The organism is Bradyrhizobium sp. CCBAU 45384 (assembly GCF_028128665.1).
Taxonomy (GTDB): Bacteria; Pseudomonadota; Alphaproteobacteria; order Rhizobiales; family Xanthobacteraceae; genus Bradyrhizobium; species Bradyrhizobium manausense.
In genome coordinates this window covers 110,060-160,599 of record NZ_LBIZ01000101.1, presented here as the reverse complement: position 1 = coordinate 160,599, position 50,540 = coordinate 110,060, and the positions used below count along the sequence as shown (strand labels likewise).

The window sequence follows — 50,540 nt, the reverse complement described above, 5'->3', positions numbered from 1 at the left end:
TTCGGCGCTCTCGACCGTGTTGCAGAAGCGATGAAGGTTTGGTCTGCCGGCGCGTCTATCGGCGAGAGGCAAGGGTTGGGCTCGAAGCCCTTGCTTCGATTGCGCCGCCCCTGCAGCGCCGCTCGTCTTTCCGCGACCGCATGATTGTTCCCACAAAGGCGAGCGCCCAAAGGCGAGGGCCCAAGCCGAGGGCGCTGATGGGCGATCTGCAGGGAACGGGTCAAAGCCGTTTGGGGCGCGCCCCAAGGGACAGATAAATCCTTGATCGGCTTGGGCTCTGCCTCGTCGCCCAGGCAGGGCCGGAAGGGACGGGAAGGCTCCCTCGATCTTGACCTTTGGCCTCATTCGCAGTAGATACCCGGCACTCGCAGCCGGCCCGTTAAACGCGGATCTCCGGCGCGGCTTTGAAATCCCCGAACATCAGAGCCCGGTTTTCCGGCTCATCCTTCGAGACAGAGGGCTGGGCCACAGGCGGCTGTTCGGATCCCTGAAATCCTTATTGGCGTCTCAAACGATGGCAGTCAGCCCGTTCAAGTTCTTGCAGGAAGTGCGCTCGGAGACCGCCAAGGTCACCTGGCCGACCCGTCGTGAGACCACGATCACCACCATCATGGTGTTCGTGATGGTCGCCGTGGCCTCGATCTTCTTCTTCGCCGCCGACCAGATCATCCGCTACCTCATCACCTTCCTTTTGGGCATTCACTGATGGCAACAGCCGCCGCAACCCAATCGTCCGACAAGCGCTGGTATATCGTCCACGCTTATTCGAACTTCGAGAAGAAGGTCGCCGAATCGATCCGTGAGCAGGCCAAGCAGCGCGGGCTCGAGGAGCTGTTCGAGCTGGTGCTGGTTCCGACCGAGAAGGTCACGGAAGTGCGCCGCGGCCGCAAGATCGACGCCGAACGCAAGTTCTTCCCGGGCTACGTGCTGGTGAAGATGAAGCTGACCGACGAGGCGTTCCATCTGATCAAGAACACGCCGAAGGTGACGGGCTTCCTCGGCGCGGAAAACAAGCCGATGCCGATCTCGGAATCCGAGGCCATGCGCATCCTGCACCAGGTGCAGGAAGGCGTAGAACGGCCGAAGGCGTCGGTGTCGTTCGAGATCGGCGAGAACGTGCGCGTGGCCGACGGCCCGTTCGCTTCGTTCTCCGGTGTGGTCGAGGAAATCGACGAGGCGCGCTCGCGCGTGAAGGTCGCCGTGTCGATCTTCGGCCGCGCCACGCCCGTGGAACTGGAATTCGGTCAGGTCGAGAAGGTCTGACCGGGTACGCGTGAGACTCCGGTCTCGCGAAAAGAGAGGCCGTGGGAGGGAGAGGGCGGTCGCCAGCCGCATCCGACCCAGACCACGAACCTGAACCGCCGGCGTCAGCCGGCACAACAGGAGTGATACATGGCAAAGAAAGTGACCGGATACCTGAAGCTTCAGGTCCCGGCCGGTGCGGCGAATCCCTCGCCCCCGATCGGTCCCGCGCTTGGTCAGCGCGGTCTCAACATCATGGAGTTCTGCAAGGCGTTCAACGCCCAGACCCAGAAGGAAGAGAAGAACACCCCGATCCCGGTGATCATCACCATTTACGCGGACCGTTCCTTCACCTTCGAGATGAAGACGCCGCCGATGTCCTACTTCCTCAAGCAGGCCGCCAAGATCCAGTCCGGCTCGAAGGCGCCGGGTCGTGACAAGGCCGGCAAGGTGACACGCGCGCAGGTGCGCGAGATCGCCGAGAAGAAGATGAAGGATCTCAATTGCGACACCATCGAATCGGCCATGAAGATGGTCGAGGGCTCCGCCCGTTCGATGGGTCTGGAAGTTGCGGGGTAAGCGGTCATGGCAATCGGAAAGCGTTTGAACAAGGCCCGCGAAGGCATTGACCGCGAAAAGCTTTACCCGCTCACGGACGCCATCAAGATGGTCAAGGAGCGCGCCAAGGCGAAGTTCGACGAGACCATCGAGGTCGCGATCAATCTCGGCGTCGATCCGCGCCACGCCGACCAGATGGTCCGCGGCGTCGTGACCCTGCCGAACGGCACCGGCCGTACGCTCCGCGTCGGTGTGTTCGCCCGCGGCGCCAAGGCTGACGAAGCCAAGGCCGCCGGTGCCGACGTCGTCGGCGCCGAAGACCTGGTCGAGAAGGTGCAGAACGGCGCGATCGACTTCGACCGCTGCATCGCCACCCCCGACATGATGCCGCTGGTCGGCCGCCTCGGTAAGGTGCTTGGCCCGCGCGGCCTGATGCCGAACCCGAAGATCGGCACCGTGACCATGGACGTCACCGGTGCGGTCAAGGGGGCCAAGGGCGGCTCGGTCGAGTTCCGCGTCGAGAAGGCCGGCATCCTGCAGGCTGGCGTCGGCAAGGCCTCCTTCTCAGAGGAGAAGCTGGTCGAGAACATCAAGGCGCTCGCTGATGCGGTCGCCAAGGCAAAGCCGGCCGGCTCCAAGGGCACCTACATCCAGCGCGTTGCGGTGTCCTCGACGATGGGCCCGGGCGTGAAGGTCGAACCGGGCACCATTCTCGGTTAAGTCTGGAAATTGCATGAGGCGAGGGGCGGAATCGGGCAACCGATTCCGCCCCTCGTCGTTTGTGGGCGGCACTCATCGGAAACAACAATGGCTGACAAGGTCCTGGTCTACTCACGCTTTCCCAAGTCGATGATCGCGCGCTTCGCCGAGCGGTTCGAACTGCTCGACACGCGCGGCCAGCCTGCGCAGGAGGTGTTTTCGGCGGACGAGCTCGGCTCCGTCCGCGCCTTGCTCACGGCCGGCGGATCGCCGCTGGATACGGATGCGATGGACCTGTTCCCGAAGCTCGGCGCGATCGTCTGCTACGGCACGGGCTATGACGGGGTCGACCTGGAGGCCGCGGCCGCGCGCAACATCGCTGTCGGACACAGCCCGGGCGCCAATGCGGCCTCAGTCGCGGATATTGCGATGACCCTGATGCTGGCGACGACGCGGCGGCTCATGGTCGCCGACCAATATGTCCGCAGCGGCGACTGGGCCACATCGAAGCCCTCGCCGATGATGCGCCCGCAAGCCGGCATGCCCGGCCGGCGCATCGGCGTCTATGGCATGGGCGAGATCGGCCGCAAGATCGCGGCGCGCTGCGCCGCGTTCGAGAGTGAGGTCGGCTATTTCAGCCGCAGCAAATACGATCTGCCCTATCAATATTTCCCGACCCTGGAGGCGCTGGCCGACTGGTGCAGCGTCCTGATGATCGCAGTTCGGGCAGGGGCGGCGACCCAGCACGTCGTCAACGCCGACATCCTGGGGCGCCTCGGCGCGGACGGCTACGTCGTCAACATCTCCCGCGGCTCGGTGATCGACCAGAAGGCCCTGCTCGCGGCCTTGATCGACAAAACCATCGCCGGTGCCGGTCTCGACGTCTTCGAGAAGGAGCCGCACACCCCTGACGCGCTGACGGCGCTATCGAACGTGGTGTTCTCCCCGCATATCGGTGGCCACACCCTCGAATCGCAGGTCGCCATGCAGAACTGCGTGCTGGCCAACCTCACAGCGTTTTTCGAGGGCAAGCCGCTGCCTTATGCGGTCAAATCGGCCTGAATCGGCCCTTGTTGGCCCGGATCAAGCCGGGTCGGCAACGGATTGAAACTGGTGTGAATTTTGCTCTTGGCAATCCGGCAGAGAGCGGTTAAAGAACCGCTTCCGGACGTGCCGGCCTTGGCTGGCGCGTTCGTGCACGCATTCCGAAAACCGACACGGTAGGAGATCATTCCTTTTCAGGACGTCCGTAAGGATTTGCCCGAAAAGGAAGGAAAATCCATCGGCCGGTGGGATGCGGGCAGGGGTCAGGCGGTTCGCCGGCTGGCCTTGTCCTGTCCAAGACTGCAGGCGCCCGCGGGAAATTTCGATTTCTCAACGGCTTAATCGCATGGCCTGCATAGACGGGTGAAGACCGGATTTCACTTCGCCTTCCACCTTAAAGGTGGTTGCGGAACGGGTCTGGTTCGGACCTCGACACGCCGTGGGCCCTTGGGCTCCCGGAGGGCAGGCTTTGAATTGTCGTCTTGCCCGGCGTGTCCGATGGGTTTTGGCCCTGAGGTTCAGGTTTGGGCGGGACGATGGGTGCAACCCGGCGGTCCCGCTTTCGCGATGACCGCCAACCGGAAAGAGCTTGCTGTGGAACGAGCGGCAAAAAAAGAGGCGGTCGAACAGCTCAACGGGGTCTTCAAGACCACGAGCGTCGCGATCGTTGCTCAATATTCCGGCCTGACCGTTGCCCAGATGCAGACCCTGCGCAAGCAGATGAAGCAGGCTGGTGCCTCGGTGAAGGTCTCGAAGAACCGTCTCGCCAAAATTGCTCTTGAAGGCACCGACGTCGTTGCCATCGGCCCCATGCTGAAGGGACCGACCGTGATCGCCACTTCGAACGATCCGGTAGCGGCGCCGAAGGTCGCCATCGAATTCGCCAAGGCGAACGAAAAGTTCGTCATCGTCGGCGGCTCGATGGGGAAGACCGTCCTGAATGTCGATGGCGTGAAGGCGCTTGCCTCGCTGCCGTCGCTTGACGAACTGCGCGGCAAGATCGTCGGCCTGCTTGTGGCCCCGGCGACCAAGCTTGCTCAGCTCGCCAACGCGCCCGCGGGCAAGCTCGCGCGCGTCATCCAGGCTCATGCCTCAAAGGGCGAAGCGGCCTGACGCCCTTCGCAAAACTCAAACCCGAACCAGACTTACACCTAAGGAAACTGAACAATGGCTGACTTGCAGAAGATCGTTGACGACCTCTCGAGCCTCACCGTGCTCGAAGCCGCTGAACTGGCGAAGCTCCTCGAAGAGAAGTGGGGCGTTTCGGCTGCCGCGGCTGTCGCCGTGGCCGGTCCGGCTGGTGGTGGCGCTGCCGCCGCTCCGGCTGAAGAGAAGACCGAGTTCACGGTCGTTCTCGCCTCCGCCGGCGAGAAGAAGATCGAGGTCATCAAGGAAGTCCGCGCCATCACCGGTCTCGGCCTCAAGGAAGCAAAGGACCTCGTCGAGGGTGCTCCGAAGCCGCTGAAGGAAGGCGTGAACAAGGAAGAAGCCGAGAAGATCAAGGCCCAGATCGAGAAGGCTGGCGCCAAGGTTGAGCTGAAGTAACACAGGTTGCTTCAGCGATATCCCGGGCTCGCGAAGCGAGACCCGGGATATCGTCTCGAGATCGTGGATGGCCGGGTCAGGCCCGGCCATGACGATCGCAAGGGGCGGGGCCAGATGCAAAAGGCGTGCGACGGATCGTCCCGACGCGGGCCACACACGAAAATGTGTGGGGATTTGAGGGTTTGACCCTCGAATCTGCACTATTGTCGCCCCATATCGGGTCGGCAGCACGAAAGCGCGGTGGGCAGGGATGCCGGGTTTCCCTGTAAGCCGTTGGGAGAGCAGGCTATTTCGGGCTTTTGCAGTCCGTGAAGACGATCGTTGTGACGGGCGGGCGTGCCTATGCGCCCCGCGCGTCGTTTTGCGTTTTGAAGGTCTGAAGAACAGATTCAGGACATGACGGCCTGAAACTGGTTTTTTGGTCCCCCAAAACGGGTTCGAAAAATTCAACCCGGGGGCGGCGGCAGCTGCGTTCCGGACGGTTCGCCCAAATCGGGCGACGAAAATGAGAGGCCACGATGGCGCAGCAGACATTCACCGGTCGCAAACGCGTTCGCAAGTTTTTCGGACACATCAAGGAAGTCGCCGAGATGCCGAACCTCATCGAGGTTCAGAAGGCGTCCTATGACCAGTTCCTGATGGTCGATGAACCCGCGGGCGGGCGCCTCGACGAGGGCCTGCAGGCTGTGTTCCGTTCCGTATTCCCGATTTCCGACTTCTCGGGCACCTCGATGCTCGAATTCGTCCGCTACGAGTTCGAGCAGCCCAAGTATGACGTCGACGAGTGCCGCCAGCGCGGCATGACCTTCGCGGCCCCCCTCAAGGTGACGCTGCGCCTCATCGTGTTCGATATCGATGAAGAAACCGGCGCGAAGTCGGTCAAGGACATCAAGGAGCAGGACGTCTACATGGGCGACATTCCGCTCATGACGATGAACGGCACCTTCATCGTGAACGGCACCGAGCGCGTCATCGTCTCGCAGATGCACCGTTCGCCGGGCGTGTTCTTCGACCACGACAAGGGCAAGACCCATTCGTCGGGCAAGCTGCTGTTCGCTGCCCGCGTGATCCCGTATCGCGGCTCCTGGCTCGACATCGAGTTCGACGCCAAGGACATCGTCTATGCGCGTATCGATCGTCGCCGCAAGATTCCGGTGACGTCGCTGATGTTCGCCCTTGGCCTCGATGGCGAGGCGATCCTGTCCACATTCTACAAGAAGATCCTCTACAAGCGGACCAAGGAAGGCTGGCGCGTTCCGTTCGACGCCAACCGTTTCCGCGGTTACTCGACCGTCAACGACCTGATCGACGCCGACACCGGCAAGGTCGTGCTCGAAGCCGGCAAGAAGCTCACCGTCCGTGCCGCCCGCCAGCTCCAGGAAAAGGGGCTCAAGGCGCTGCGTCTGTCGGATGAAGAGCTCGTCGGCAACTACCTCGCCGAGGACCTGGTCAACCCGAAGACCGGCGAGATCCACGCCGAAGCCGGTGAGGAAATCACCGACAAGTCTCTGAAGGTGCTCAACGAGCATGGCTACAAGGAACTGCCGCTGCTCGACATCGACCACGTCAATGTCGGTCCCTATATCCGCAACACGCTCGCGGCCGACAAGAACATGACGCGTGAAGACGCGCTGTTCGACATCTACCGCGTGATGCGTCCGGGCGAGCCGCCGACGCTGGATTCGGCGCAGGCGATGTTCCAGTCGCTGTTCTTCGATGCCGAGCGTTACGACCTCTCCGCGGTCGGCCGCGTCAAGATGAACATGCGCCTCGACCTCGATGCGCCCGACACCCAGCGCACGCTGCGCAAGGAAGACATCCTTTGCGTCATCAAGACGCTGGTGGACCTGCGCGACGGCAAGGGCGAGATCGATGACATCGACCATCTCGGCAACCGCCGTGTGCGCTCGGTCGGCGAGCTCATGGAGAACCAGTACCGCATCGGCCTGCTCCGCATGGAGCGCGCGATCAAGGAGCGCATGTCCTCGGTCGATATCGACACGGTCATGCCGCAGGATCTGATCAACGCCAAGCCGGCGGCTGCCGCGGTGCGCGAGTTCTTCGGCTCCTCGCAGCTCTCGCAGTTCATGGACCAGACCAATCCGCTCAGCGAGATCACCCACAAGCGCCGCCTCTCGGCGCTTGGACCGGGCGGTCTGACCCGCGAGCGCGCCGGCTTCGAAGTGCGCGACGTGCACCCGACGCATTACGGCCGTATCTGCCCGATCGAGACGCCGGAAGGCCCGAACATCGGTCTGATCAACTCGCTTGCGACCTTCGCGCGCGTCAACAAGTACGGCTTCGTCGAGACGCCGTATCGCAAGGTCAAGGACGGTCGCGTCACCGACGAGGTCGTGTACCTCTCGGCGATGGAGGAAGGCCGCTATTCGGTCGCGCAGGCCAACGTGCCTGTCGACGCCAAGGGCCGCTTCACCGAGGACCTCGTGGTCTGCCGCGCCAGCGGCACCCGCGACGTCGTGCCGTTGACGCCCGACAAGGTCGACTACATGGACGTGTCGCCGAAGCAGCTCGTTTCGGTCGCCGCGGCGCTGATCCCGTTCCTCGAGAACGACGACGCCAACCGCGCGCTGATGGGCTCGAACATGCAGCGCCAGGCGGTGCCTTTGGTTCGCGCCGAGGCGCCGTTCGTCGGCACCGGCATGGAAGGCGTGGTTGCGCGTGACTCGGGTGCCGCGATCGCGGCGCGCCGTTCCGGCGTGATCGACCAGATCGACGCGACCCGCGTCGTTATCCGTGCGACGGAAGATCTCGATCCGACCAAGTCGGGCGTCGATATCTACCGTCTGATGAAGTACCAGCGCTCCAACCAGTCGACCTGCATCAACCAGCGTCCGCTGGTGAAGGTCGGCGACATCGTCAAGAAGGGCGACATCATCGCTGACGGTCCGTCGACCGATCTCGGCGAGCTCGCTCTGGGGCGCAACGTGCTCGTCGCGTTCATGCCGTGGAACGGCTACAACTTCGAAGACTCGATCCTGCTCTCCGAGCGGATCGTGAAGGAAGACGTCTTCACCTCGATCCACATCGAGGAGTTCGAGGTGATGGCGCGCGACACCAAGCTCGGGCCTGAGGAAATCACCCGCGACATTCCGAACGTCTCGGAAGAAGCGCTGAAGAACCTCGACGAAGCCGGTATTGTCTACATCGGCGCGGAAGTGCGTGCGGGCGACATCCTGGTCGGCAAGATCACGCCGAAGGGCGAGAGCCCGATGACGCCGGAAGAAAAGCTGCTGCGCGCCATCTTCGGCGAAAAGGCGTCCGACGTTCGCGACACCTCGCTGCGCGTCCCCCCGGGCGTGCAGGGCACGATCGTGGAAGTCCGCGTGTTCAACCGCCACGGCGTCGACAAGGACGAGCGTGCGCTGGCGATCGAGCGGGAAGAGATCGAGCGTCTGGCCAAGGACCGCGACGACGAGCAGGCGATCCTGGACCGCAACGTCTACAACCGTCTCGCCGAGCTCCTCGAGGGGCGGCAGGGCATTGCCGGTCCCAAGGGCTTCAAGAAGGACACCAAGATCACCCGTGCGGTGCTCGAGGAGTACCCGAAGTCGCAGTGGTGGCTGTTCGCTTCGCCCAACGACAAGCTGATGGCCGAGATCGAGGCCATGCGGAAGCAATACGACGAGTCGAAGAAGGGACTGGAACAGCGCTTCCTCGACAAGGTCGAGAAGCTTCAGCGTGGTGACGAATTGCCGCCCGGCGTGATGAAGATGGTCAAGGTCTTCGTCGCGGTGAAGCGCAAGATCCAGCCCGGCGACAAGATGGCCGGCCGCCACGGTAACAAGGGCGTGGTGTCGAAGATCGTGCCGATCGAGGACATGCCGTTCCTCGAGGACGGCACGCATGCCGACATCGTGCTCAATCCGCTCGGCGTGCCCTCGCGCATGAACGTCGGGCAGATCCTCGAGACGCATCTTGGCTGGGCTTGCGCCGGCCTCGGCAAGCGTATCGGCCAGACGGTCGATGCTTACCTGTCGAAGCAGGACATCAAGCCGCTCAAGGAAACCTTGAAGAAGGTCTACGGCGAGGACGAAACCATCAAGTCGCTCAACGACAACGAGCTGCTTGAACTCGGCCATAACCTGAGCCGCGGCGTGCCGATCGCGACGCCGGTATTCGATGGTGCCAAGGAGACCGACATCGAGGAGATGCTGAAGCTCGCGGGTCTCGACGCTTCGGGTCAGTCGACCGTCTATGACGGCCGCACTGGCGACGCCTTCGATCGCAAGGTGACGGTGGGCTACATCTACATGCTCAAGCTGCACCATCTCGTGGACGACAAGATCCACGCGCGTTCGATCGGTCCGTACTCGCTCGTCACCCAGCAGCCGCTGGGCGGCAAGGCGCAGTTCGGCGGCCAGCGTTTCGGCGAAATGGAGGTGTGGGCGCTCGAAGCTTACGGCGCGGCCTACACGCTCCAGGAAATGCTGACCGTGAAGTCGGACGACGTCGCCGGCCGTACCAAGGTGTACGAGGCGATCGTGCGTGGCGACGACACCTTCGAGGCCGGTATTCCGGAATCGTTCAACGTACTGGTCAAGGAAATGCGCTCGCTCGGCCTCAACGTCGACCTGCACAATTCCAAGATGGGTCCGGCGCCGACGTCGGAAGCGGCCGAGTAACACGACCTTTCATGCCCGGCCGTCGCGGCCGGGCATTGGCGCCCTTTCCGATGCCTTGAGGGCAGGGCGCCCCGCTCGAGTGATTTTCGAATTTGCGGCCGGAGGCGACCGGTACGCGAGGAGAAGACGATGAACCAAGAAATTATGAATCTCTTTAACCCGACGACGCCGGCTCAGGTCTTCGACCAGATCCGGATCTCGATCGCGTCCCCGGAGAAGATTCTGTCCTGGTCCTACGGCGAGATCAAGAAGCCGGAGACCATCAACTACCGCACCTTCAAGCCCGAGCGCGACGGCCTGTTCTGCGCCCGCATCTTCGGGCCGATCAAGGATTACGAGTGCTTGTGCGGCAAGTACAAGCGCATGAAGTACAAGGGCATCATCTGCGAGAAGTGCTCGGTCGAGGTCACGCTGTCGCGCGTCCGGCGCGAGCGCATGGGCCACATCGAGCTCGCGGCGCCCGTTGCCCACATCTGGTTCCTGAAGTCGCTGCCCTCGCGCATCGGCCTTCTGCTCGACATGACGCTGAAGGATCTCGAGCGGATCCTGTACTTCGAATATTACGTCGTGCTGGAGCCGGGCCTCACCGCGCTGAAGGACCGTCAGCTGCTGTCGGAAGACGAGTATCTGAAGGCGCAGGACGAGTACGGCCAGGACAGCTTCACCGCCATGATCGGCGCCGAGGCGATCCGCGAGCTGCTCAAGGGCATGGACCTCGAGAAGCTCGAGCTCAGCTTGCGTGCCGAGATGCAGGAGACCGACTCCGACATCAAGCACAAGAAGCTCGCCAAGCGCCTGAAGATCGTCGAGGCCTTCCGCCACTCCGGCAACAAGCCGGAATGGATGATCCTGACCGTCGTTCCCGTGATCCCGCCGGACCTGCGTCCGCTGGTGCCGCTGGACGGCGGCCGCTTCGCGACCTCCGACCTCAACGACCTCTATCGCCGCGTCATCAACCGCAACAATCGCTTGAAGCGGCTGATGGAGCTGCGCGCGCCGGACATCATCATCCGCAACGAGAAGCGCATGCTTCAGGAAGCGGTCGATGCGCTGTTCGACAACGGTCGCCGCGGCCGCGTCATCACGGGTGCCAACAAGCGCCCGCTGAAGTCGCTCGCCGACATGCTGAAGGGCAAGCAGGGCCGCTTCCGTCAGAACCTGCTCGGCAAGCGCGTCGACTATTCGGGCCGTTCGGTGATCGTGGTCGGTCCCGAGCTGCGCCTGCATCAGTGCGGCCTGCCGAAGAAGATGGCGCTCGAGCTGTTCAAGCCGTTCATCTATTCCCGGCTTGACGCCAAGGGCCTGTCCACCACCGTGAAGCAGGCGAAGAAGCTGGTCGAGAAGGAGCGGCCCGAGGTCTGGGACATCCTGGACGAGGTCATCCGCGAGCATCCGGTGCTGCTCAACCGCGCGCCGACGCTGCATCGTCTGGGCATCCAGGCGTTCGAGCCGGTGCTGATCGAGGGCAAGGCGATCCAGCTTCACCCGCTGGTCTGCTCGGCGTTCAACGCCGACTTCGACGGTGACCAGATGGCCGTGCACGTTCCGCTGTCGCTCGAAGCGCAGCTGGAAGCGCGCGTCTTGATGATGTCGACCAACAACATCCTGCATCCGGCGAACGGCCAGCCGATCATCGTGCCGTCGCAGGACATCGTGCTCGGTCTCTACTACGTCTCGATCATGCGCGAAGGCCTGCCCGGCGAGGGCAAGCTGTTCGGCGACATGGCCGAGCTCGAGCACGCCCTGCATGCGAAGGTCATCCACCTCCACACCAAGATCAAGTACCGGTGGGAAGGCATGGACGAGACCGGCAAGGTCTCCAAGCGCTGGATCGAGACCACCGCCGGCCGCGTCATGCTCGGCAATCTGCTGCCGAAGAACCCGCGCATCTCGTACGAGATCATCAACAAGCTGATGACCAAGCGCGAGATCTCGGGCGTCATCGACCAGGTCTATCGTCACTGCGGCCAGAAGGAGACTGTGATCTTCTGCGATCGCATCATGGCGCTCGGCTTCTACAACGCGTTCAAGGCCGGCATCTCGTTCGGCAAGGACGACATGGTCGTGCCGCACGGCAAGTGGAAGATCGTCGACACCACCCGTACGCTGGCGAAGGATTTCGAGCAGCAGTACAACGACGGTCTGATCACCCATGGCGAGAAGTACAACAAGGTCGTCGACGCCTGGTCGAAGGCCACGGAAGAAATCGCCAAGGCGATGATGAAGGAAATCTCCGCCACCAAGAAGACGGCGAGCGGAGCCGATGCCGACATCAACTCGATCTACATGATGGCTCACTCCGGTGCCCGCGGTTCGCCGGCCCAGATGCGCCAGCTCGCCGGCATGCGCGGCCTGATGGCCAAGCCGTCGGGTGAGATCATCGAGACGCCGATCATCTCGAACTTCAAGGAAGGCCTCTCGGTTCTCGAGTACTTCAACTCGACCCACGGCGCCCGCAAGGGCCTCGCGGACACCGCGTTGAAGACCGCGAACTCGGGCTACCTGACCCGTCGTCTGGTCGACGTCGCGCAGGACTGCATCATCACGCAGTCCGATTGCGGCACCAAGCTCGGCATCAAGATGCGCGCCATCGTCGATGCCGGCACCGTGGTCGCTTCGCTCGGCTCGCGCATCCTCGGACGCACGGCCTGCGAAGACATCAAGGACGCTTCGGGCAAGGTGATCATCAAGCGCGATACGCTGATGGAAGAGAGCCATCTGGAGGCCATCCAGCAGGGCGGCGTTCAGGAGGTGAAGATCCGCTCGGCGCTGACCTGCGAGCTCGTCAACGGCATCTGCGGCAAGTGCTACGGCCGCGACCTCGCCCGCGGCACGCCGGTCAACCACGGCGAAGCGGTCGGCGTCATCGCGGCGCAGTCGATCGGCGAGCCGGGCACCCAGCTCACCATGCGCACCTTCCACATCGGTGGTGCGGCGCAGCTCAATGAGCAGTCGTTCGTCGAAGCCAATTTCGACGGCAAGATCGTGATCCGGAACAAGGCCATCGCCCGCAACAGCGAAGGTCACCTGATCGCGATGGTGCGCAACATGGTGGTTGCGGTGGTCGATGCCGACGGCACCGAGCGCGCGACGCATCGTGTCCAGTACGGCTCGCGCCTGCACGTCGACGACGGCGACATGGTCAAGCGCGGCCAGCGCATCGTCGAGTGGGATCCGTACACCCGTCCGCTTCTCACCGAAGTGGAAGGCACCATCGGCTTCGAGGATCTGGTCGAGGGCCAGTCGATCTCGGAAACGCTGGACGAGGCCACCGGTATCGCCAAGCGCGTGGTCATCGACTGGCGCTCGACCCGCGGCGGCTCGGACCTGCGTCCGGCCATCGTGGTGAAGGGCAAGGACGGCAAGGTGCTCAAGCTCGCCCGTGGCGGCGATGCCCGCTACATGCTGTCGGTCGACGCCATTCTCTCGGTCGACGTCGGGGCCAAGGTCAACCCGGGTGACATCCTCGCCCGTGTCTCGACCGAAAGCGCCAAGACGCGTGACATCACCGGCGGTCTGCCGCGGGTGGCGGAACTGTTCGAGGCACGGCGTCCGAAGGATGCGGCGATCATCGCCGAAATCGCGGGCACCATCCGGTTCGGACGCGACTACAAGAACAAGCGTCGCATCTCGATCGAGCCGATGGACAAGACCGACGAGCCGCGCGAGTACCTGATCCCAAAGGGCAAGCACATCCACCTTCAGGACGGTGACATCGTCGAAAAGGGCGACTTCATCGTTGAAGGCAACCCGGCGCCGCACGACATCCTTGCGGTCAAGGGCATCGAGGAACTGGCCGCCTATCTGGTCAACGAAATCCAGGAGGTCTACCGGCTCCAGGGCGTGCTCATCAACGACAAGCACATCGAGGTGATTGTCCGTCAGATGCTTCAGAAGGTGGAAATCACCGACCAGGGCGACACGGACATGATCTCCGGCGAGCAGGTCGACAAGATCGAGTTCGACGCGCTGAACGAGAAGGCCAAGGAAGAGGGCAAGAAGCCCGCCACGGGTACGCCGGTTCTGCTCGGCATCACCAAGGCGAGCCTGCAGACGCGCTCCTTCTTCTCGGCGGCCTCGTTCCAGGAGACCACTCGCGTCCTCACGGAAGCGGCGGTCAACGGCAAGATCGATCCGCTCGAAGGCCTCAAGGAGAACGTCATCGTCGGCCGGCTGATCCCGGCAGGCACCGGCGCCTCCATGGCCAAGATCCGCGAAGTCGCCATGAAGCGCGACAAGCTGATCCTGGACGAACGCGAGAAGCAGGCGGCCGTCGTGTCGCCGGCGCCGGAGGCCGAGCTTCCTGCGCTGCCGCCCGCGGAATAATAGCTCCTCCGTATGATTACTGAGGATAACGGAAAGGCCGGCTTTTGCCGGCCTTTTTGTTGCTTTCTCCGTCTGCTGCGATGCGGGATCAACCTTTGTTCATCTTTCCTTCAGCCTGAAAAGCGCTTCTGCTAAGGGAGCTTAGACCGGTGGTCCCGTGACGGGGGCAGGGCCGGAGACCACGGAACTCACATGCTTGATCTCGCAATCGTAGGCGGCGGCCCCGGCGGGCTGATGAGCGCCTGGTACCTGAAGCGTAAGCTCGGCGACCTCTGCCGCATCACCATCTTCGAGGCCTCCGACCGGCTCGGCGGCAAGATCGTCACGCGCAAATTCGATTCCGCGCCGGCGATGTACGAAGCCGGCGTTGCGGAGATCTACGATTACTCGATGACGGGCCCGGATCCGCTGCGCGAGCTGATCCAGCATTTCGGCCTGCAGACCATTCCGATGGACGCCGAGCAGGTGCAGTTCGGCGGTGAGCTGCTCGACGACGTCGCCGGCATGCGCCGCAAATACGGCGCCAAGACCGCAGCGGCAATCGAGGCGTTCCGCAAGCGCTGCACCGAGGTGATGTCACCGATCGAATATTACGAGGGCGTCGGCGCGCACGACAACGAGAACCCCTGGGCCTACAAGACCGCCGAACAGGTGCTCGACGAGGAGGTCGAGGACGAGACCGCAAAGCGCTTCTTCAAGGTGATGGCGCGTTCGGACATCGCGACCGAAAGCCACAACACCAACGGCCTCAACGCGCTCAAGAACTATCTGATGGATGTCGACGGCTATATCGGCCTCTACTCCATCCAGAACGGCAACGAGCAGCTGATCGAATGCCTGCAGTCCGAGGTCAACGCCGACATCCAGCTCAATCATCGCGTGCTCGCCGTCGGCAAGGCGCCGACCGGCCGCTATCAGCTCAAGATGATGAACGGGAAGGGGCCCGAGACGCGCGACTTCGATCTCGTGCTGGTCTGCCTGCCGCATTCCTGGCTCTCCACGATGGGGTGGGAAGGCGAGCAGCTGCGCAAGTCGATGGTCAAGCACGTCGCTTATTTCGACCGTCCCGCGCATTATTTGCGCGTCTCGATCCTGTTCGATAGCCCGTTCTGGGGCGACATGATTCCCGGCGCCTGGTTCATGTCGGAAGCCTTTGGCGGCTGCTGCGTCTACAACGAGGGCGCGCGCCACGACGTCGGCAAGCACGGCGTGTTGAACTGGCTGATTCCCGGCTCCGATGCGCTCGCCTTCGCCAATCTGTCGGACCAGGAGCTGATCGACGCTGCGCTGAAATCGCTCCCCGCGTCGCTCGGCGATGCCCGTGCGCACTTCATGGAAGGCAAGATCCACCGCTGGCTGTCCTCGGTCAATGCGATACCGGGCGGTCTGCCCGTGCGCGACGTCATGACCAATCACCGGCCCGAGCCGAAGGAACATCCTGGGATCGTCGTGGTCGGCGACTATCTGTTCGATTCCACGCTGAACGGCCTGCTCGATTCCTCGGATGCCGCGACCGACATCATCCTGACCGAGATGATGCGGCTGCGCCGTGAGCGCGCGCAGGAAAAGGGCGAGCCGATCTCCGACAAGATCGATCGCGACTATTTCGAGAATTATCGCGGCCTCGGCCCCTATAGCGAGGCGTGGAGCCACTTCACCGATCCCGACTATCTGACCAAGCTGATCGGCATCGTCTGGGGCAGGGCCAAGGGCACAAAGCTCCTGGTCGCGGGCTCCGCCAGCGGCGAGCTTGTCGGCGCGCTGCGCGAGCGCGGCATCGATGCCTTCGGCATCGAGAACAACCGCGCCATCCACGCCAAGACGCCGAAGGCGCTGAAGAAGTACAACAAGCTCGGCTCGATCACCGACATGCCTTTCAAGGATGGCTCGTTCGATTTCGTGTTCGAGGCCTGCCTCTGTCACATTGCCCCGAAGCAGGTGGTCCGCGCGATCCGTGAGCTCAACCGCGTGGTCAAGACCGGACTCGTGTTCGGCTCGGTGACTTCGGACATGGCCCCGGCCGTGATCGACCGCTACGACCTCCTGCGCGGGGTCAAGAAGCTCGGCACGTGGTGGGAATGGTCCGAGCTGTTCTTCGGCAACGGCTTCGATCTGTCGATGCACCGCAAGGACTGCACCGATGCGCTCTGGACCGCGACGCTCGCCGCAGGCAAGGGCCCGGGCCAGTGGTATGCCGACGCCGACAGCTTGCGCTATTCCTTCTTCGACAAGGTCGAGGACGAAGACGACGACTAGCACTTCAAGGCGGAATGAATTCGCCAATTGCTTTGCCGAATTCATCCTGATCGCATAGAATCGGTGCAAGTAGCGGCTTTCCGCTATTTTCTGCTTTCTCTGCGGTCATGCCGGCCGTCAGCATCGGTTGGTTTCATGGCGTCCAGGCCCCTTTCTCCCGACAAACAGAAGCTCGCCGCGCAAGAGGCGGCCGAGCTCGACGACAAGCTCGCCTCCAGCCTCAAGCCGGACCTCGAAGACGACGAGGGCGACGAAGAGGAGGATGATGACGAGCTTGAGCTCGACGACGACGATGATGATGAGGATCTTGTCGTCTTTACCGCGCGCGAAGCCGCCGGTGCGCTCGCGACCATCCTGGGTTTCGTCAAGCCCTTCCTGTCCAACTACAAGCGCATCCTGGGCTATGTGGCGTTCGGCGTTCTGGTCGAGACGCTGTTCAACGTCATCATGCCGCTCAGTCTAAAGTTCCTGATCGACGACGCGCTCGGCGAGGAGGATTTCCAGGCGCTGTACAAGATCCTCGGCGTGCTCGCGGCCGCCGGCATCTTCACCTCGATCGTCGCGGTCTGGTACGAACGCTGGGACGCGCGGCTCGCCGCCTGCGTCATCTCCGATGTCCGCAAGCGCCTGTTCGAGCACGTTCAGGACCTGCCCGCCGCCTATTTCGGCCGCACCAAGCGCGGCGAGATCCTGTCGCGCTTCTCGGTCGACCTCTCGGCCTTCGAAGGCTCGGTCAAGACCTTCACCAACAGCGCCGCGCTGCCGTTCCTGGAGTTGATCGCCGGCATTATCCTGATGCTGTTCCTGAACTGGCAGCTCGCAGTCGTCGCGCTGCTGGTGTTCCCGATCACGCTGATCGGTCCACGTATCCTGACGCCGAAGGCGGTGCAGGCCAATTACGAGCAGAAGCTCAACGAAAGCGCGCTGCTCGGCATGGTGCAGGAGAACGTGGCGGCGCAGGCCGTGATCAAGGCCTTCAGCCTGCAACGCAAGATGTTCGGTTTCTTCACCTTCCGCAACGACGAGACCCGCAACAAGATCGCGGCTGCCGGGTTCCTGTCGACGATGGTGGAGCGCACCGTCACCATCTCGGTGCTGTTGCTGCACCTCGTCGTGCTCGCGATCGGCGCTTACCTGGCGACCAAGGGCCAGATCACCATCGGAACTTTCGTCACTTTCGAGAGCGCGTTCTGGGAGGTCTCCTACAACATCGCCCATGTGATGCACTTCATCCCGGTGTCGATCTCCTCGGCCGCCGCGATCCGCCACATGCAGGAGTTGCTGGACGAGCCGACTCGCGCTGCGGACCGTCCCGGCGCGCCCGATCTGCCGCGCATCACCCACGACATCACCTTCGACCACGTGACGTTCCAGTACGAGGGCGCGCAGACTCCGGTGCTGGACAATCTCAGCCTCAGGCTCAACGCCGGCAAGCGCATCGCCATTGTTGGACCCTCGGGCTCCGGCAAGAGCACGCTGCTGAACCTGATCCTGCGGCTCTACGTGCCTGACGAGGGCCGCGTCACCATCGACGGTGTCGACGTCCGCAAAGTGACTCTGGATTCGCTGCGCCGGAGCATGGCGGTGGTGTTTCAGGAGAACATGCTGTTCAACATGTCGATCCGCGAGAACATCCGGCTCGGCAAGGAGGGCGCGACCGATGATGAGGTGGAGGAGGCGGCCAAGAAGGCCGAGATCCACCGCTACATCATGAGCCTGCCGCAGCGCTACGACACCCCGGTCGGCGAGCGCGGTGATACACTCTCAGGCGGCCAGCGCCAGCGCATCGCGATCGCGCGCGCGGTCATCCGCAATCCCTCCGTGCTGCTGCTCGACGAGGCGACCTCGGCGCTCGACCAGACCACGGAGGCCGCGATCAACCGCACGTTGCTGAAGGTCGCCAAGGGCCGCACCATGATCTGGTCGACCCATCGCCTGACGTCGGTGGTCGAGATGGACGAGATCATCGTGATTTCAGGGGGCAGGGCGATCGAGCGCGGTTCGCATGCCGAGCTGCTCGCCAAGAACGGCACCTATCGCAAGCTGTGGAACGACCAGATCCACCAGCCGCACGGCGTGGCCGCTCAGGCTGACGATGACAGCGATGACGACGAGGACGATGAGGACCTCGACGAGGACGACGAGGACGAGGAGTGACCGAGGAAGTTCGGCTCCAGGTGGACAGCGCCTCCGAGCCGCCGCATTAGTCCCTGGGTCGACCATGCCATGAAGCGCGCCCAGCGCTGCGCCGTCCAGTAGGGGCTCGTCGCAATCGAAACCGAGCGGAAGTCGAAGGCTTTCGCCGCCGACCATTCATCGCAGGCCCGCTTGACGGGATCAGCGTAGAAGGCGGCGATCTTGTTCGCATCCATCCCGTCCGACGCCAGCCATTGCGGGATGTAGACGTTGCAGAGCCGCTCGACGTCCGTGAACACCTTGTCGCAACCCGTGCCCGCAGCCGGGCAGGAGGTTGCGTAGGCATCGCCTGCCAGCACCACGCCGGGCTGATCGCTGGCATCGTTCACATAGAGATCGACCGGGCGAATCTTCACCTCGCCCATGATGTCGAAGGCGCCGGTGATGCACTTGAGCCGCGGCAGGGCGGCGTTCAAGGTCTCGGCCGGCGCGCGGCGGAATTCGTTCAGCCAGGGATCGTCGAAGCTGCGATAGACGAACAGATTGGCCCGCATCCGGGTGCCGATCGGAAACAGCGAGATGTAGGCAATACGGTCGCTCGGCCGCTCGGAGAAATAGGTCAGCGCCGGGAAGTCGAACGCGTTCCGCCCGGCCGGAGCCACATCGAACCCGATCGAGATCGAATGACAGGCGCTGACGATGTTTCTGCTGATGCCGAGCTGGTGCCGCAAGCCGACATTCAGACCGTTGGCGAGCACGACCAGGCGGGCGGAAATCGTCTCGTCATTGGCGAGCGCCACCCTCTGCCGTTCGGGGCTGGTCTCAATCGAGACCGCCTTGGTCCAGATTCGCTCGACGGTGCCGGGAATCTCGGCGCGGATCGCGTTGACCAGGGCATCATAGAGGAGGTTGAACTGCCGGCTCGGCGCCTTGTCGAGCAGATGGCCGAACCGTGCGATCCAGTTCTCGCCGGATAAAGTCGCGCGGCGCAGCACTGAGTCGGCGATTCCCGTGCGCTGGAATCGCTCGAGCTGCGCGTGACCGCTGAGTTTCTCGACACGAAAATCGGCCGGATAGGTCTCGCGCGGGTCGATCAGCACGGCTGAAGCTCCGGCACGCCCAAGCATTGCGGCGGCGGTCGAGCCGGCAAGTCCCCCACCAATGATGGCAATATCGGTGTACCGCATCGCGCTTGCCTCTGCCGAAAGTGGGCAGATTGCCGCGTGAGCAGAAAAAAAGCCTTAGCGTTTGTTATAAAAGTACATTACATCCGGGTAAAAATTGGTCTGAGGCTGGCGGAGCAGGGGCTTCGTTCCCATATCCGGGGCGCGCTGTGAGGGCGCCAAGCAGGCAATTTCTGAAGGCGCGAGAAGCGCTTTGTGACTGTCGTTTCGCCTTGACTTGAACGATTCTCACTTATAGAAAGCGCCTCACTTAACGACAGGCGGTGAGCATCGCCAACGTCGGAACGGGCTACCCGTTTGATCCCTGAGGGGTCGCAAAGACGGGCACCAACCTCGACGAATGCCGCTCAAACGCTGTCGATAATAGCTAGGCAATGCCAGTGCGATTTTAGGTCTTCCGAGCATGTTCTCGCGAGGCCGAATTCGGATGCATGACCTCAGTGCGCGGGCCGTCGCTTTACGCTGATCGGCCCAAAGACTGCGGTCCTCTGTGGCGTCGAAGCGCTTTCCGCTCAGCGATGGAGCGGTTGGCGCGATTTGGCTTTGTGCGGATTGTTCCCGTGCGAGGCGGCCCCGTCGGGCGGGTAGCGCGACAGAATTTGCGGTCCCGGCAACGGGCTCGCGGCAAGACAGCGGACCCGCAAGGGGCTGCGATAACAAAGGGTAAGGCCAGGATGCCGACGATCAACCAGCTGATCGCTCAACCGCGTGAAGTGCAGAAGTCGCGCAAGAAGGTGCCAGCGCTGCAGCAGTCGCCGCAGAAGCGTGGCGTTTGCACGCGCGTCTACACCACGACCCCGAAGAAGCCGAACTCGGCGCTTCGTAAGGTCGCCAAGGTGCGTCTGACCAACGGTTTCGAGGTGATCGGCTACATCCCGGGTGAGGGCCATAACCTTCAGGAGCACTCGGTGGTCATGATCCGCGGCGGCCGCGTCAAGGACTTGCCCGGCGTGCGCTACCACATCCTCCGCGGCGTTCTGGATACCCAGGGCGTCAAGAACCGTAAGCAGCGTCGTTCGAAGTACGGCGCGAAGCGTCCGAAGTAAGCGGGAACCAGCTCAATGTCTCGTCGCCACTCAGCGGAAAAGCGCGAAGTTCTTCCCGATCCGAAGTTCGGGAACATCATCGTCACGAAGTTCATGAACTCGGTGATGTACGCCGGCAAGAAGTCGGTCGCGGAAGGCATCGTCTACGGTGCGTTCGGCATCATCGAATCCAAGACCAAGCAGAACCCGCTCGGCGTGTTCGAGCAGGCGCTCGAGAACGTCATGCCGACGATCGAAGTGCGCTCCCGCCGCGTCGGCGGCGCGACCTATCAGGTTCCGGTCGAAGTTCGCTCGACCCGCCGTCAGGCCCTGGGCATCCGCTGGCTGATTTCGGCTGCACGCGACCGCAACGAGAAGACCATGACCGAGCGTCTCTCGGCAGAGCTGCTGGATGCATCGAACAACCGCGGGAACGCCGTCAAGAAGCGTGAAGACGTGCACCGGATGGCGGAAGCCAACCGCGCCTTCTCGCATTATCGCTGGTAACGGCGAACCAAACGGACTCGCAAGGAACACCCCATGCCCCGCCAACATGCCATCGAGGACTACCGTAACTTCGGTATCATGGCGCATATCGACGCCGGCAAGACGACGACGACCGAGCGCATCCTCTACTACACCGGCAAGAGCCACAAGATCGGCGAAGTGCACGAAGGTGCCGCGACGATGGACTGGATGGAGCAGGAGCAGGAGCGTGGCATCACGATCACCTCGGCTGCGACCACCGCGTTCTGGAACGGCAAGCGCCTGAACATCATCGACACTCCCGGCCACGTTGACTTCACCATCGAAGTCGAGCGCAGCTTGCGCGTGCTCGACGGCGCTGTCTGCGTGCTCGACTCGAACCAGGGCGTTGAGCCCCAGACCGAGACCGTCTGGCGCCAGGGCGACAAGTACAAGGTTCCGCGCATCGTCTTCGCCAACAAGATGGACAAGATCGGTGCCGACTTCTTCAAATGTCTGGCCGACATCGTCGACCGTCTGGGTGCCAAGCCCGTCGCGATCCAGCTTCCGATCGGTGCCGAGAACAACTTCAAGGGTCTCGTCGACCTCGTGAAGATGAAGGGCGTCGTCTGGAACGACGAGTCGCTCGGCGCGAAGTTCGACTATGTCGACATTCCGGAAGACCTCGTCGACCAGGCCAAGGAATACCGCGAGAAGATGGTGGAAGCCGCCGTCGAGCTCGACGACGACGCCATGGCCGCTTACCTCGACGGCAAGGAGCCGGACGAGGCGACCCTGAAGCGCCTGATCCGCAAGGCGGTGCTGACCGGCGCGTTCTATCCCGTGCTGTGCGGCTCGGCCTTCAAGAACAAGGGCGTGCAGCCGCTGCTCGACGCGGTCGTCGACTATCTGCCGTCGCCGCTCGACGTGCCCGCGATCAAGGGCACCGACGACAAGGGCAACGAGGTCGTGCGCAAGGCGGACGACAAGGAGCCGCTGGCTCTGCTCGCTTTCAAGATCATGGACGACCCGTTCGTCGGCACCATCACCTTCTGCCGCATCTACTCCGGCGTTCTGCAGAGTGGCACCGGCGTCGTGAACTCGACCCGCGAGAAGAAGGAGCGCATCGGGCGCATGCTCTTGATGCATGCGAACAACCGCGAAGACATCAAGGAAGCCTATGCCGGCGACATCGTCGCGCTGGCTGGCCTGAAGGAAGCGCGCACCGGTGACACGCTGTGCGATCCCGACAAGCAGGTGATCCTGGAGAAGATGGAATTCCCCGAGCCGGTCATCGAGATCGCGATCGAGCCGAAGTCCAAGGCCGACCAGGAGAAACTGGGCGTGGCGCTGGCCAAGCTCGCCGCCGAGGATCCTTCCTTCCGTGTGTCGACCGACCACGAGTCCGGCCAGACCATCCTCAAGGGCATGGGCGAACTCCATCTCGACATCAAGGTCGACATCCTCAAGCGTACCTACAAGGTCGACGCCAACATCGGTGCGCCGCAGGTGGCGTTCCGCGAGCGCATCACCAAGCGCGTCGAGCACAGCTACACCCACAAGAAGCAGACCGGCGGTACCGGCCAGTTCGCGGCCGTATCGTTCATCGTCGAGCCGAACGAGCCCGGCAAGGGCTACGAGTTCGAATCGAAGATCGTCGGCGGCGCGGTGCCGAAGGAATACATTCCCGGCGTCGAGAAGGGTCTGGAGAGCGTGCTGTCGTCCGGCGTGGTCGCGGGCTTCCCCGTGGTCGACGTCAAGGTGACGCTCGTCGACGGCAAGTATCACGACGTTGACTCGTCGGCGCTGGCCTTCGAAATCGCTTCGCGCGCCTGCTTCCGCGAAGCGCTGCAGATGGGCAAGTCCGTCCTGCTCGAGCCGATCATGAAGGTCGAAGTGGTGACCCCGGAAGACTATACCGGTTCGGTCATCGGCGACCTGAATTCCCGGCGCGGTCAGATCCAGGGCCAGGACATGCGCGGCAACGCCAACGTCATCAATGCGATGGTGCCGCTCATGAACATGTTCGGTTACGTGAACAACCTGCGCTCGATGAGCCAGGGCCGCGCGACCTTCACCATGCAGTTCGATCACTACGCAGAAGCGCCGGCTAACGTGTCGGCGGAAGTCCAAAAGAAGTTTGCCTGATTGTCGTCGGTCCAGAGCTGACGATTGAACGGAGAGTCAAATGGCCAAAGCAAAGTTTGAACGTACCAAGCCGCACTGCAACATCGGCACCATCGGTCACGTCGACCATGGCAAGACGTCGCTGACCGCGGCGATCACCAAGGTTCTCGCCGAAGCCGGCGGTGCGACGTTCACCGCGTACGACCAGATCGACAAGGCGCCGGAAGAGAAGGCGCGTGGCATCACCATCTCGACCGCACACGTCGAGTACGAGACGCCGAACCGCCACTATGCGCACGTCGACTGCCCCGGCCACGCCGACTACGTGAAGAACATGATCACCGGCGCCGCCCAGATGGACGGTGCGATCCTGGTCGTGTCGGCTGCTGACGGCCCGATGCCGCAGACCCGCGAGCACATCCTGCTCGCCCGCCAGGTCGGCGTGCCCGCGCTCGTCGTGTTCCTCAACAAGTGCGACATGGTCGACGATCCGGAGCTGCTCGAACTCGTCGAGCTCGAGGTTCGCGAGCTGCTCTCCAAGTACGACTTCCCGGGCGACAAGATCCCGATCATCAAGGGTTCGGCTCTCGCCGCTCTCGAAGATTCGGACAAGAAGCTCGGCCACGACGCCATCATCGAGCTGATGAAGAACGTCGACAGCTACATCCCGCAGCCGGAGCGTCCGATCGACCAGCCGTTCCTGATGCCGGTTGAAGACGTGTTCTCGATCTCGGGCCGCGGCACCGTCGTGACCGGCCGTGTCGAGCGCGGCGTCGTCAAGGTCGGCGAGGAAATCGAGATCGTCGGTCTCCGCGCCACCCAGAAGACCACCGTCACCGGTGTCGAAATGTTCCGCAAGCTGCTCGATCAGGGCCAGGCCGGCGACAACATCGGTGCGCTGCTCCGCGGTACCAAGCGTGAAGACGTCGAGCGCGGCCAGGTGCTGTGCAAGCCGGGTTCGGTCAAGCCGCACACCAAGTTCAAGGCCGAGGCTTACATCCTCACCAAGGAGGAGGGCGGTCGCCACACCCCGTTCTTCACCAACTATCGTCCGCAGTTCTACTTCCGCACCACCGACGTGACCGGTGTCGTGCATCTGCCGGAGGGTACCGAGATGGTGATGCCGGGCGACAACATTGCGATGGAAGTGCACCTGATCGTGCCGATCGCGATGGAAGAGAAGCTCCGCTTCGCGATCCGCGAAGGTGGCCGCACCGTCGGCGCCGGCGTCGTCGCCTCGATCATCGAGTAAATACGAGAATAGGGATTGGCGGGTAGCGAATGGGGACATTCGCTATTCGCTATTCGCCACCCCCCACTAAAGAGAGACCACGGCAATGAACGGCCAAAACATTCGTATCCGTCTCAAGGCGTTCGACCATCGTATCCTCGATACGTCGACCCGCGAGATCGTGAACACGGCGAAGCGCACCGGTGCGCAGGTCCGCGGACCCATTCCGCTGCCCACCCGCATCGAGAAGTTCACCGTCAACCGTTCGCCGCACGTCGACAAGAAGAGCCGCGAGCAGTTCGAGATGCGCACTCACAAGCGCCTGCTCGACATCGTCGATCCGACCCCGCAGACCGTCGATGCTTTGATGAAGCTCGACCTGGCCGCCGGTGTCGACGTCGAGATCAAGCTCTAAGATTTTGGATCACGTTCGCACCTAGCGGACAGAAAGAACAGGAAGCACGCCGATGCGCTCCGGAGTGATCGCACAAAAGGTCGGGATGACGCGGGTCTTTACAGAGGCCGGCGAACATATCCCCGTGACCGTGCTGAAGCTCGGCAATTGCCAGGTCGTAGGCCACCGCACTGAAGAGAAGAACGGTTACGTCGCGCTCCAGCTGGGTTCTGGCAGCCGCAAGACCGTGTACATGCCCAAGGCGGAGCGCGGCCAGTTCGCGGTCGCCAAGGTCGAGCCGAAGCGCCAGGTCGAGGAGTTCCGCGTCACCGCGGACGCCATGATCCCCGTTGGCGCCGAGATCCAGGCCGATCACTTCGTCGTCGGCCAGTTCGTCGACGTCACCGGCACTTCGGTCGGTAAGGGCTTCGCCGGCGGTATGAAGCGCTGGAATTTCGGCGGTCTGCGCGCCACGCATGGTGTGTCGATCTCGCACCGTTCGATCGGTTCGACCGGTGGCCGTCAGGACCCCGGCAAGACCTGGAAGAACAAGAAGATGCCCGGCCACATGGGTGTCGACCGCATCACCACGCTGAACCTTCGCGTCGTCCAGACCGATGTCGAGCGTGGCCTGATCCTCGTCGAAGGCGCCGTTCCCGGCTCCAAGGGCGGCTGGATCCGCGTGCGCGACGCCGTCAAGAAGCCGCTGCCGAAGGAAGCTCCGAAGCCCGGCAAGTTCAAGGTTGCGGGCGGCGAAGCCGAGGCTGCGGCCCAGCAAGAGGGTGCGTGAGATGGAACTGAAGGTCACCACCCTTGAGGGTAAGGAGGCTGGCTCGGTCCAGCTGTCCGACGCCATTTTCGGCCTCGAGCCGCGCCAGGACATCATTGCGCGTTGCGTGCAATGGCAGCTCAACAAGCGCCAGGCCGGTACGCACAAGGCCAAGGGCCGCGCCGAGATCTGGCGCACCGGCAAGAAGATGTACAAGCAGAAGGGCACCGGCGGTGCTCGTCACGGCTCGGCCCGCGTGCCGCAGTTCCGCGGCGGCGGTCGTGCCTTCGGTCCGGTCGTGCGTTCGCACGCCACCGACCTGCCGAAGAAGGTCCGCGCGCTCGCTCTCAAGCATGCGCTGTCGGCCAAGGCCAAGGACGGCGATCTGCTCGTGATCGAGAAGGCCGCGCTGGAAGCCGCCAAGACCAAGGCGCTGCTCGGTCACTTCTCGGGCCTGGGCTTGACCAACGCGCTGATCATCGACGGCGCCGAGCTCAACAACGGCTTCGCCGCTGCGGCCCGCAACATCCCGAACATGGACGTGCTGCCGATCCAGGGCATCAATGTCTATGACATCCTGCGCCGTCAGAAGCTCGTTCTGACCAAGGCCGCCATCGATGCGCTGGAGGCGCGCTTCAAATGAGCAAGAACATCGAGCCTCGGCATTATGACGTGATCGTCGCCCCTGTCGTCACCGAAAAGGCGACGCTGGCATCGGAGCACAACAAGGTCCTGTTCAAGGTGGCCGCCAAGGCGACCAAGCCGCAGATCAAGGAAGCGGTCGAGAAGCTCTTCGACGTCAAGGTCAAGAGCGTCAACACGCTGGTCCGCAAGGGCAAGGTCAAGGTCTTCCGCGGCAATCTCGGCTCGCAGTCGAACACCAAGCGCGCGATCGTGACCCTCGAAGAGGGCCACCGGATCGACGTCACCACCGGTCTGTAAGGTCGCACGACGATGGCACTGAAGACATTCAATCCCACGACGCCGGGCCAGCGCCAGCTGGTGATGGTCGATCGTTCGGCGCTCTACAAGGGCAAGCCGCTCAAGGCGCTCACCGAAGGCAAGAAGTCCTCGGGTGGCCGCAACAACACCGGCCGCATCACCGTGCGCTTCCGTGGCGGTGGCCACAAGCAGACGCTGCGCACCGTCGACTTCAAGCGCGAGAAGACCGACGTTCCCGCGACCGTCGAGCGGCTGGAGTACGATCCGAACCGCACCGGCTTCATCGCCCTGATCAAGTATCAGGACGGCGAGCAGGCCTACATCCTGGCGCCGCAGCGCCTGGCCGTGGGTGACACCATCGTCGCCGGTAACTATGTCGACGTGAAGCCGGGCAACGTCATGCCGCTCGGCAACATGCCGGTCGGCACGATCATCCACAACATCGAGGTCAAGATCGGGAAGGGCGGTCAGCTCGCCCGTTCCGCCGGCACCTACGCCCAGCTGGTTGGCCGCGACCAGGACTACGTCATCATCCGCCTCAACTCGGGTGAGCAGCGCCTGGTGCACGGCCGTTGCCGCGGCACGATCGGCGCGGTGTCGAACCCGGACCACATGAACACCTCGATCGGCAAGGCCGGTCGCAAGCGTTGGATGGGCCGTCGCCCGCACAACCGTGGTGTCGCCATGAACCCGATCGACCATCCGCACGGCGGTGGTGAAGGTCGCACCTCGGGCGGTCGCCACCCGGTCACTCCGTGGGGCAAGCCGACCAAGGGCAAGAAGACCCGCACCAACAAGTCGACCAACAAATTCATTCTCCTAAGCCGCCACAAGCGGAAGAAGTAAGGAACGCCGGACATGGTTCGTTCAGTCTGGAAAGGCCCGTTCGTCGAGGGTTCTCTGCTCAAGAAGGCAGATGCCGCCCGCGCGTCCGGCCGTCACGACGTCATCAAGATCTGGAGCCGTCGCTCGACGATCCTGCCGCAATTCGTCGGCCTGACCTTCGGCGTCTACAACGGTCAGAAGCACGTGCCGGTGGCCGTCAACGAGGAAATGGTGGGTCACAAGTTCGGCGAGTTCTCGCCGACCCGGACCTTCCATGGCCACTCCGGTGACAAGAAAGCCAAGAAGGCTTGAGGATTAAACGATGAGCAAACCTAAGCGCGAACGGAGCCTCGCCGAGAACGAGGCCAAGGCGGTCGCCCGGATGCTGCGGGTGAGCCCGCAGAAGCTCAACCTGGTCGCCCAGCTCATTCGCGGCCGGAAAGCTTCCGCCGCGCTCGCCGACCTGCAGTTCTCGCGCAAGCGGATCGCGGTCGACGTGAAGAAGTGCCTGGAATCGGCGATCGCCAATGCCGAGAACAACCACGACCTCGACGTCGATGATCTCGTCGTGGCGCAGGCCTTCGTCGGCAACGGCCTCGTGATGAAGCGCTTTGCCGCCCGCGGCCGTGGCCGTTCGGGCCGTGTCTACAAACCATTTTCGCAGCTGACGATCATTGTTCGTCAGGTCGAAGCCGAAGCAGCAGCGGCTTAAGGGCCGCAGGAGAAAACGATGGGTCAAAAGATCAATCCGATCGGTCTGCGTCTCGGCATCAACCGGACCTGGGATTCCCGCTGGTTCGCCGGCAAGCAGGAATACGGCAAGCTGCTGCACGAGGACGTCAAGATCCGCGAGATCCTGCACAAGGAGCTCAAGCAGGCCGCCGTCGCCCGCATCGTGATCGAGCGTCCGCACAAGAAGTGCCGCGTCACCATCCACTCGGCTCGTCCGGGCGTGGTGATCGGCAAGAAGGGCGCCGACATCGACAAGCTGCGCAAGAAGGTCGCGGACATCACTTCGTCCGACGTCGTCATCAACATCGTCGAAATCCGCAAGCCGGAGCTCGATGCGACGCTGGTGGCCGAGTCGATCGCGCAGCAGCTGGAGCGCCGCGTGGCGTTCCGCCGTGCCATGAAGCGCGCCGTGCAGTCGGCGATGCGTCTCGGCGCGGAAGGCATCCGCATCAACTGCTCGGGACGTCTGGGCGGTGCGGAAATCGCTCGCATGGAGTGGTATCGCGAAGGCCGCGTGCCGCTGCACACGCTGCGCGCCGACATCGACTACGGCGTTGCGACCGCGTTCACGACCTTCGGCACCTGCGGCGTCAAGGTCTGGATCTTCAAGGGCGAGATCCTCGAGCACGATCCGATGGCCCAGGACAAGAGAATGGCCGAGGGCGAGACGGGTGGCAGTGGTGATCGTGGTGGCCGTCAGCGCCGCGATACGGCTGCGGCCTGATCAGCACAGGAATTTGAGGGCTTAAAGCCATGATGCAACCTAAGAAAACGAAGTTCCGGAAGGCGCATAAGGGCCGTATCCACGGCGTTGCGTCGTCGGGTGCGACGTTGGCGTTCGGCCAGTTCGGCCTGAAGGCGACCGAGCCGGAGCGCGTCACCGCGCGCCAGATCGAAGCCGCCCGCCGCGCGCTGACCCGCCACATGAAGCGCGCCGGCCGCGTCTGGATCCGGGTGTTCCCCGACGTTCCGGTGTCGAAGAAGCCGGCCGAAGTCCGCATGGGCTCCGGCAAGGGGTCGCCGGAATTGTGGGTCGCCCGCGTCAAGCCGGGCCGGGTGCTGTTCGAGATCGACGGCGTCAACACCCAGACGGCGCGCGAAGCGCTGACGCTGGCGGCCGCCAAGCTGCCGATCAAGACGCGCTTCGTCGAGCGCATTGCGGAGTAATGGCCATGGCCCAGATGAAGATCGAAGACATCCGCGCGATGAGCCCCGACCAGCAGGACGATGCCGTCCTGAACCTGAAGAAGGAGCGCTTCAACCTGCGCTTCCAGCGTGCCACAGGGCAGCTCGAGAACACCTCGCGTCTGCGCGAGGCTCGCCGCGACATCGCCCGGATCAAGACCGTCGCCGCGCAGCAGCGCGCGAAGAAGAAGTAAGGGGCTAACGGATATGCCGAAACGTACTTTGCAAGGCGTGGTCGTCAGCGACAAGACTGCCAAGACCGTCGTGGTGCGCGTCGATCGCCGCTTCACGCACCCGATCTACAAGAAGACGATCCGCCGTTCGAAGAACTACCACGCGCACGACGAGAACAACGAGTTCAAGCCGGGCGACATGGTCTGGATCGAAGAGACCAAGCCGATCTCGAAGTTGAAGTGCTGGATCGTGATCCGGGGCGAACACAAGAAAAGCGCCTGATCTGTTGGCCTCGGCCGTTCATTTGGCCGACCGACTTCAGGGAAATGTTGAGCGCCGGCTAGGCTGGCGCAAAGAGAAAGAGGACGAGGTGCATCAATGATTCAGATGCAGACCAACCTCGACGTGGCCGATAATTCTGGCGCACGCCGTGTCATGTGTATCAAGGTGCTCGGAGGCTCCAAGCGCCGCTACGCCACGATCGGCGACATCATTGTCGTCTCGATCAAGGAAGCCATTCCGCGTGGCAAGGTGAAGAAGGGCGACGTGATGAAGGCCGTCGTGGTGCGCGTCCGCAAGGACATCCGCCGCGCCGACGGTTCGGTCATCCGCTTCGACCGCAACGCCGCCGTCCTGATCAACAACCAGGCCGAGCCGGTCGGCACCCGTATCTTCGGGCCCGTGCCGCGCGAGCTGCGTGCGAAGAACCACATGAAGATCATTTCGCTCGCGCCGGAGGTGCTGTGATGGCTGCGAAGATCCGCAAGGGCGACAAGGTCGTCGTGCTGACCGGTCGCGACAAGGGCCGCACCGGCGAAGTGTTCGAAGTTCGCCCCGACGCCGGCACGGCGCTCGTGCGCGGCATCAACATGGTCAAGCGTCACCAGAAGCAGACGCAGGCCCAGGAGGGCGGCATCATCTCGAAAGAGGCGCCGATCCAACTGTCCAACATCGCGTATGTCGGCAAGGACGGAAAGCCGACCCGCGTCGGATTCAAGATTCTGGCGGACGGCAAGAAGGTTCGCATCGCCAAGAGCTCGGGAGCTGAGATCGATGGCTGAGACCGCTTACACCCCGCGCCTGCGCGCGGAATACGATGCGAAGATCCGCACGGCGCTGACCGAGAAGTTCGGTTATCAGAACGTCATGCAGGTTCCGCGTCTGGACAAGGTCGTGCTGAACATGGGCGTTGGCGATTCCGTCAACGACCGCAAGAAGGCCGAGACCGCCGCTGCCGAGCTGACCCAGATCGCCGGCCAGAAGGCGATCGTGACCTACTCGCGGATCGCGATCGCGACCTTCAAGCTGCGTGAGAACCAGCCGATCGGCTGCAAGGTCACGCTGCGCAAGGCCCGTATGTACGAGTTCATCGATCGCCTGGTGAACGTCGCGCTGCCGCGCGTCCGCGACTTCCGCGGCCTGAACCCGAAGAGCTTTGACGGCCGCGGCAACTACTCGCTCGGCATCAAGGAGCACATCATTTTCCCCGAGATCGACTTCGACAAGGTCACGGAAGCCCGCGGTATGGACATCACTGTCTGCACCACGGCCAAGACCGACGAAGAGGCGAGGGCCTTGTTGACCGCTTTCAATTTCCCGTTCCGGCAGTGAGACGCTGACCTAAAGCCTCTCAAACGCGGATACCCAGGAGCCAAGCATGGCAAAGAAGAGTTCAGTCGAGAAGAACAACCGGCGCAAGCGGATGGTGAAGAACGCCGCCCCGAAGCGCGAGCGGTTGAAGGCGATCATCGCCGACAAGACGCTGCCGATGGAGGAGCGGTTCGCCGCGACCCTGAAGCTTGCGGAAATGCCGCGCAATTCGTCGGCCACCCGCATCCGTCTGCGTTGCGAGCTGTCGGGGCGCCCACGCTCGAACTATCGCAAGAACAAGCTGTCCCGTATCGCGCTCCGCGACCTTGGCTCCAAGGGCATGGTCCCGGGCCTCGTGAAGTCGAGCTGGTAAGGAGGGTCGTTTAGATGTCTACGCACGATCCAATCAGCGATCTGATCACCCGCATCCGCAACGCGCAGATGCGCTCCAAGAGCAAGGTCTCCACGCCGGGCTCGAAGATGCGCGAGAACGTCCTCGAAGTGCTCAAGAGCGAGGGCTATATCCGCGGTTACGCGACCCTCGAGCACGCCTCGGGCCGCAGCGAGATCGAGATCGAGCTGAAGTATTTCGACGGCGAACCCGTCATCCGCGAGATCGAACGTGTCTCCAAGCCCGGGCGTCGCGTGTACGCCTCGGTGAAGAACCTGCCGCGGGTCAATAACGGGCTCGGTATTTCGGTGTTGTCGACGCCGAAGGGGATCATGGCCGACCACAGTGCGCGTGAAGCGAACGTGGGCGGTGAAGTCCTCTTCACGGTGTTCTGAGAAGGGTTTTTGATCCATGTCACGAGTTGGCAAAAAGCCTGTGGCGGTGCCGTCCGGTGTGACCGCGACCGTCGATGGGCAGACCGTCAAGATGAAGGGGCCGAAGGGCCAGCTTCAGTTCGTCGTCCATGACGACGTCGAGGTGAAGCTCGAGAACGGCCAGGTCAAGGTCAAGCCGCGGGCCGAGACCAATCGCGCGCGGGCGCTGTATGGCACCGCTCGCGCCCAGGTCGCGAATCTGGTCGAAGGCGTGACCAAGGGCTTCGAGAAGAAGCTCGAGATCACCGGCGTCGGTTACCGCGCCGCGATGCAGGGCAAGAACCTGCAGCTCGCGCTCGGTTACAGCCACGACGTGATCTATCCGATCCCGGAAGGGATCACGATCGCCGTGCCGAAGCCGACCGAAATCACGGTCTCGGGCAGCGACATCCAGCGCGTCGGCCAGGTTGCCGCCGAGATCCGCTCCTATCGTCCGCCGGAGCCCTACAAGGGCAAGGGCGTGAAGTATGTGGGCGAATTCATCTTCCGCAAGGAAGGCAAGAAGAAGTAACGGAGCCGGTCATGTCCAAAGCCAAGGTTACCAATGCCCGGCGCAAGCGGAGTGTGCGGCTGAAGCTGCGCCGCTCCGGCGGTGGTCGTCCGCGTCTGTCGGTGTTCCGCTCGTCCAAGCACATCTACGCCCAGGTCATCGACGACCTGAAGGGCGAGACGCTGGCCTCTGCCTCCTCGCTCGAGAAGGCGATGCGCGACGGCGGCAAGACCGGCGCCGACATCGATGCGGCGAAGGCGGTCGGCAAGCTGCTGGCCGAGCGCGCTGCCGAGAAGGGCGTCAAGGAAGTCGTGTTCGATCGCGGCAGCTACCTCTACCACGGGCGCGTCAAGGCTCTCGCCGACGCTGCGCGTGAGAGCGGGCTGAGCTTCTAACAGAATTTGAGGATTGAGGCGCAAGCCTCTGAAGGATTGGAAAAATGGCAGAACGCGAACAACGTGGTGGACGCGATCAACGCGGCGGCGGACGTGAACGCAAGGAGCGCGAGGAGCGCGACAGCGAGTTCGTCGACAAGCTCGTCCACATCAATCGCGTGGCCAAGGTCGTCAAGGGCGGCAAGCGCTTCGGTTTCGCAGCGCTCGTCGTGATCGGCGATCAGAAGGGCCGCGCCGGCTTCGGTCACGGCAAGGCACGCGAAGTGCCTGAGGCGATCCGCAAGGCCACCGAGTCCGCCAAGCGCAACCTGACCCGCGTGTCGCTGCGCGAGGGCCGCACCCTGCATCACGACATCGCCGGCCGTCATGGCGCTGGCCGCGTCTATCTGCGTGCAGCTCCGGCCGGTACCGGCATCATCGCCGGCGGTCCGATGCGTGCGGTGTTCGAGACGCTCGGCGTCCAGGACGTGGTGGCGAAGTCGATCGGCTCGTCGAACCCGTACAACATGGTTCGCGCGACCTTCGATGCGCTGAAGCATCAGGATAGCCCGCGCTCGGTCGCGGCGCGCCGCAACATCAAGGTGTCCACCCTCCAGGGTCGTCGCATCGGCGGCGATGCCGAGGCGGCTGCGGACTAACCAACGCTTTTCGGAGTAGATCACGATGGCCAAGGACGCCGCTAAGTCCGCAAAGACGATCAAGCTCGAGCAGACCGGCAGCGCGATCCGCCGCCATCACTCGCAGCGTTCCACGCTGATCGGGCTCAAGCTCAACAAGATCGGCCGCGTCAGCGAATTGCCGGACACCCCGGCCGTCCGCGGCATGATCGAAAAGGTTCACCATCTCGTTCGCATCGTCGACGAGAAGTAAGATAGCGCGCATGATCCCGGTTTTCGGGCCAGATCATGCGCAAAACACAAGGAGCAGGGCGATGAAGCTCAGCGATATCGCCGACAACGCCGGCTCGCGCAAGAAGCGCATGCGCGTCGGCCGTGGCATCGGTTCGGGCAAGGGCAAGCAGTCGGGCCGCGGCGGCAAGGGCCAGACCGCGCGTTCGGGCGTGCGCATCAAGGGGTTCGAAGGCGGCCAGATGCCGTTGCATCGCCGTCTGCCCAAGCGCGGCTTCAACAACATCTTCCGCGTCGAGTACGCCGAGATCAATCTCGACCGGCTCCAGGATGCGGTCGATGCCAAGAAGCTCGACACCGGCAACGTCGTGAACGTCGAGGCCCTGGTGAAGGCGGGCGTGCTGCGCCGCGCCAAGGCCGGTCTGCGGCTGCTCGGCCGTGGCGAGCTCAAGGCCAAGCTGAACATTGAGGTCCACGGCGCCACCAAGTCCGCGATCGAAGCGGTCGAGAAGGCCGGCGGATCGGTGAAGATCCTTGCCCCTGCGAAGGAAGAAGGCGAGGCGGCGTAACAACTGCGTCATTGGCCCGCGGCTCGCGGGCCTTTTCGCATGCGGGACGATGGACTTATCGAAGCCGAAGCGCCAGATAATGTCCGGCGTCCGCTAAAGTAGCCCGGCCGCGGGTATGACGGCGCAAAAGGCGGCGGGAGAAAGTCCAATATGGCCTCAGCAGCGGAACAACTGGCAGCCAACCTCAATTTCGGCGCGTTTGCCAAAGCCGACGAACTGAAGAAGCGTATCTGGTTCACCCTGGGTGCGCTGCTCGTTTATCGGCTCGGCACCTACATCCCGCTGCCCGGCATCGATCCCAACATCTGGGAGCAGGTGTTCAAGTCGCAGGCAGGCGGCATCCTCGGCATGTTCAACATGTTCGCCGGCGGCGGCATCCACCGCATGGCGATCTTCGCGCTGAACATCATGCCGTACATCTCGGCCTCGATCATCATCCAGCTCCTGACCACCGTCTCGCCGCAACTCGAGGCGCTGAAGAAGGAAGGTGAGGCGGGCCGCAAGACGCTGAACCAGTACACGCGCTATCTGACGGTGATCCTGGCCGCGTTCCAGTCCTACGGCATCGCGGTCGGTCTCGAAGGCGCCGGCAACGTCGTCAGTGACCCCGGCATGTTCTTCCGTCTCTCCACCGCGATCACGCTGACCGGCGGCACCATGTTCCTGATGTGGCTGGGCGAGCAGATCACCTCGCGCGGCATTGGCAACGGCATCTCGCTGATCATTCTCTCCGGCATCGTCGCCGAGCTCCCGGCGGCGCTCGCCAACATGCTCGAGCTCGGCCGTCAGGGCGCGATGTCGACCGGCCTGATCCTGATCGTGATCGTGATGGCAGTCGCCGTGATCGCCTTCATCGTGTTCATGGAGCGCGCTCAGCGCCGGCTGCTGATCCAGTATCCGAAGCGCCAGGTCGGCAACAAGATGTTCGAGGGCCAGTCCTCGCATCTGCCGCTCAAGCTCAACACGTCGGGCGTGATCCCGCCGATCTTCGCATCCTCGTTGCTGTTGCTGCCGACCACGGTCGCAAACTTCAACGCGGGCAAGGGACCGGAATGGTTCCAGTGGATCACCACCCAGCTCGGCCACGGCCGTCCCCTGTTCCTGGTGCTCTATCTCGCGTTGATCGTGTTCTTCGCCTTCTTCTACACCGCAATCGTGTTCAACCCGACCGAGACGGCGGACAATCTGAAGAAGCACGGCGGCTTCATCCCTGGCATCCGTCCGGGCGAGCGCACGGCCGAATATATCGACTATGTGCTGTCGCGCATCACCGTGCTGGGTGCGATTTATCTGGCGATCGTCTGCTTGATCCCGGAAATCCTGATCTCCTACGCCTCGGTGCCGTTCTACTTCGGCGGCACCTCGCTGCTGATCGTCGTCAGCGTCACCATGGACACGGTGGCGCAGGTGCAGGGCTATCTGCTGGCCCACCAGTATGAAGGCCTGATCCGCAAGTCGAAGCTGCGAGGCCGCCGCCGCTAGGGCTCGGCGTCCTCTCGCGGGCGGCACGCCTGTGCCACCCGATTCGCCGCGCAAGCGATGCGCGGCGTCCGCCAAGGCGATCAGCCCGTCCTTTGGTCGCATCGGATGAGCTGCTCTCACTGCAGCGCAATCCCTGATTTCAAAGGCCTTCTTGGCGTCCGGGCACTTGCTCCCTTATGATATGGGTAGCGGCGCGGCGCTGATTATGATTTGCACTGTTGCTGAAGTTTCAAACACGGGTGCGCGACGTATCGCTCACCAATCCGGGGGGCGTACGCCGATGAGAATTATACTTCTTGGACCGCCGGGGTCAGGCAAAGGGACCCAGGCGCAGCTGCTGGTGCAGCGCTATGGTATTGTCCAGCTCTCGACCGGCGAGATGTTGCGTGCAGCGGTCGCGGCCGGCACGCCGGTCGGGCTGAAGGCCAAGGAGATCATGGCAAGCGGCGGTCTCGTCCCTGACGATATCGTGGTCGGAATCATCTCCGACCGCATCGACCAGCCGGACGCCAAGCACGGCTTCATCCTGGATGGCTTCCCCCGCACCGTGCCGCAGGCCGAAGCGCTGGACGAGCTGCTGAAGCACAAGCACATGAAGCTCGACGCCGTGATCGAACTTCGTGTCAACGAGAGCGCGCTTCTGAACCGCGTCGAGACCCGTGTCGCCCAGATGCGGGAGCGCGGGGAGGAGGTCCGGGTCGACGACACCCCGGAGGTCCTGACCAAGCGTCTCGCCAGCTATCGCAGCCAGACCGAACCGCTGATTCACTACTATTCCGAGCGCCGCAAGCTTTCGACCATCGACGGCATGATGGCCATCGATGAGGTCACCCGCGCCATCCACCGCCAGCTCCTGGCGCTGGGCGCAATCGAGCCCAGAACTCACGCCAAGAGCGCCGCCAAGGCAGGGCCGGCCAAGAAGGCAGCCAAAAAGCCGGCGAAATCCGCCAAAAAGGCCGCCAAATCGGCCAAATCTACCAAAAAGGCCGTGAAGGGCGCCAAAAAGACGGCCAAGAAAACCGCCAAGAAAACGGCCAAGAAAACGGTCAAAAAGGCGGCCAAGAAGGCCGTCAAAAAAGGTGCCAAAAAGGCTGCAAAAAAGGTCACGAAAAAGCGAGCCAAGCGCTAGCGGCGGTTGACGAAAGCCCCCGGAATCCCTTAATAAGCCCCGCATCCAAGTCGGATAGTTTCAAACGATGCCGGGCCCCAGGAAGACCAGGGGTGGGCGTCGTGTTCGCGTTTGTGAACACCTGCCCGAGAAACATAAGCACTTAAAGCCCGATTCCTGACGAGGGGTCGGCAACAGGAGAGAAGGCCGTGGCCCGTATTGCCGGCGTGAACATTCCGACCAACAAGCGCGTGCTGATCGCGCTCCAGTACATCCATGGCATCGGCCAGAAGATCGCTGGTGAGATCCTCGAAAAGGTGAAGATCCCCGAGGATCGTCGCGTCAATCAGCTCAGCGACGCTGAAGTGCTCCAGATCCGCGAAGTGATCGACCGCGACTATCTCGTCGAGGGCGATCTGCGTCGTGAAGTCGGTATCAACATCAAGCGTCTGATGGACCTCGGCTGCTATCGCGGCCTGCGTCATCGTCGCGGTCTGCCGGTGCGCGGTCAGCGTACCCACACCAATGCGCGTACGCGCAAGGGTCCGGCCAAGGCCATCGCCGGCAAGAAGAAGTAAGTTTTCTATTCCAATCGCGGCGTGTGGCGATAGGGGAAACCCTTTCGCCACGCGCCTTTCGTTCCACAGGTGTAGCCGCTGGCATTACGGCGGCGTTTGAGATCTTCAGGAAAGGTACTCTATGGGCAAGGAAGCCACCCGCGTTCGTCGTCGTGAGCGCAAGAACATCGCCTCCGGCGTCGCGCACGTGAACTCGTCCTTCAACAACACGACCATCACCATCACCGACGCGCAGGGCAACACCATTGCCTGGTCCTCCGCCGGCACGATGGGCTTCAAGGGCTCGCGCAAGTCGACCCCCTATGCCGCGCAGGTCGCCGCCGAAGACGTGTCCAAGAAGGCGCAGGAGCACGGCATGCGGACGCTGGAAGTCGAAGTCGCCGGTCCCGGTTCGGGCCGTGAGTCGGCGCTCCGCGCGCTGCAGGCCGCGGGCTTCACCGTCACCTCGATTCGCGACGTGACCACGATCCCGCACAACGGTTGCCGTCCGCGCAAGCGTCGGCGCGTCTGATACGAAGATGCGGGCGCTGTGGTGCCCGCGATGCTTTTTTAAGAAGCCGCGGGTTTGATCTGCGGCCTTTCTCCAACGCCAGTATTTGAATTTTCAAATCGGCTGGCCTGTATGGGTGAAACAGTGACGATCCAGAAAAATTGGCAAGAACTGATTCGGCCGAACAAGCTCCAGGTGACCCCTGGCAGCGACCCCTCGCGTTTCGCGACCATCGTCGCCGAGCCGCTCGAGCGCGGTTTCGGCCAGACGCTCGGCAACGCGCTGCGCCGCATCCTGCTCTCCTCGCTCCAGGGCGCGGCGGTGCAGTCGGTGCACATCGACGGCGTGCTGCACGAGTTCTCCTCGATCGCTGGCGTCCGTGAGGACGTCACCGACATCGTGCTCAACATCAAGGACATCTCGATCAAGATGCAGGGCGAAGGCCCCAAGCGCATGGTCGTGAAGAAGTCCGGCCCGGGCGTCGTCACCGCCGGCGACATCCAGACCGTGGGCGACGTCGTGGTGCTCAACCCGGACCTGCAGATCTGCACCCTCGACGAGGGCGCCGAGATCCGCATGGAGTTCACGGTCTCGACCGGCAAGGGCTACGTGCCCGCCGAGCGCAACCGTCCCGAGGATGCGCCGATCGGCCTGATCCCGGTCGACAGCCTGTACTCGCCGGTCCGCAAGGTCTCCTACAAGGTCGAGAACACCCGTGAGGGCCAGATCCTCGACTACGACAAGCTGACCATGACGATCGAGACCAATGGCGCGATCTCGCCGGATGATTCGGTGGCCTACGCCGCCCGCATCCTGCAGGATCAGCTCAACGTGTTCGTCAACTTCGAAGAGCCGCGCAAGGAAGTCGCCCAGGAGATCATCCCGGACCTCGCCTTCAACCCGGCCTTCCTCAAGAAGGTGGACGAGCTCGAGCTGTCGGTGCGTTCGGCCAACTGCTTGAAGAACGACAACATCGTCTACATCGGCGACCTCGTGCAGAAGAGCGAGGCGGAAATGCTCCGCACTCCGAACTTCGGCCGCAAGTCGCTGAACGAGATCAAGGAAGTGCTGGCCCAGATGGGTCTGCACCTCGGCATGGAAGTGCCGGGCTGGCCGCCGGAGAACATCGACGAGCTCGCCAAGCGCTTCGAAGATCACTACTGAGAATTCGTCGTTCCGGGGCGATGCGTCAGCATCGAACCCGGAACCTCGAGATTCCGGATCGTCGCTTCGCGCCGTCCGGAATGACGACATGATCCAGGAAAAGTGCGGAGCGGTTTTCCGGCAAGGATCATGCTCTGACAAGAAAGCGAAAGCGCCTCGCGCTTTCGCGGGCGAACGCAGGCAGCCCACCTGAGCAACTGGTCCGACGAACCGTCGCGGCAGTTCTAGAACAAGGAATAGTTACATGCGTCACGGCAAGGTTCATCGGAAGCTCAACCGCACGGCCGAGCATCGCCGCGCGATGTTCGCCAACATGGCGGCCGCGCTGATCAAGCACGAGCAGATCGTCACCACACTGCCGAAGGCCAAGGAGCTTCGTCCGATCGTCGAGAAGCTGGTCACCCTCGGCAAGAAGGGCGGCCTGTCGATGCGCCGCCAGGCCATCTCCGAGATGCGCGACAAGGACCAGGTCAAGAAGCTGTTCGACGTGTTGGCGCCCCGCTACAAGGATCGTCAGGGCGGCTATACCCGCATCATCAAGGCGGGCTTCCGCTACGGCGACAACGCCGCGATGGCCGTGATCGAGTTCGTCGATCGCGACGTCGATGCCAAGGGCCAGGACTCAGGTCCGGTGCAGGCGAAGGAAGCCGAGGCGGCGTAAGCCAAATCGCAGCATTGAGTTTGAAAACGGCGCCTTCGGGCGCCGTTTTTGTTTGGGGAATTCGGCCAATCAATCCCACAAATTCGGCACTCGCGTTTGTCAGAACGCTGCAACCAAAGAAATGGTGCCGTAGGGTGGGCAAAGGCGCGCGTGCTTCGCGCGCCGTGCCCACCACCTGCAGATGGTGGGCACGCTTCCGCCTTCGCTCTTCGAGCTTCGGCGGACAGGCCGCTCTGCCCACCCTACAAATTTGCCGTTGTGGCAGCTCTCACGCATCGGTGAGCGGTGATTGCACCCGCCCGTGCAGCGCACGATATCCGCTTCAACCTCAGCGGAGATGACATATGAAGATCGATCTTTCCGGAAAGACTGCCCTCGTCACCGGCTCGACTGCCGGCATCGGCCACGCCATCGCGAAGGGCCTTGCGGGCTCTGGTGCGAGCGTCGTGATCAACGGACGCGGCCAGGACAAGGTCGATGCCGCTGTGCGCAAGTTGGAGGGGGCGGGTGCCAAGGTGCGCGGCATCGCCGCCGACGTCTCGACCGCGGCCGGCTGCAAGGCGCTGGTTGCGGCGCTGCCCGAGGTCGACATCCTCATCAACAATGCCGGCATCTTCGAGCCGAAGGGCTTTTTCGAGATTCCGGACGAGGACTGGATCCGTTTCTTCGAGGTCAACGTGATGAGCGGCGTGCGGCTCTCGCGCGCCTACATGCAGGGCATGCTGAAGCGCAATTGGGGCCGCATCGTCTTCATCTCCTCGGAGTCCGGCCTCAATATTCCCGCCGAGATGATTCACTACGGCATGACCAAGACGGCTCAGCTCGCGGTCGCCCGTGGCCTCGCGCAGCTCACTCAGGGCACCGCCGTCACCGTGAATTCGGTGCTGCCTGGCCCGACCATGTCCGAGGGCGTCGAGACTTTCGTGAAGGATCTGGCCAGGCAGAACGGGCAATCGGTGGATGAAGCCGCCGCCAATTTCGTCAGGCAGCATCGCCCGAGCTCGCTGATCCAGCGTTTTGCCAGTGTCGAGGAGATCGCCAACATGGTGGTCTATGTCGCCTCGAAGGAGGCATCAGCGACCAACGGTGCGGCGCTGCGTGCCGAAGGCGGCATCGTCAACACCATTGCTTAAGCCGCGATTGGCGCTGGAGGGGCCGCCTAGCTGCTCTGCTCTTGCGCCCCCTTTCATTCGTGGCGGGACTGGCTAAAACGGGGCCTCCATGCTCTGGCCCTGGCCCCTCTCGACCCGCCACAAGCGCCTGTTCAGGCTGACCTCCGCACGCTGGCAGCGGCGGGCGATCTTTCTGCTCGGCGGGATCGGGGTCGGCGCAGCAGCCGTGGCGCTGGCGCAGCTTGCCGATCTCGCGCAGTACGCCTTCGCACTCCTGTTGGCGAAGTCGCGCTATGCCGTGCTCGCGGTGACGCCGCTCGGCTTCATGCTGTCGGCCTATATGACCCTCCGTTTGTTCCCGAATGCGCAGGGCAGCGGCATTCCACAGGCGATCGCCGCGCGGCAGCTGACCGATCAGGCCGCGCGCGAGAGCCTGGTCTCGATCCGGATCGCGATCGGCAAGATGATCCTGACGCTGTTCGGGCTGCTGTGCGGCGGCTCCGTGGGGCGGGAAGGGCCGACCGTTCAGGTCGGCGCCTCCATCATGTTCGCGCTCGGTCGTGTCTCGCCGCGCCGCCAGCCTGGATTGATCCTGGCCGGAGCCGCCGCCGGCGTCGCCGCGGCCTTCAACACGCCGCTGGCGGGAATCGTCTTCGGCATCGAGGAGATGAGCCGCGCCTTCGAGACCCGCACATCCAGCCTGATCATTGCCGCCGTGATCGCGGCCGGCCTGACCTCGCTCGCGTTGGCCGGCAATTACGCCTATTTCGGCAGCAGCGCGATGATGCTCTCGCGTGGCGCCGACTGGCTGGCCGTTCCGGCCTGCGGCGTCGTCGGTGGCCTCGCCGGCGGCCTGTTCAGCCGCGTCGTCATCGCCATGGCGCGCGGTTTCAAGAGCCCGCTCGGACGCGCGATCAAGGGCCATCCGCTGTGGTTCGCCTTTGCCTGCGGCCTCGCGGTCGCCATTTGCGGCCTGGTATCCGGCGACACCGTCTACGGCACGGGGTACGTGCAGGTGAAAGAGGCGCTGGATCACGGCACCCCGCTGCCGCAGGATTTTGGCGTGCTCAAGCTGCTGGCGACGAGCTTCGCCGCGATCAGCGGCATACCGGGCGGCATCTTTTCGCCCTCGCTCGCCGTCGGCGCCGGCATCGGCAGCAACATCGCCGCGTTCTTCCACGACGCGCCGCTCGGTGCGATCATGCTGCTCGGCATGGTCTCGTATTTCGCCGGCGTCGTGCAGGCGCCAATCACCGCCTTCGTGATCGTGACCGAGATGACCGACAATCACGGCATGGTGGTGCCGCTGATGGCGGCGGCGCTGATCGCGCATTTCGTCTCGCGGATGATCTGCGAGGAGGGCATCTATCACGCGCTCGCAAAGGGCTTCGTCGAGCGCGCCACGCGTCCGCGTGAGGGAGAAGGAAGATGAGCCGTTTCTGGAGCAGCTTGACGCATGAGCTGGAACCCTACGTGCCGGGCGAGCAGCCGCGCATGGCGGATCTGGTCAAGCTCAACACCAACGAGAACCCGCTTGGTCCGTCGCCGCGTGCGCTGGAGGCGATCCGGGGCGCGGCGGCCGATACGTTGCGTCTCTATCCGGACCCGCAGGCGACCGCGCTGCGGGCGGCCCTTGCCGCCTATCACGGCGTGAGGCCCGAACAGGTGTTCGTCGGCAACGGCTCGGACGAGGTGCTGGCGCACGCCTTCGTCGCGCTGCTGAAGCACGATGCGCCGCTGCTGTTTCCCGATATCACCTACAGTTTCTATCCGGTCTATTGCCGCCTGTTCGGCATCACCTGCGAGACCGTGCCGCTCGATCAGGCCATGCAGATCCGCACCACCGATTATCGCCGGCCGGCCGGCGCGATCATCATCCCCAATCCGAACGCACCGACAGGCATCGCGCTGTCACGTGTCGAGATCGCGACACTGCTCGACGACCACCCTGATGTGCCCGTCGTCGTGGACGAGGCCTATGTCGATTTCGGCGCCGAGACGGCGATTCCGCTGGTCGCGTCTCATCGCAATCTCCTGGTCGTGCAGACCATGTCCAAGTCGCGCGCTCTCGCCGGGCTTCGCGTCGGATATGCCATTGGGGACGCCGATCTGATCGATGCGCTGACGCGCGTGAAGGACAGCTTCAATTCATATCCGCTCGGCCGGCCTGCCCAGGAAGGTGCGATCGCGTCCCTCGAGGACGATGCTTATTTCCAGCAAGGCCGCCGTCGCGTGATCGAGGGCAGGGAGCGGCTGACCCGCGGCTTGAAAAGCGCCGGTTTCGAGGTGCTGCCCTCGCTCGCCAATTTCGTCTTCGCGCGCCATCCCGCGCACGAGGGGGCCAAGCTTGCGGCGGCGCTACGGGAGCAGGCGGTGATCGTCCGTCACTTCTCGGCGCCGCGCATCTCGGATTTCCTGCGCATCACCGTCGGCACCGATGAGCAGATCGATCGGCTGTTGTCGGCGTTGTCCGGGATATTGCGATAGAGCGAGAAATCGTAGGGTGGGCAAAGCGTAGCGTGCCCACCATCTCTTGCCGCCATCGCGAGATGGTGGGCACGGCGCAAGCGCGCCTTTGCCCACCCTACGCAGCCGTTGCCTACCACCCTTCCAGCACGATCTTGCCGCGCGACTTGCCGCTCTCGAGCAGCGCGTGCGCGCGCTTGAGATTAGCGGCGTTGATTGTGCCGAAGGTCTGGTCGAGCGTGGTACGCAGCACGCCCTTGTCGATCAGATCGGCGACGTCGTTGAGCAGGTGATGTTGCGCGATCATGTCAGGCGTCTGGAACGAGGAGCGCGTGAACATCGATTCCCAGTGCACCGAGATCGCCTTGCCCTTGAACGTGCTCATGGTGAATTCCGGGGGATCGTCGATCAGGCCGAACCGGCCCTGCGGCGCCATGAACTCGGCGATGCTCTTGTAGTGCTGATCGGTGAAGGTAAGGCTCGCGACCAGCGCGACCGGCGGCAGCTTGAGCTTCTCGATCTGCTCCTTCATCGGCTTGCCGTGATCGATCACCGCATGCGCGCCGAGATCGAGGCACCATTTCTGCGATTCCGGCCGCGTCGCGGTCGCAACCACGGTGAGGCCGGTGAGGCGGCGGGCGAGCTGGATCAGGATCGAGCCGACGCCGCCGGCGCCGCCGGTGATGAGAAGCGCGCGCGGATCGACACTCTTGCCCGGTACGGCGCCGAGGCGATCGAACAGCAATTCCCACGCTGTAATGGAGGTGAGGGGAAGCGCCGCGGCCTGCGCGAAGGAGAGCGATTTCGGCTTGTTGCCGACGATGCGTTCGTCCACCAGGTGGAATTCGGCATTGGTGCCCTGGCGCAGGATCGAGCCCGCGTAAAACACCTCGTCGCCCGGCTTGAACAGCGTGACCTCGGGCCCGACCGCATCGACGATGCCGGCGGCGTCATAGCCCAAGATCTTGGTCTCGCCCTCGGGCGGCGCGGCGCGCTTGCGCACCTTGTAATCGACGGGATTGGCCGAGATCGCCTTCACGGCGACGCGGATGTCGCGTCCCTTCGGCTCTGGCTTGGCGGTCTCGAAATCGATCAACGCGTCCTGATCCTCGATCGGAAGCGACTTCTTGTAGCCGACGGCCTTCATGGCTTGTCTCCATCAGATGGCGTTTTCGCCCGCGTCTTACCTGTCGCGCTGGCTCCAATTTGGCAAGTACTGTACATTCGGGGATATAGTCCCTGTTTGGATACTATTGGGAAAAACGCATGAAACGGCGCGATTTTGCCCGTCGTCCCGGCTGCTCGGTCGAGGCGACGCTGGACCTGATCGACGGCAAATGGAAGGGCGTGATCCTCTATCACCTGCAGAGCGGCACCCGGCGCTTCGGCGAATTGCGGCGCACGATGCCCGGCATCACCCAGCGCATGCTCACCAAGCAGCTTCGCGCGCTGGAGGAGGACAAGCTCGTCATCCGCAAGGTCTATGCCGAGGTGCCGCCGCGCGTGGAGTATTGCCTCTCCGAGTTAGGCGAGAGCCTGCGGCCGGTAATCGATATTCTGAAAGCCTGGGGCGAGAGCCATCAGCAGCGGCTGTCCTGCGCACCGCCGCCTGTGGTCGTGAAGAAGCCGAAGCGCGCGGCGTAAAGCTCCGGGAGCGGCGTGCCGCTCCCGGATGAGAGCCTCAGAACGCGACCTGCGTGCGCATCGCCACGGCGTTGAACGTCGAGCCCGTGTTCACCGAGGAGGTGGCACTTGCCTGCTTGGCGATGTCGCCATGCAGATAGTCGAGCATGAAGCGGACGTTGTTGTTGACGTACCAGTTCAGCGCCGCGGTGTAGATGGTCTGGCGTCCCCCCGCGATGCCGGCGGCGGTCGCGAGCTGATCGTTCAGATTCATCGTGCTCACGCGTCCGGCGATTTCCCAGGCACCCCAGCCGCCACCGGCCAGCGAGAAGGGATTGGCCGGCTTGATGCCGCCGTACGAGGCGCTCGCCGCATTGTAGGCTCGGCTCTCGCCGGTCAGCACGTAGCCGACCTGCGCGTAGCCGCCATCGAATTTCAGGCTCGACGCGCCGAATGGCGGCAGGCCGGTATTCGCGGTGCGGTCAACGTTGAACCAGTAATATTCGCCCTGCGCGATGAACGAGCCGTAGGTCGCGGCCGCTTCGACGCCGTAGACCTGCGCGCCTGACACATTGGCAATCGCGCCGGTCGAGATCAGCGTCGTCGGGTCGATCCGCAGTTCGGGCCGATCGCTGAGCGTCAGCGTCTGCGCCTGCGTCACCAAATTGCGCGGCGGCTGGATCAGCCATTCCGCATCGGCACCGATATGCAAGGAGTAGCCGTTGCCGCTGATCGGGTTACCGGCAATGCGGGCGACTGCGCCATATTGCTCGCTGCTGCCGGGCGGGGAGACGCTGGAGGCCGAGTGGATCTGGCCTGTGGTCGGTCCGGTGACATAGGCACCCACCCAGAGCTGGTCATTCCACCAGCGGGTACCGACGGCGGAGCGGAAGTCACCGGCTGCGATGTTCTGCGCGATCACGCCAGCCGAGGCGCGCTCCAGGAACATGATGTCGTTGGAGCTGGTGGACTCGTCGAGCGTCCAGGCAATGTCCATGACGCCGGCTTCCACCGCCATCTTGCCGCCGAACGGCTTCAGGCCGGTGTAGCTGAGAAAGGCATTTTCGATGCCCGACGTGCCGCCGCCGGGCAGGAAGCCGACGGCGGTGGCGCCGGCCGCACCAGTGCCGCCAAAACCGTCGGACGTGCCGCCGAAATCGTAGATCAGGGAGTAGTTCCAGTCGCCGAAGAACTTGCCGACGATGCCGATACGGGCACGGCGGATGTTCTCGCCGCTGTCGAGCTTTTGCGGCACAGTTGATGCCGTGTCGGGGCGGTAATTGTACCCTCCGACATCCCAGTGCACGCGGCTCGTGATGGCAACGCAGTTCTGCTCGTCCGCGGTGCAGATGGTCGGCCGGTTGTTCGGCATCGTCACCACGACGCCTGATGGGGCCACCGGGCCCTTGACCGGAATGGCCGCGTTGGCATTGGCGAGGGCGGCTTTCGCCTCGGAGCGCGCTTCAGCCTTGGCCTCGGCCTTCGCTTCCTGCCTGGCTTTCGCCGTGGCGGCCGTGTTCGCGGCGGTCTGGCTCTGGAGCTTGTCGAGCTTCTGCTCCAGCATTTTCAACTGCTGCTTCAGGAGCGCGATCTCCTGCTCGCTGGTACTGGCCGATTGGGCCTGGGCCTGTGAAGCCGTCAGCACGCCGGCGAGACCGATCGCCGTGGCTGCTAGTCTTGTCCTGCTCATATCGTGCTCCATCCTTTGACGAACTTCCCCAAGTCGCAACGGGAGAGCCTAAGAGTGATCGATGACTGCCCCGCGACGCGCGCGCCCGGCTCTGCGGTTCCCACTGATGCCAATTCGCCGCAACCGAATCCGCCTGGCACGAGCATGCAGGATGATGCGCATCATGCCAATCCATCGTCGCGGCAGATTGTGATTTCGCACGCTGCGCTTGCAGGTGGGACACACCGGAAAGGGGCTGAATATTGCCGCCCGGCGCCCTTCTATTGGGGGGCGAACGCGCCTATATTCCGGCGTCTTTTCCAAGAGGTAGGGATGTTTCGAGCGAACTTGACCGCCGTCGTCACGGCATTGTGCATAGGCTTTTCGGCCCACTTCAATCCGGCTGCGGCGCAGGACCGTCGCGTGCCCTCGTCGCAGGCCGAGCTGCGGTTGTCCTATGCGCCGATCGTGCAGCGGGTGCAACCGGCGGTCGTCAACGTCTATGCCGCCAAGGTGGTACAGAACCGCAACCCGCTGCTGGACGACCCCATCTTCCGCCGTTTCTTCGGCGGCGGCCAGCAGCAGGAGCAGGTGCAGCGATCGCTGGGCTCGGGCGTGATCGTCGACGCCTCCGGGCTCGTCGTCACCAACGTCCACGTCATCGAAGGTGCCGACCAGGTGAAGGTGTCGCTGTCGGACAAGCGCGAGTTCGAGGCCGAGATCGTGTTGAAGGACTCCCGCAGCGATCTCGCGGTGCTGCGCCTGAAGGATGCCAAGGAAAAGTTCCCGGCGCTCGAATTCACCAATTCGGACGAGCTGATGGTCGGCGACGTCGTGATGGCGATCGGCAACCCCTTCGGCGTCGGCCAGACCGTGACCCACGGCATCATCTCGGCGCTGGCGCGCACCCAGGTCGGCATCACCGACTATCAGTTCTTCATCCAGACCGATGCTGCGATCAATCCCGGCAATTCCGGCGGCGCGCTGGTCGACATGAACGGCAGGCTCGCCGGCATCAACACCGCGATCTATTCGCGCTCCGGCGGCTCGCAGGGCATCGGCTTCGCAATTCCCGCCAATATGGTGCGCGTCGTCGTCGCCTCCGCCAAGAGCGGCGGCAAGGCGGTGAAGCGGCCATGGCTTGGCGCGAAGCTGCAGGCGGTGACGCCGGAGATCGCCGATAGTCTGGGCCTGCGTTCGCCAAGCGGTGCGCTGGTCGCGAGCGTCGTTCCCAATGGGCCTGCGGCGAAGGCCGGGTTGAAATCCTCCGACCTCATCACCGGCATCGACGGCCAGGCCGTGGACGATCCCAACGCGTTTGACTATCGCTTTGCCACTCGCCCGATCGGCGGCACGGCGCAGATCGACGTGCAGCGCGGCGGCAAGCCGATCAAGCTGACGATCGCGCTCGAGACCGCGCCCGATACCGGCCGCAATGAGCTCGTCGTCACCGCCCGCTCGCCGTTCCAGGGCGCCAAGGTCTCGACCATCACGCCTGCGGTTGCCGACGAGCTGCATCTCGACGCCGACACCGAAGGTGTCGTCATCACCGATCTCGGTGATGACTCGCCCGCCGCCCAGGTCGGCTTCCAGAAGGGCGACATCATCCTGGCCGTCAACAACCAGAAGATCGGCAAGACCGGCGACCTCGAGAAGGCGGCGGCCGTCAACCAGCGGCTCTGGCGCATCACGCTGGTGCGGGGCGGTCAGCAGATCAACGTCACGCTGGGCGGATGAGTCCGAAGCGACCACAGCAGACGCCAACTCTCTTCGCCGCGGCGGGGCTCGATCACGATGCCCCGCATCCGCTGCCTGACAGGCTGCGGCCGCGGACGCTGTCGGAGGTCGTCGGCCAGGATCACATCCTCGGGCCCGACGGCGCGCTGACGCGCATGCTGGAGACGCGCACGCTCGGATCGCTGGTGTTCTGGGGCCCGCCCGGCACCGGCAAGACCACCGTGGCGCGGCTGCTCGCGGATGCGACCGACCTGCATTTCGAGCAGATCTCCGCGGTGTTCTCCGGCGTCGCCGACCTCAAGAAGGCGTTCGATGCCGCGCGCGCCCGCCGCGAGATGGGCAAGGGCACCCTGCTGTTCGTGGACGAGGTGCACCGCTTCAACCGCGCCCAGCAGGATTCGTTTCTGCCTGTGATGGAAGACGGCACCGTGGTCATGGTCGGCGCCACCACGGAAAATCCGTCCTTCGAGCTCAACGCGGCGCTTTTGTCCCGCGCACGGGTGCTGGTGTTTCGCTCGCTCGATGCCGCCGCGATCGAAAAGCTGTTCGCGCATGCCGAGGCGGTGGAGGGCCGCAAGCTGCCGCTCGATGCGGAGGCGAGGGCGGTGCTGGTGCGCATGGCCGATGGCGACGGCCGCGCGTCGCTGACGCTCGCCGAGGAAGTCTGGCGCTCGGCGCGGGCAGATGAAATCTTCAACGCCGCGCAATTGCAGGACATCCTGCAACGGCGCGCGCCGATCTACGACAAATCGGCCGACGGCCATTACAACCTGATCTCGGCGCTGCATAAATCGGTGCGGGGCTCCGATCCCGATGCTGCGCTGTATTATCTCTGCCGCATGCTCGATGCCGGCGAGGACCCGCTGTTCCTGGCGCGCCGCGTGGTACGCATGGCGGTGGAGGACATCGGCCTTGCCGATCCGCAGGCGCTCGTCATCGCCAATGCGGCCAAGGACGCCTTCGATTTCCTCGGCCATCCCGAAGGCGAGCTAGCGATCGCGCAAGCCGTGGTCTATCTCGCCACCGCGCCGAAATCGAACGCGGTCTATACGGCCTTCGGCACGGCGATGCAGGTGGCAAAACAGGCCGGCTCGCTGCTGCCGCCAAAGCACATCCTGAATTCGCCGACCAAGCTGATGAAGTCGGAAGGCTACGGCTCAGGCTACGAATACGACCACGACGCCCCCGACGCTTTTTCGGGGCAGGACTACTTCCCGGAGGCCCTGGGACGCCAGACCTTCTACGATCCGCCTGAGCGCGGCTTCGAGCGCGAGATCAGGAAACGGCTGGATTACTGGGCCAAGCTGCGCAAGGAGCGGGGTTCGCGTTAGAGGTGGCCATTTCGCCGTGACGAAGGGCCGCTTTTAGGGTACGCAGGCAGCCATGAGCCGCCGTATCAAAAGAACCAATCAAGAGCCCCGTTCGCGCGATGAGCGCAAGGATTCGCGTCCGCATCAGTCGCGGAGCGCGAAGAAAGCGGGACCGCGTCCGGGCGGCAAGCCCAGCAAACCGCCGCGCTTTGCCGGCGAGCGCGCCGAGCGACGTCCGCCCAAAGCTGCACAGAACAAGGTTGCGCAGGAAAGGCCAGCATCGGAGAAGCCTGTCGAGGCGCTGCTGCCGACCAAGGTGCAGACCGTCACGGTGGCGGCCGACGAGAACAATATGCGCGTCGACCGCTTCCTCGAAGCGCGCTTTCCCGGCCTGTCATTCTCCCACATCCAGCGCGTCGTCCGCAAAGGCGAGCTACGCGTCGACGGCAAGCGCGTCGACAGCAAGGATCGGCTGGAGGAGGGCCAGAGCGTCCGCATTCCACCGTTGAAGCTCGACACACCGAAGGCCGTCGGCGAGCTCTCGGAGGCCGCGCAGAAGACGCTCAAGGCGCTGAAGGAGATGACGATCTACGAGGACGACGACGTCCTCGTGCTAAACAAGCCCGCCGGCCTTGCCGTGCAGGGCGGCTCGGGCATGACGCGCCACATCGATCAGATGCTGGAGGTGATGCGCGATGCCAAGGGGCAGAAGCCGCGCCTCGTGCATCGCATCGATCGTGAGACCTCGGGCTGTCTGCTCATCGCCAAGACGCGATTTGCTGCCTCGCATCTCACCGGCGCGTTCCGCTCGCGCTCGGCGCGCAAGGTCTATTGGGCGCTGGTGCCGGGCCTGCCGAAGCCGAAGCAGGGCCGCATCTCGACCTTCCTTGCCAAGGAGGAGAGCGAGGACGACACCATCAT

The 50,540-nt window shown here is 63.5% G+C and carries 52 protein-coding genes (1 of these 52 cut by a window edge); 49 read left to right on the top strand and 3 right to left on the bottom strand.

Annotated elements, in window-relative coordinates; translation table 11 throughout:
* Positions 1-514: 514 nt before the first annotated feature.
* The 11 genes from secE (at position 515) to XH80_RS13175 (ending at position 18,470) form a co-directional block, all read left to right on the top strand.
* A complete protein-coding gene (gene secE, locus XH80_RS13225) occupies positions 515-706 on the top strand; it encodes a preprotein translocase subunit SecE (protein WP_007611620.1) in 192 nt (63 codons plus the stop codon).
* Complete coding sequence (gene nusG, locus XH80_RS13220; RefSeq protein ID WP_015685389.1) at positions 706-1,263, top strand: transcription termination/antitermination protein NusG; 558 nt, start codon at positions 706-708, stop codon at positions 1,261-1,263. Before secE ends, nusG begins: the two co-directional genes overlap by 1 nt.
* 129 nt (positions 1,264-1,392) lie before the next feature.
* The gene (gene rplK, locus XH80_RS13215; protein WP_057745528.1) at positions 1,393-1,821 is read left to right on the top strand and encodes a 50S ribosomal protein L11; all 429 of its coding nucleotides are present in this window, start codon (positions 1,393-1,395) and stop codon (positions 1,819-1,821) included.
* 6 nt (positions 1,822-1,827) lie between these two features.
* Positions 1,828-2,520: a 50S ribosomal protein L1 gene (gene rplA, locus XH80_RS13210; RefSeq protein WP_220005468.1), complete on the top strand. Its 693-nt coding sequence runs from the start codon at positions 1,828-1,830 to the stop codon at positions 2,518-2,520.
* 87 nt (positions 2,521-2,607) lie between these two features.
* Complete coding sequence (locus tag XH80_RS13205) at positions 2,608-3,561, top strand: 2-hydroxyacid dehydrogenase (protein ID WP_271598938.1); 954 nt, start codon at positions 2,608-2,610, stop codon at positions 3,559-3,561.
* A 576-nt stretch (positions 3,562-4,137) separates the two neighbouring features.
* Positions 4,138-4,656: a 50S ribosomal protein L10 gene (gene rplJ, locus XH80_RS13200; RefSeq protein WP_057745888.1), complete on the top strand. Its 519-nt coding sequence runs from the start codon at positions 4,138-4,140 to the stop codon at positions 4,654-4,656.
* A 54-nt stretch (positions 4,657-4,710) separates the two neighbouring features.
* A complete protein-coding gene (gene rplL, locus XH80_RS13195) occupies positions 4,711-5,088 on the top strand; it encodes a 50S ribosomal protein L7/L12 (RefSeq protein ID WP_018647233.1) in 378 nt (125 codons plus the stop codon).
* 518 nt (positions 5,089-5,606) lie between these two features.
* Positions 5,607-9,731, top strand: coding sequence for a DNA-directed RNA polymerase subunit beta (gene rpoB, locus XH80_RS13190; RefSeq protein ID WP_271598937.1), 4,125 nt, complete (start codon positions 5,607-5,609; stop codon positions 9,729-9,731).
* Between the two features lie 129 nt (positions 9,732-9,860).
* Positions 9,861-14,057, top strand: a complete 4,197-nt coding sequence (gene rpoC / locus XH80_RS13185; RefSeq protein ID WP_220005471.1) for a DNA-directed RNA polymerase subunit beta' — start codon at positions 9,861-9,863, stop codon at positions 14,055-14,057.
* Positions 14,058-14,249: 192 nt separating this feature from the next.
* Positions 14,250-16,313 carry an FAD-dependent oxidoreductase gene (locus XH80_RS13180; RefSeq protein WP_271598936.1) on the top strand — a complete coding sequence of 688 codons (2,064 nt, stop codon included), beginning with the start codon at positions 14,250-14,252 and terminating at the stop codon, positions 16,311-16,313.
* A gap of 135 nt (positions 16,314-16,448) precedes the next feature.
* A complete protein-coding gene (locus XH80_RS13175; RefSeq protein ID WP_271598935.1) occupies positions 16,449-18,470 on the top strand; it encodes an ABC transporter ATP-binding protein in 2,022 nt (673 codons plus the stop codon).
* On the opposite strand, the gene XH80_RS13170 is transcribed toward XH80_RS13175, so the two are convergent.
* Entirely contained in the window at positions 18,398-19,636 is a 1,239-nt protein-coding gene (locus XH80_RS13170) for an FAD-dependent oxidoreductase (RefSeq protein ID WP_271598934.1), read from the bottom strand. The genes XH80_RS13175 and XH80_RS13170 overlap by 73 nt on opposite strands.
* A gap of 671 nt (positions 19,637-20,307) precedes the next feature.
* Between XH80_RS13170 and rpsL the strand changes: the two genes are divergently transcribed.
* From rpsL to hisC, 34 genes are all read left to right on the top strand, one after another.
* Entirely contained in the window at positions 20,308-20,679 is a 372-nt protein-coding gene (gene rpsL / locus XH80_RS13165; protein ID WP_007603006.1) for a 30S ribosomal protein S12, read from the top strand.
* 15 nt (positions 20,680-20,694) lie between these two features.
* Positions 20,695-21,165: a 30S ribosomal protein S7 gene (rpsG, locus tag XH80_RS13160; RefSeq protein ID WP_200455588.1), complete on the top strand. Its 471-nt coding sequence runs from the start codon at positions 20,695-20,697 to the stop codon at positions 21,163-21,165.
* A 33-nt stretch (positions 21,166-21,198) separates the two neighbouring features.
* Positions 21,199-23,271, top strand: a complete 2,073-nt coding sequence (fusA, locus tag XH80_RS13155) for an elongation factor G (RefSeq protein WP_057745506.1) — start codon at positions 21,199-21,201, stop codon at positions 23,269-23,271.
* A 40-nt stretch (positions 23,272-23,311) separates the two neighbouring features.
* Complete coding sequence (gene tuf / locus XH80_RS13150; RefSeq protein ID WP_194467931.1) at positions 23,312-24,502, top strand: elongation factor Tu; 1,191 nt, start codon at positions 23,312-23,314, stop codon at positions 24,500-24,502.
* An 85-nt stretch (positions 24,503-24,587) separates the two neighbouring features.
* Positions 24,588-24,896, top strand: a complete 309-nt coding sequence (rpsJ, locus tag XH80_RS13145; RefSeq protein ID WP_002712302.1) for a 30S ribosomal protein S10 — start codon at positions 24,588-24,590, stop codon at positions 24,894-24,896.
* 52 nt (positions 24,897-24,948) lie between these two features.
* Positions 24,949-25,665 carry a 50S ribosomal protein L3 gene (gene rplC, locus XH80_RS13140; RefSeq protein ID WP_188104661.1) on the top strand — a complete coding sequence of 239 codons (717 nt, stop codon included), beginning with the start codon at positions 24,949-24,951 and terminating at the stop codon, positions 25,663-25,665.
* Position 25,666: 1 nt separating this feature from the next.
* Entirely contained in the window at positions 25,667-26,287 is a 621-nt protein-coding gene (gene rplD, locus XH80_RS13135) for a 50S ribosomal protein L4 (protein WP_057745497.1), read from the top strand.
* On the top strand, positions 26,284-26,586 hold the full coding sequence (locus XH80_RS13130; RefSeq protein ID WP_057745495.1) for a 50S ribosomal protein L23: 303 nt from the start codon (positions 26,284-26,286) through the stop codon (positions 26,584-26,586). Before rplD ends, XH80_RS13130 begins: the two co-directional genes overlap by 4 nt.
* Positions 26,587-26,598: 12 nt before the next feature.
* Positions 26,599-27,432, top strand: coding sequence for a 50S ribosomal protein L2 (gene rplB, locus XH80_RS13125; protein WP_057745491.1), 834 nt, complete (start codon positions 26,599-26,601; stop codon positions 27,430-27,432).
* Positions 27,433-27,444: 12 nt separating this feature from the next.
* Positions 27,445-27,723: a 30S ribosomal protein S19 gene (gene rpsS, locus XH80_RS13120; RefSeq protein WP_008136357.1), complete on the top strand. Its 279-nt coding sequence runs from the start codon at positions 27,445-27,447 to the stop codon at positions 27,721-27,723.
* Between the two features lie 10 nt (positions 27,724-27,733).
* Entirely contained in the window at positions 27,734-28,123 is a 390-nt protein-coding gene (rplV, locus tag XH80_RS13115; RefSeq protein ID WP_057745488.1) for a 50S ribosomal protein L22, read from the top strand.
* Positions 28,124-28,141: 18 nt separating this feature from the next.
* Complete coding sequence (rpsC, locus tag XH80_RS13110) at positions 28,142-28,867, top strand: 30S ribosomal protein S3 (RefSeq protein ID WP_014494500.1); 726 nt, start codon at positions 28,142-28,144, stop codon at positions 28,865-28,867.
* Positions 28,868-28,896: 29 nt separating this feature from the next.
* The gene (gene rplP / locus XH80_RS13105) at positions 28,897-29,310 is read left to right on the top strand and encodes a 50S ribosomal protein L16 (RefSeq protein ID WP_008136349.1); all 414 of its coding nucleotides are present in this window, start codon (positions 28,897-28,899) and stop codon (positions 29,308-29,310) included.
* A gap of 5 nt (positions 29,311-29,315) precedes the next feature.
* Positions 29,316-29,522 carry a 50S ribosomal protein L29 gene (gene rpmC, locus XH80_RS13100; RefSeq protein WP_027520957.1) on the top strand — a complete coding sequence of 69 codons (207 nt, stop codon included), beginning with the start codon at positions 29,316-29,318 and terminating at the stop codon, positions 29,520-29,522.
* Positions 29,523-29,535: 13 nt separating this feature from the next.
* Complete coding sequence (gene rpsQ, locus XH80_RS13095; protein ID WP_057745481.1) at positions 29,536-29,784, top strand: 30S ribosomal protein S17; 249 nt, start codon at positions 29,536-29,538, stop codon at positions 29,782-29,784.
* Between the two features lie 96 nt (positions 29,785-29,880).
* On the top strand, positions 29,881-30,249 hold the full coding sequence (gene rplN, locus XH80_RS13090) for a 50S ribosomal protein L14 (protein WP_008549246.1): 369 nt from the start codon (positions 29,881-29,883) through the stop codon (positions 30,247-30,249).
* On the top strand, positions 30,249-30,563 hold the full coding sequence (rplX, locus tag XH80_RS13085) for a 50S ribosomal protein L24 (RefSeq protein ID WP_011088142.1): 315 nt from the start codon (positions 30,249-30,251) through the stop codon (positions 30,561-30,563). Before rplN ends, rplX begins: the two co-directional genes overlap by 1 nt.
* The gene (rplE, locus tag XH80_RS13080) at positions 30,556-31,113 is read left to right on the top strand and encodes a 50S ribosomal protein L5 (RefSeq protein WP_057745478.1); all 558 of its coding nucleotides are present in this window, start codon (positions 30,556-30,558) and stop codon (positions 31,111-31,113) included. Before rplX ends, rplE begins: the two co-directional genes overlap by 8 nt.
* A 46-nt stretch (positions 31,114-31,159) precedes the next feature.
* Entirely contained in the window at positions 31,160-31,465 is a 306-nt protein-coding gene (rpsN, locus tag XH80_RS13075) for a 30S ribosomal protein S14 (protein ID WP_057745473.1), read from the top strand.
* 14 nt (positions 31,466-31,479) lie between these two features.
* Complete coding sequence (gene rpsH / locus XH80_RS13070) at positions 31,480-31,878, top strand: 30S ribosomal protein S8 (protein WP_057745471.1); 399 nt, start codon at positions 31,480-31,482, stop codon at positions 31,876-31,878.
* A 16-nt stretch (positions 31,879-31,894) separates the two neighbouring features.
* Positions 31,895-32,428, top strand: a complete 534-nt coding sequence (rplF, locus tag XH80_RS13065; RefSeq protein WP_057745468.1) for a 50S ribosomal protein L6 — start codon at positions 31,895-31,897, stop codon at positions 32,426-32,428.
* Positions 32,429-32,439: 11 nt separating this feature from the next.
* The gene (rplR, locus tag XH80_RS13060) at positions 32,440-32,802 is read left to right on the top strand and encodes a 50S ribosomal protein L18 (RefSeq protein WP_008549238.1); all 363 of its coding nucleotides are present in this window, start codon (positions 32,440-32,442) and stop codon (positions 32,800-32,802) included.
* Between the two features lie 44 nt (positions 32,803-32,846).
* Positions 32,847-33,440, top strand: a complete 594-nt coding sequence (rpsE, locus tag XH80_RS13055) for a 30S ribosomal protein S5 (RefSeq protein ID WP_057745465.1) — start codon at positions 32,847-32,849, stop codon at positions 33,438-33,440.
* A gap of 25 nt (positions 33,441-33,465) precedes the next feature.
* Complete coding sequence (rpmD, locus tag XH80_RS13050; protein ID WP_057745463.1) at positions 33,466-33,672, top strand: 50S ribosomal protein L30; 207 nt, start codon at positions 33,466-33,468, stop codon at positions 33,670-33,672.
* Positions 33,673-33,733: 61 nt separating this feature from the next.
* Positions 33,734-34,219: a 50S ribosomal protein L15 gene (gene rplO, locus XH80_RS13045; protein WP_271598933.1), complete on the top strand. Its 486-nt coding sequence runs from the start codon at positions 33,734-33,736 to the stop codon at positions 34,217-34,219.
* Between the two features lie 150 nt (positions 34,220-34,369).
* Entirely contained in the window at positions 34,370-35,701 is a 1,332-nt protein-coding gene (gene secY / locus XH80_RS13040) for a preprotein translocase subunit SecY (RefSeq protein ID WP_057745459.1), read from the top strand.
* Positions 35,702-35,981: 280 nt separating this feature from the next.
* Complete coding sequence (locus XH80_RS13035; protein WP_271598932.1) at positions 35,982-36,830, top strand: adenylate kinase; 849 nt, start codon at positions 35,982-35,984, stop codon at positions 36,828-36,830.
* A gap of 188 nt (positions 36,831-37,018) precedes the next feature.
* Positions 37,019-37,387, top strand: a complete 369-nt coding sequence (gene rpsM / locus XH80_RS13030; protein WP_014494511.1) for a 30S ribosomal protein S13 — start codon at positions 37,019-37,021, stop codon at positions 37,385-37,387.
* Positions 37,388-37,508: 121 nt separating this feature from the next.
* On the top strand, positions 37,509-37,898 hold the full coding sequence (gene rpsK, locus XH80_RS13025; protein ID WP_007603045.1) for a 30S ribosomal protein S11: 390 nt from the start codon (positions 37,509-37,511) through the stop codon (positions 37,896-37,898).
* A gap of 111 nt (positions 37,899-38,009) precedes the next feature.
* Complete coding sequence (locus tag XH80_RS13020) at positions 38,010-39,041, top strand: DNA-directed RNA polymerase subunit alpha (protein ID WP_057745452.1); 1,032 nt, start codon at positions 38,010-38,012, stop codon at positions 39,039-39,041.
* A gap of 244 nt (positions 39,042-39,285) precedes the next feature.
* Positions 39,286-39,702, top strand: coding sequence for a 50S ribosomal protein L17 (gene rplQ, locus XH80_RS13015; protein WP_057745449.1), 417 nt, complete (start codon positions 39,286-39,288; stop codon positions 39,700-39,702).
* A 344-nt stretch (positions 39,703-40,046) separates the two neighbouring features.
* Entirely contained in the window at positions 40,047-40,835 is a 789-nt protein-coding gene (locus XH80_RS13010) for an SDR family NAD(P)-dependent oxidoreductase (protein WP_271598931.1), read from the top strand.
* An 88-nt stretch (positions 40,836-40,923) separates the two neighbouring features.
* Complete coding sequence (locus XH80_RS13005) at positions 40,924-42,246, top strand: chloride channel protein (RefSeq protein ID WP_271598930.1); 1,323 nt, start codon at positions 40,924-40,926, stop codon at positions 42,244-42,246.
* Entirely contained in the window at positions 42,243-43,301 is a 1,059-nt protein-coding gene (gene hisC, locus XH80_RS13000; protein ID WP_271598929.1) for a histidinol-phosphate transaminase, read from the top strand. The genes XH80_RS13005 and hisC overlap by 4 nt, the downstream gene beginning before the upstream one ends.
* A 112-nt stretch (positions 43,302-43,413) precedes the next feature.
* On the opposite strand, the gene XH80_RS12995 is transcribed toward hisC, so the two are convergent.
* Positions 43,414-44,427 (bottom strand): zinc-binding alcohol dehydrogenase family protein, encoded by a 1,014-nt coding sequence (locus XH80_RS12995; protein ID WP_271598928.1) that lies wholly within the window; start codon positions 44,425-44,427, stop codon positions 43,414-43,416.
* A gap of 119 nt (positions 44,428-44,546) precedes the next feature.
* On the opposite strand from XH80_RS12995, the gene XH80_RS12990 reads away from it, so the two are divergent.
* Positions 44,547-44,924 (top strand): winged helix-turn-helix transcriptional regulator, encoded by a 378-nt coding sequence (locus XH80_RS12990; RefSeq protein ID WP_271598927.1) that lies wholly within the window; start codon positions 44,547-44,549, stop codon positions 44,922-44,924.
* A 37-nt stretch (positions 44,925-44,961) separates the two neighbouring features.
* Here XH80_RS12990 and XH80_RS12985 read toward each other — a convergent pair whose 3' ends face one another.
* The gene (locus XH80_RS12985) at positions 44,962-46,593 is read right to left on the bottom strand and encodes an OprO/OprP family phosphate-selective porin (protein WP_271598926.1); all 1,632 of its coding nucleotides are present in this window, start codon (positions 46,591-46,593) and stop codon (positions 44,962-44,964) included.
* 312 nt (positions 46,594-46,905) lie between these two features.
* On the opposite strand from XH80_RS12985, the gene XH80_RS12980 reads away from it, so the two are divergent.
* The 3 genes in view from XH80_RS12980 to XH80_RS12970 are tightly spaced (at most 52 nt apart) and all read left to right on the top strand, a layout consistent with a single transcriptional unit that may run on beyond the window.
* Positions 46,906-48,309, top strand: a complete 1,404-nt coding sequence (locus XH80_RS12980) for a DegQ family serine endoprotease (protein ID WP_271598925.1) — start codon at positions 46,906-46,908, stop codon at positions 48,307-48,309.
* A complete protein-coding gene (locus XH80_RS12975) occupies positions 48,306-49,640 on the top strand; it encodes a replication-associated recombination protein A (RefSeq protein ID WP_271598924.1) in 1,335 nt (444 codons plus the stop codon). Before XH80_RS12980 ends, XH80_RS12975 begins: the two co-directional genes overlap by 4 nt.
* Positions 49,641-49,692: 52 nt before the next feature.
* On the top strand, positions 49,693-50,540 hold the 5' portion of the coding sequence (locus XH80_RS12970; RefSeq protein ID WP_271598923.1) for an RluA family pseudouridine synthase. 379 nt of this gene lie beyond the right edge of the window; 848 of the gene's 1,227 nt are visible here — the first part of the coding sequence; it begins with the start codon at positions 49,693-49,695; its stop codon lies off the right edge, out of view.

Bases quoted from the DNA above. Each gene is read 5' to 3' on its own strand.
- rplK (WP_057745528.1), top strand. From the start codon at position 1,393: ATGGCAAAGAAAGTGACCGGATACCTGAAGCTTCAGGTCCCGGCCGGT.
- hisC (WP_271598929.1), top strand. From the start codon at position 42,243: ATGAGCCGTTTCTGGAGCAGCTTGACGCATGAGCTGGAACCCTACGTG.
- XH80_RS13010 (WP_271598931.1), top strand. From the start codon at position 40,047: ATGAAGATCGATCTTTCCGGAAAGACTGCCCTCGTCACCGGCTCGACT.
- XH80_RS13205 (WP_271598938.1), top strand. From the start codon at position 2,608: ATGGCTGACAAGGTCCTGGTCTACTCACGCTTTCCCAAGTCGATGATC.
- rplE (WP_057745478.1), top strand. From the start codon at position 30,556: ATGGCTGAGACCGCTTACACCCCGCGCCTGCGCGCGGAATACGATGCG.
- rplN (WP_008549246.1), top strand. From the start codon at position 29,881: ATGATTCAGATGCAGACCAACCTCGACGTGGCCGATAATTCTGGCGCA.
- tuf (WP_194467931.1), top strand. From the start codon at position 23,312: ATGGCCAAAGCAAAGTTTGAACGTACCAAGCCGCACTGCAACATCGGC.
- rplO (WP_271598933.1), top strand. From the start codon at position 33,734: ATGAAGCTCAGCGATATCGCCGACAACGCCGGCTCGCGCAAGAAGCGC.
- rpsG (WP_200455588.1), top strand. From the start codon at position 20,695: ATGTCTCGTCGCCACTCAGCGGAAAAGCGCGAAGTTCTTCCCGATCCG.
- rplC (WP_188104661.1), top strand. From the start codon at position 24,949: ATGCGCTCCGGAGTGATCGCACAAAAGGTCGGGATGACGCGGGTCTTT.
- rplX (WP_011088142.1), top strand. From the start codon at position 30,249: ATGGCTGCGAAGATCCGCAAGGGCGACAAGGTCGTCGTGCTGACCGGT.
- rpmD (WP_057745463.1), top strand. From the start codon at position 33,466: ATGGCCAAGGACGCCGCTAAGTCCGCAAAGACGATCAAGCTCGAGCAG.
- rpsK (WP_007603045.1), top strand. From the start codon at position 37,509: ATGGGCAAGGAAGCCACCCGCGTTCGTCGTCGTGAGCGCAAGAACATC.
- fusA (WP_057745506.1), top strand. From the start codon at position 21,199: ATGCCCCGCCAACATGCCATCGAGGACTACCGTAACTTCGGTATCATG.
- rpsH (WP_057745471.1), top strand. From the start codon at position 31,480: ATGTCTACGCACGATCCAATCAGCGATCTGATCACCCGCATCCGCAAC.
- rplB (WP_057745491.1), top strand. From the start codon at position 26,599: ATGGCACTGAAGACATTCAATCCCACGACGCCGGGCCAGCGCCAGCTG.
- XH80_RS13005 (WP_271598930.1), top strand. From the start codon at position 40,924: ATGCTCTGGCCCTGGCCCCTCTCGACCCGCCACAAGCGCCTGTTCAGG.
- XH80_RS12995 (WP_271598928.1), bottom strand. From the start codon at position 44,427: ATGAAGGCCGTCGGCTACAAGAAGTCGCTTCCGATCGAGGATCAGGAC.
- XH80_RS12975 (WP_271598924.1), top strand. From the start codon at position 48,306: ATGAGTCCGAAGCGACCACAGCAGACGCCAACTCTCTTCGCCGCGGCG.
- XH80_RS13035 (WP_271598932.1), top strand. From the start codon at position 35,982: ATGAGAATTATACTTCTTGGACCGCCGGGGTCAGGCAAAGGGACCCAG.
- rplV (WP_057745488.1), top strand. From the start codon at position 27,734: ATGAGCAAACCTAAGCGCGAACGGAGCCTCGCCGAGAACGAGGCCAAG.
- rplQ (WP_057745449.1), top strand. From the start codon at position 39,286: ATGCGTCACGGCAAGGTTCATCGGAAGCTCAACCGCACGGCCGAGCAT.
- rpoB (WP_271598937.1), top strand. From the start codon at position 5,607: ATGGCGCAGCAGACATTCACCGGTCGCAAACGCGTTCGCAAGTTTTTC.
- rplP (WP_008136349.1), top strand. From the start codon at position 28,897: ATGATGCAACCTAAGAAAACGAAGTTCCGGAAGGCGCATAAGGGCCGT.
- XH80_RS12980 (WP_271598925.1), top strand. From the start codon at position 46,906: ATGTTTCGAGCGAACTTGACCGCCGTCGTCACGGCATTGTGCATAGGC.
- XH80_RS13130 (WP_057745495.1), top strand. From the start codon at position 26,284: ATGAGCAAGAACATCGAGCCTCGGCATTATGACGTGATCGTCGCCCCT.
- rplA (WP_220005468.1), top strand. From the start codon at position 1,828: ATGGCAATCGGAAAGCGTTTGAACAAGGCCCGCGAAGGCATTGACCGC.
- rpsL (WP_007603006.1), top strand. From the start codon at position 20,308: ATGCCGACGATCAACCAGCTGATCGCTCAACCGCGTGAAGTGCAGAAG.
- rplL (WP_018647233.1), top strand. From the start codon at position 4,711: ATGGCTGACTTGCAGAAGATCGTTGACGACCTCTCGAGCCTCACCGTG.
- secE (WP_007611620.1), top strand. From the start codon at position 515: ATGGCAGTCAGCCCGTTCAAGTTCTTGCAGGAAGTGCGCTCGGAGACC.
- XH80_RS12985 (WP_271598926.1), bottom strand. From the start codon at position 46,593: ATGAGCAGGACAAGACTAGCAGCCACGGCGATCGGTCTCGCCGGCGTG.
- rpmC (WP_027520957.1), top strand. From the start codon at position 29,316: ATGGCCCAGATGAAGATCGAAGACATCCGCGCGATGAGCCCCGACCAG.
- rpsN (WP_057745473.1), top strand. From the start codon at position 31,160: ATGGCAAAGAAGAGTTCAGTCGAGAAGAACAACCGGCGCAAGCGGATG.
- XH80_RS13175 (WP_271598935.1), top strand. From the start codon at position 16,449: ATGGCGTCCAGGCCCCTTTCTCCCGACAAACAGAAGCTCGCCGCGCAA.
- secY (WP_057745459.1), top strand. From the start codon at position 34,370: ATGGCCTCAGCAGCGGAACAACTGGCAGCCAACCTCAATTTCGGCGCG.
- XH80_RS13180 (WP_271598936.1), top strand. From the start codon at position 14,250: ATGCTTGATCTCGCAATCGTAGGCGGCGGCCCCGGCGGGCTGATGAGC.
- rplF (WP_057745468.1), top strand. From the start codon at position 31,895: ATGTCACGAGTTGGCAAAAAGCCTGTGGCGGTGCCGTCCGGTGTGACC.
- rplR (WP_008549238.1), top strand. From the start codon at position 32,440: ATGTCCAAAGCCAAGGTTACCAATGCCCGGCGCAAGCGGAGTGTGCGG.
- nusG (WP_015685389.1), top strand. From the start codon at position 706: ATGGCAACAGCCGCCGCAACCCAATCGTCCGACAAGCGCTGGTATATC.
- rplD (WP_057745497.1), top strand. From the start codon at position 25,667: ATGGAACTGAAGGTCACCACCCTTGAGGGTAAGGAGGCTGGCTCGGTC.
- XH80_RS13020 (WP_057745452.1), top strand. From the start codon at position 38,010: ATGGGTGAAACAGTGACGATCCAGAAAAATTGGCAAGAACTGATTCGG.
- rpoC (WP_220005471.1), top strand. From the start codon at position 9,861: ATGAACCAAGAAATTATGAATCTCTTTAACCCGACGACGCCGGCTCAG.
- rpsS (WP_008136357.1), top strand. From the start codon at position 27,445: ATGGTTCGTTCAGTCTGGAAAGGCCCGTTCGTCGAGGGTTCTCTGCTC.
- rpsQ (WP_057745481.1), top strand. From the start codon at position 29,536: ATGCCGAAACGTACTTTGCAAGGCGTGGTCGTCAGCGACAAGACTGCC.
- rpsE (WP_057745465.1), top strand. From the start codon at position 32,847: ATGGCAGAACGCGAACAACGTGGTGGACGCGATCAACGCGGCGGCGGA.
- XH80_RS13170 (WP_271598934.1), bottom strand. From the start codon at position 19,636: ATGCGGTACACCGATATTGCCATCATTGGTGGGGGACTTGCCGGCTCG.
- rpsJ (WP_002712302.1), top strand. From the start codon at position 24,588: ATGAACGGCCAAAACATTCGTATCCGTCTCAAGGCGTTCGACCATCGT.
- XH80_RS12990 (WP_271598927.1), top strand. From the start codon at position 44,547: ATGAAACGGCGCGATTTTGCCCGTCGTCCCGGCTGCTCGGTCGAGGCG.
- rpsC (WP_014494500.1), top strand. From the start codon at position 28,142: ATGGGTCAAAAGATCAATCCGATCGGTCTGCGTCTCGGCATCAACCGG.